Origin of the sequence: Stutzerimonas stutzeri RCH2 (assembly GCF_000327065.1) — a bacterium.
Classification (GTDB): domain Bacteria; phylum Pseudomonadota; class Gammaproteobacteria; order Pseudomonadales; family Pseudomonadaceae; genus Stutzerimonas; species Stutzerimonas stutzeri_AE.
Genome location: NC_019936.1, coordinates 3,271,015 through 3,326,092 on the forward strand (window position 1 = coordinate 3,271,015; position 55,078 = coordinate 3,326,092).

Here is a 55,078-nt window from a genome sequence, read left to right on the forward strand (position 1 = left end):
TGCCGCGGCAACCTGTTCGGCAATGCGGCGACTGGCGCCCTGCCCATGCGTTTTTTCGTTCAGCAAAGCCACCTGACACTCGACGAAGAAGGTGCGGCAATGCGGCTCGCCCTGGATGTCCACCACCTCGTAACGCGGCAGCTCGCAGGCACGCGACTGCAGAAATTCCTGCAGCCGTGTCTTCGGGTCCTTGTTGGTATCGACCAGGGTCAGGCCCTGCAGCTCGTTAGCCAGCCAGGCAACGACCCGCTCGCGGGCAACGTCCATCCCGGCGTCAAGATAGATGGCGCCGATCAGTGCCTCGAGTGTGTCTGCCAGAATCGATTCGCGACGGTAGCCGCCGCTCTTGAGTTCACCGGAGCCCAGGCGCAGGTATTCGCCAAGCTCGAAACCACGCGCCAGCACCGCAAGCGTCTCGCCCTTGACCAGCCGAGCGCGCAGCCGCGACAGCTGCCCTTCACGAGCCTGCGGAAAATGATTGAACAGTGCCTCGCCGGCGACGAAGTTAAGGATGGCGTCGCCAAGGAACTCCAGACGCTCGTTGTTGCGTCCGGCGTAGCTACGATGGGTCAGGGCCAGGAGCATGAGCTCCTGGTCCTTGAATTGATAACCGAGCCTGCGCTCGAGACGGGCTAACGAAGTGCTCACGGCATCCTTAGGCGATATTCTTTGTCGAAGTTCGCCACCAGATCGAGATTGCGGATCAGCGGCTCGCGTTTTTCGTATTTCAGGTGCGCCCTGAACTCGTTGTTCTGGATCTCGACCTTCAGCGCATCCCTGAGATCGATGTTCTGGATGCCGTTGACCTGCATCCCCTTGCTTACATGGTTATAAAACTCCCCAACGCTGCGAATCTCAAGCGCTTCGTCGGTTTCCACGGACTGAATGATCTTGTCCATGGACATGTAGTCAAAATAATGCGGGAACATCTTGAACCCGGTGCTTGCCATAAACGCCACAACCGCCAGGACCATGATCCAGCTCAGCATGGACAGCCCTTTTTGCGAACGCGCAAAACTCATGTCGACCTCTATGTCGTTGCGATACCCACCGATCGGGGCAGGACAAATATAGCGAGCCAGGTTCGCCCAGCGAGCGCCGCAATTCACAGCTTCAGTGAATCAGGCCCACGCGGGAGAAATTCGGCAGGTTGCTGAGCTTCGGATCAGGCCAGCTCATCCAGACAGCAAAGGCCTTGCCGACGATATTGCGATCCGGGACCATGCCGGCAAGCTCGGCGGGAATCGACTCGTCCTGCCAATAGCGGCTGTCGTTCGAATTATCGCGGTTGTCACCCATCATGAAGTAATGCTCGGCCGGAACGGTCCATTGCCGGCTCGGCTCGATGCGGTAACGCCCCATTTCCTTGCGGATCAGGTGCTCGACCTCACCCAGTTTCTCGCGATACAGCACGGCGCTGCCGAGGCTACCCGGCTCTTCGCCCACCAGCGTCTCGGCAACCGGCTGATCGTTGACGAACAGACGTCGGTCGCTGCTGTAGCGCACAACGTCGCCGGGCACACCGACAACCCGTTTGATGTAGTTGATGCTCGGTTCGTTGGGATAGCGGAACACCATGACGTCGCCGCGTTTCGGATCACTGACCTCGATGACCTTGGTATCCACCACCGGCAGACGAATGCCGTAGGCAAACTTGTTCACCAGGATGAAATCGCCAACCTCCAACGTCGGGATCATCGACCCGGACGGGATCTGGAAAGGTTCGACAAGAAACGAACGCAGCACCAGCACGATGGCCAATACCGGGAAGAACGACTTGCCGTACTCGATCAGTACCGGTTCCTTGTTCAACGCGTCGAGCGTCGATGGATCGATTTCCCCGGTGCGCCCTTCATAGTTGGCGATCGCAGCCCGGCGACGAGGTGCGAAGAACAACAAATCGCTCAACGCCAACAGGCCACACACGGCCACCGCAATAACCAGCAACAACGGGAAGTTGATCGACATGTCAGCTATCCACCTTCAGCACGGCGAGGAAGGCCTCTTGCGGGATTTCGACGTTGCCGACCTGCTTCATGCGCTTCTTGCCCGCCTTCTGCTTCTCAAGCAGCTTGCGCTTACGGCTGACGTCACCACCGTAGCACTTGGCCAGAACGTTCTTGCGCAGCGCCTTGACGGTGCTGCGCGCGACAATCTGGCCGCCGAGGGCCGCCTGAATCGCCACGTCGAACATCTGCCGTGGAATCAGCTCTTTCATCTTCTCGACGAGGATGCGGCCTTTGTAATGGGCGTTGTCGCGATGAACGATCAGCGCCAGCGCGTCGACCTTGTCGCCGTTGATGAGGATGTCCAGGCGCGTCAGGTTGGCCGACTGGAAGCACTCGAAGCTGTAATCCAGCGAGGCATAGCCGCGACTGCAGGACTTCAGGCGATCGAAAAAGTCCAGCACCACCTCGCTCATCGGCAGGTCGTAGCGCACCTGCACCTGAGTGCCGAGGAACTGCAGGTCGCGCTGCACCCCGCGCTTCTCGATGCACAGCGTGATGACGTTGCCCAGATGCTCTTGCGGCACGAGGATGTTGGCGCGCACGATCGGCTCGCGCATGTCCTCGATGGACGACATATCCGGCAGCTTGGACGGACTGTCGACGTAGATGGTGTCGCCGTTCTTCAGCAGGATTTCGTAGACCACGGTCGGTGCTGTGGTAATCAGATCCAGATCGTATTCGCGCTCCAAGCGCTCCTGGATGATCTCCATGTGCAGCATGCCGAGGAAGCCGATGCGGAAGCCGAAGCCCAGCGCGTCGGAGCTTTCCGGCTCGTACTGCAGCGCCGCGTCGTTCAGGGTCAGCTTTTGCAGCGCTTCACGGAAATCCTCGAAATCGTCCGAGCTGACCGGGAACAGGCCGGCGTAGACCTGCGGCTTGACGCGCTTGAAGCCGGGCAGCATTTCCACATCGGGTGTGCTCGACAGCGTCAGAGTGTCGCCCACAGGGGCACCGTGGATATCCTTGATGCCAGCGATGATGAAGCCGACTTCACCGGCCTTCAGGTCAGCCGTGGCAGTGTGCTTGGGATTGAATACACCGACGCTGTCCACCTGGTGGACCTTGCCGGTGGATTTCACCAGCACCTTGTCGCCCTTCTTGATGCGACCGTGGCGTACCCGCACCAGCGAGACGACGCCCAAGTAGTTGTCGAACCAGGAGTCGATGATCAGCGCCTGCAAAGGCGCCTCGATATCACCGGTCGGTGGAGGAATCACTGCGACCAGTCGCTCGAGCACCTCATCGACGCCCATGCCGCTCTTGGCACTGCAGGCAACCGCGTCGGTGGCATCGATACCGATGATGTGCTCGATCTCGTCCTTGACCTTCTCCGGGTCGGCCTGCGGCAGGTCCATCTTGTTCAGCACGGGCATCACTTCCAGGCCCTGCTCGATCGCCGTGTAGCAGTTGGCGACCGACTGCGCCTCGACGCCCTGGCCGGCGTCAACCACCAGCAACGCGCCCTCGCAGGCGGCCAGCGAACGGCTGACTTCATAGGTGAAGTCGACGTGACCGGGCGTGTCGATGAAGTTCAGCTGGTAGGTTTTGCCGTCGCGGGCGGGGTAATAAAGCGTGACGCTGTGGGCCTTGATGGTAATGCCGCGCTCGCGCTCGAGATCCATCGAGTCCAGCACCTGGGCTTCCATTTCACGCTCGGTCAGACCACCGCACATCTGGATGAAACGGTCTGCCAAGGTCGACTTGCCGTGATCGATATGGGCGATGATGGAAAAATTGCGGATATGACTCAGGTCACTCACAGCTCAACACTCGGAAAAGACGCGGGCCGATTGCCCGCCGAAAATAGCCGCGAAGTGTAACTGATCAGCCTCGGCAGTGCCACGCACAAGCCATCCGCTCGCCGACCGGCAGCGTTCACGCTCGTTTCAGGTACGTCGAAAACAAAAAAGGGCGGTCTGATGACCACCCTTTCTGTTTTCCTTCACCGACGTTATTCGGCCAACTTGAACGTGATGAAACTGGCACGCCCTTGTCGCAACACGCGCATCGAAACCGAGCGGTTCTTCGGCAGTTGCTCGGCCACCCGACCGAAGGTTGCTGCGGAGTTGATCGCCTGATTGTTCAGATGGGTGATCACATCGCCGGGGCGCAGCCCAATCATGGCCGCCGGTCCATTGAGAATCTCGGTGATCACCACGCCACCTGGCAGATCGAGGCTCTTCTTCTGTTCCTCGGTCAACTCGGTCACCTTCACGCCCAGGCGATTGTCGCTGCGCTCCTGGCCGCCACCGGACGCTGCAACCGGCTCGCCCTCTTCAGGCATGGCGCCGATGCTAACGTCCAGCATCTTGCGATCACCGTCACGCACGACTTCCATTCGCGCTTTGCTGCCGGGCTTGAGCGCACCGACCAGATGCGGCAGGTCCGCGGACATGACGATCGGCTTGCCGTTGAGGCTGAGGATCACATCCCCGACGCGCAGCCCACTGCGCGCAGCCGGCCCGCCATCCATCACCTGCGCCACCAAAGCACCCGCCGGTCGCTCGAGCCCGAAGGACTCGGCCAGATCCTTGTTCACTTCCTGTATCACCACGCCAAGCCAGCCACGATTGACCTTGCCGTCCGTGCGCAACTGATTGGCCACATCCATTGCCACATCAATCGGAATGGCGAAAGACAGGCCCATGAAGCCGCCAGAGCGAGTGAATATCTGCGAATTGATACCAACCACTTCGCCCTTCAGATTAAACAGCGGCCCTCCGGAGTTACCCGGATTGATCGCAACGTCCGTCTGAATGAATGGAACATAACTTTCATTGGGCAGGCTACGACCGGTGGCGCTGACAATACCGGCAGTCACCGTATGGTCGAAACCAAACGGCGAGCCAATGGCAAGCACCCACTCGCCCGCCTTCAGCTCGTCGGAGCGCCCGATCTTGACGGTCGGCAGCCCCTTGCCTTCGACCTTCAGCACCGCCACATCGGAGCGTGGATCAGCACCGATCAGCTTGGCTTCGAGTTCGCTGCGATCCGGCAGGCGCACAATGATTTCGTCGGCGCCAGCGACCACATGGTTGTTGGTCAGCACGTAGCCGTCGTCGGAAATGATGAAACCCGAGCCTAGGGACTGCGCTTCACGTTGTTGCCCGCGGCCAGGCGCGCCCGGCATCTGCGGGATGCTGTGCTCGAAGAATTCACGAAAGATTGGTGGCAGGCCTTCCAGCTCTGGCATCTGAGCGGTTGCGCCCCGCGCAGGAACCTTTTGCTTGGTGCTGATATTGACTACCGCTGGCGAGGCACTCTCCACCAGCGGCGTGAAGTCAGGCAGATCCGCCTGTGCCAGCGTGGCTTGCCCAAGCAATGCCAGCCCCGCTACGAAAGCGAAGCAGCCGTTTCGATTGAACATGACTACAAGTCTCCCCACTTACAAAACAAGAAGCTCAGGGACTCGCTGGCCCCGCGAGCATGGCGCGTAAAACCACTGCCTGCAGTTTCGGATCGCTTGCTGTATGCCGGCTTCGTATGCGCACGAAAAGCCACGATACGCAGAACCCTCCGAGCCCGGCCAGAATGACAACAGGCTCACGCGCCGAAAACTGGGCCGCAGTCGCCGCCGCGGCCATCAGCATGATCAAGGGCAGAAGATAGACAAGGACAGCACCGCGCAGCAATGCATCCTCGCGAATGCCAACGATTACAGAATCACCGACCTGCAGGTGAAGATCGCTCAGCGCCCGAATCAGACCGCGGCGTTCGCGCACACCCAGGCTATCCATCAGCCCTTGGCCGCAGCCACTCTTGGCAGAGCAACCGGAACAGGTGCTTTTGCGCCGCGTTTCGACCCATACGGCGCCACGATCCAGCGCAACCACCCGCCCCGGCTCTTCGATCATCGCTGCGCCTGTTCTGCACCGGTCCGCATGGAGAGCGCCACTCGTTCCGCCGTGCCGAGTGGGATTTCACCGACCACGGTCACCATCACATCGCCGTCGGCGGTGCTGATGCGCTTGGACACAGCCACCGTCGGCCCCATCTGGCTGCGCGCATCTTCAACCAACGCGCCCCGCAGAGGCTCCAAAAATACAGAGAACTTCGCCAGACCATCGCCGTAAGAGAGCCATGACACGGTCTCCGATGATGCAGGGCTCGGTCGCTGATTGGCGTCCAGCAGCTTGAATCCAGCTGGCAACCAATCCGATCTCCATGCGGAAGACAGATTGGCTTCTCGCTTGCTGATGGAAACCGCCTTGCAGCCGGAACTCGCGGTCAGCTCCTGCGTATCGATGTCGGTGGAAAAATGCGTGAACTGGAAGCGTTCGAGCAATTGTCCCTTTTCATTGAGCATCAGCGACTTGAGTGGCAAGGCGGTATCGCGATCAAGGTGCAGTTCAAACCCATAGCGATGCTGGTCTCGCGGAACGACAGCGAGTGCGACAGCTGGTCGGCCGGCGACCCGAGAATCGCCGATCTGGCGAAACTCGTACCATTCGGAAAGGGCTTTCGGATCGAGTCGCTGTCCGTGCCATGCCTGGGCTTCACGCACCTGAGCAGCCAGCTCATCGGTCGCGCATTGCATTTGCCCGTCGACCAGCACGACTTCAGCAGGCGCGCCGTCAAGCTGCAACAAACGCTCCCGCACACGACCGGCTTCGACCTGCTGCCACACAGCATGACTGGAAAAGCTACCGTTGCGTTCGTAAACGAACGTGCCTGCATAACTCTGCTTTTGCTCCGCCATCGCGAGGCGGCCCATCCAGGATTCAGCATCAGCAGCAAGGGCCGGCATTGATAGCCAGCCCCCAATCACCACATACAGCGGTAATACGCGCATGTTTCTCCCTAACGTTCTTCCATGCTGGCCGCGCGAGCGTATGGCAGCGCGCTCTCCGATCCATTACTAAAGGCAGCTTGCTGAGCATGCTGGCGCACATAGGAAGGCAGACGCTCTTCGTGCCAGCGCTCAACCGGGGCGCCAGCCTGAGCCGGGGCTTCCGCCTGCTCACTGTAACCCGCGAGCACTGTCGGCCCTTGATTGACCTGCGGAACAGCAATGCTCGGCTGCGGTGCCTGTTGAGCAAGTTGCGGCCCCGCCACCTCGTTCTGATTGTACAGACGCACACCAGCCAGAACAGCCACGGTCACCGACGCTGCGACTGCCAAACGACCCAGGCTCTTCCAGCCATTGCGCTGCGTCTTGACTGGGGCTGCTTCATCGGCCAGCGCAGCAGACACCGCGGAGGCGATGTCCAGACGCGGCTCAATCAACTCCTTATGCATGGCGGCACGGGCAAGTTGATAACGCGACCAGGTAGCACGCAGCTCCGGGTTGTCGCCTGCTAGCACACGACGTAATTCCAACTCGTCCGCTTCGTTATCCATCACCGCGGACAGCGATTCATGCAGGGCTTCACGACTCATGGCGGTTCCTCTCTTGGCTGTCGCCGCTGTCTCAGGATTCATGCAACAAGGGTTGCAACGCTTTATCTATGGCTTCTCGCGCTCGAAAGATTCGAGAACGCACTGTGCCCACCGGACACTGCATGACGCTCGCAATGTCTTCATAACTAAGACCATCAAATTCGCGCAGTGTTAGAGCAGTACGCAAATCTTCCGGCAAAAGCTGAATGGTTCGATGAACGGTATCTTCAATCTCATCCCTGAGCAGCGAGCGCTCCGGTGACTCGATATCCTTGAGGGCATGATCGCCTTCGTAGAACTCGGCATCCTCGGAACTCACATCACTGTCTGGCGGCCGCCTTCCACGCGCCACCAGATGATTCTTCGCCGTATTGATGGCGATGCGGTACAGCCAAGTATAAAAAGCGCTGTCGCCGCGAAAATTGGCGAGTGCACGGTAGGCTTTTATAAACGCCTCTTGGGCGACATCCTGAGCTTCATGGGAGTCATGCACGAATCGCACGATCAACCCAAGGATCTTGTGCTGGTATTTCATTACCAGCAGATCAAACGCCCGCTTGTCCCCACGCTGCACTCGTTCAACCAGCTGCTGGTCCTGCTCCTGAGTCAACATGAGCGCACCTCCCCAGTAGCGGAGTGGCGTCGCTCACACCAGTGAACCGACCTGCCAGAATAGACCCGGGCTTTACGCAAAAGTTCTCCCCCTCCTAGCAAGCTATCCTGCAATACCTGACGGCGATTGCACCACAGCGTTGCGCCAGCCCTGCTGACGACGCCGTCCTGGTGTCCATAGCAAACTCGCACCGCCCATACACGATGGCCAGCTGGTTTGCGTTCATAACTGCCTATTGAGCGGCCTGATAACAAAAAGTTCCGTCCCGTTAGAAGACAACTACACAGTCCGCTATTTTGGCGCTACATCCCGTCTATATACTAGGGCTCGTTTTTCCGCGGAATTGGACATGAACCAGGTTCTACGATACGACGTATTGGTCATCGGAAGCGGTGCCGCCGGCTTGACTCTCGCGCTCAACCTGCCAGCCGATCTTCGCATCGCTGTGCTGAGCAAAGGCGATCTCTCCAACGGCTCGACCTATTGGGCCCAGGGTGGCGTGGCTGCGGTCCTCGACACGACCGACACCGTGGAATCCCACGTCGCGGATACGCTGATCGCAGGCGGAGGGCTGTGCCATGAAGATGCCGTTCGCTTCACCGTCGAGCACAGCAACGAAGCGATCCAGTGGCTGATCGAGCAAGGCGTGCCATTTACCCGGGACGATGCGCCTGATCGCGAGGATGGCAGTTTCGAGTTCCATCTGACCCGCGAAGGCGGCCATAGCCATCGGCGCATCATTCACGCCGCCGATGCCACCGGTGCGGCCATATTCAACACGCTGCTCGGCCAAGCCAGACAGAAGGACAACATCGAACTGTTGCAGCAGCGTGTCGCGGTCGACCTGATCACCGAGCACAAGCTTGGTCTGCCCGGCAGGCGCTGCCTGGGTGCGTATGTGCTCAACCGCAACACCGGCGAAGTGGAAACCTTCCAATCACGCTTCGTGGTACTGGCCACTGGCGGCGCCGCAAAGGTCTACCTCTACACCAGCAACCCTGACAGCGCCTGCGGCGACGGCATTGCCATGGCTTGGCGCGCAGGCTGCCGAGTGGGCAACCTGGAGTTCAACCAGTTTCATCCGACCTGCCTTTACCATCCGCAGGCGAAGAGCTTCCTGGTCACCGAGGCCCTGCGCGGAGAAGGCGCGTTGCTCAAACTGCCGAACGGCGAACGCTTCATGCCGCGCTTCGATGCTCGCGAGGAGCTGGCGCCGCGCGACATCGTCGCCCGCGCCATCGACCATGAAATGAAGCGATTGGGCATTGATTGCGTCTATCTGGATATCAGCCACAAGCCGGCGGACTTCATCAAGAGCCACTTTCCCACCGTCTACGAACGCTGCCTGGAATATGGCATCGACATCACCAGCCAGCCGATCCCGGTGGTCCCGGCGGCCCATTACACCTGTGGCGGCGTGGTCGTGGATCAGGCCGGACGAACCGACATTCCGGGCCTGTACGCCATTGGCGAAACCAGCTTCACGGGGCTGCACGGCGCCAACCGCATGGCCAGCAACTCACTGCTGGAGTGCTTCGTTTACGGCCGTGCCGCCGCCCAGGACATCCTCCGCGAGCTGCCCGATATTACTGACAGCACGACATTACCCGCCTGGGATGCCAGCCAAGTCACCGACTCCGATGAAGACGTCATCATCGCGCACAACTGGGACGAGCTGCGGCGCTTCATGTGGGACTACGTCGGCATTGTCCGCACCAACAAGCGCCTGATGCGCGCCCAGCACCGGGTGCGCCTGCTGCTCAGTGAGATTGACGAGTTCTACAGCAACTACAAGGTCAGCCGGGATCTGCTCGAGCTGCGAAATCTCGCCCTTGTGGCCGACCTGATGATCCGCTCGGCCATGGAGCGCAAGGAAAGCCGTGGCCTGCACTACACACTCGACTATCCGCAGCTGCTACCCCAGGCGCTCGACACTATCCTGGCGCCGCCCACCTTCGCCGACTGAACTTGAGCCGAACCCGCAGGCGGCGATGCTGCTCGTGCGGCAAAGCGTCACGCGGGACGCAGATACTGTCAGCGCGGCGCCGGCCCGGCAAACGAAAGCGCAGAACCACCACCAGCGGTAACGCGAGGCTGTCAGGTAACAACTGGATTGGCTGCCAGCCTTGCTGCTGGCTCCACAGATGCCAACCGTCCTCATCGTGACGCAGACCGCGCCAGGAGCTGCGACTGGACAGCAGGATGCTGCGCGGCATCACGCAACACGCGTGGGCAAGGCATGAAAGCAGGCAAATCAGCTGCAGCCAGGACGGCGCAGCCGACGTGTAGATCGCCGCCAGGGCAAGCACCTGAGCGGCGATGTAGAACGTCAACAGCAGACCGGACGACCGCCATCGGCATTCGAAGGGCGGATTACTCGGGCTGGACACGATCCAGAATCATGCGGACCATGCGCCGCAGATCCTCGTCCTCTGGCTCGCCGCGCTGCATGAACCAGCCGAACATGTCCTGATCCTCACAGCTCAGCAGCTTGCGGTAGCGGCGCTGATCTTCCTCATCAAGGCCCGGATAGACCTCTTTGACGAAAGGCACCAGCAAAACATCCAGTTCCAGCATGCCACGACGGCTCTGCCAGAACAGGCGATTGAGTTCGGATTGCTCAGCCATACATCGGCTCCTTTTGAGAAGGCGCGCATTATAGCGACTGCGCCAAGCTCATCAGGCGCTTTTTTCATTGCACGGCAAACCGGTCACCACGCAACCGTTTTCACCGGCCTGCTATGATGCCCACCCCGGATTCTGACGACGACCGATCATGACCGACACTGCTTATTTCTGCGTTCTGTCGCATGAAGGCGTCCTTGCCGTGCGCGGCCTGGATGCCAGCAAATTTCTTCAAGGTCAGCTGACCTGCAACCTCAACTACCTGAATGCCGAAACCTCCAGCCTCGGCGCACGCTGCACGCCCAAGGGGCGCATGCAGTCGAGCTTTCGCATCGTGCTGGATGGCGATGGCTACCTGCTCGCCATGGCCGGCGAGCTGCTGCAGCCGCAACAGGCCGACCTGAACAAGTACGCGGTGTTCTCCAAGTCTCGCCTGAGCGACGAGAGCGGCGAATGGTGCCGATTCGGCCTCGCCGGCGGCGACGGCTCGCTGGTCAGCCTGGGCCTGGATCTTCCACAGACTGCTGATAGCGTCGTGCGCAACAACGGCATGATCGCCATCCGCCTGGCGGACGGTCGCGCAGAACTCTGGGTATCAAGCGGCGATGCGAGCCAGACTCGCATGCGCCTGGCCGCGCAATTGCCGGAAGCGCCGGTGAACCGCTGGCTGCTCGATCAGGTCCGTGCTGGCATTGGCCAGGTGTTCGGAAGCACGCGCGAGCTGTTCATTCCACAGATGATCAATCTCCAGGCACTCGGCGGAGTGAGCTTCAAGAAAGGGTGCTACACCGGACAGGAAATCGTGGCGCGCATGCAGTATCTGGGCAAACTCAAACGCCGCCTGCATCGTCTGGTCATCGACAGTGCCCAGGAAAATCTGCCGGCGCCGGGCGTGGAGCTTTTCTCTCCAGTGCACAGCTCCAGCGTTGGCGAAGTGGTCCTGGCGGCGACCTGTGCCGAGGGAATCGAACTGCTCGCAGTGGTACAGGAAGATGCCGCAGCCGATGGCCGCCTTTACCTCGGCTCGCCGGACGGCCTGCCCTTGAGTCTGCTCGAGATCCCCTACAGCCTGAATCCGGACCAGGAAATCCAGCGCTAGTGCGAACCGTATCCTGAAAGCAAATCCTTAGAGGCGCACCATAGGCTGGTGCTAGAACCGGCTGACCAGAAGCGCCCAAGCGACACTGACCGACACATAAAGGAATGACATGAGCACCCTTGCCGAGAAAGTCCAGCGTGAACTGACCCTGGCGATCGAGAATGATGAGCTGGTTCTGCCCACCCTGCCTGAGGTCGCACTGCGGGTGCGCGAGGCAGCTGAAGATCCGGACATCAGCATTCCGGCGCTGAGCAAAGTGATCGGTAACGATGCGGCGGTTACTGCCCGCATCATCAAGGTGGTCAACAGCCCGCTGCTGCGCAGCAGCCGGGAGATCGATGACCTGCAGATGGCGATCAGCCGTCTGGGCATCAACTACACCTGCAACCTGGCCACCGGCCTGGCAATGGAGCAGATGTTTCAGGCCACCACGGACGTCGTCGACCGCAAGATGCGCGAGGTATGGAACAAGAGCACCGAGGTCGCCGCGATCAGCCACGTGCTCTGCCGACACTACACGCGATTGATGCCAGACCAGGCGACGCTCGCCGGGCTGGTGCACCAGATCGGGATACTGCCGATCCTGACCTACGCCGAAGAGCACAGCGCGTTGCTTGCAGACTCGTTCAGCCTCAACCATGTCATCGACAAGATCCACCCCATGGTGGGGGAGAAGATCCTGCGCGCCTGGGACTTCCCTGATGCCATTGCGTCAGTCGCTGGCCAATACACCAACTTCCAGCGCGACTCGGCCAAGGTCGATTACGTCGACATCGTGCAGGTCGCAACGCTACAGAGCTACATGGGCACCCAGCATCCCTACGCGCAGCTGGACTGGAGCGAAGTTCCGGCATTCGCCAAGCTTGGGCTCGACCCAAGTGAACTGATGCAGGAAGACGAGGATCTGTCCGCTGCGATGGACGCGGCGATGACCATGCTCCAGTAAGCACGCACCTGCCACACCGTTCGCCCGAAAGCGAGGAACCGTCCCTATGGCGCCTAGTCACAAAAAGGGACGGCAATTTCGCCGCATCGCGCCTTGTGTCGAGCCTACAGGCCGACACGAGCCAGGTGAGTAAGGAGAACGCAATGACCAAAACAACCAAGACAATCTTCTCGGGTGCCTTCGCTTTGCTAGTCGGCCTGGCCGCCAACATGGCCGTGGCCGCCGAGGGCGATAATTTCGTCGACGAGGCGTCGGCCAAGGGCATCGCGGAAATCGAAACCGCCCGGATGGCGCTGGACAAGGGCACGTCCGAGGACGTGAAACAATTCGCCCAGAAAATGATCGACGACCATACCAAGGCCAATCAGCAGCTGGCTCAACTAGCCCAGCAAAAGAACCTGGAAATGTCCGACGAGGCAACCCTGATGGACAAGGCCAAGGCCATGATCCTGAAGCTGCGCGATGGCGAGAACTTCGATCAGGCCTATGCCAACAACCAGGTCGTAGCCCACGAGCAGACCATTGAGCTGTATCAGGACTATGTGAACGATGGCGAAAACGCGGACCTGAAACAGTTTGCCCAACAGTCACTACCGAAACTGGAAGAGCATCTGAAGCACGCCAAAGATCTGCAAGCCAAACACGGCGACAAGAACTGAACCGAAGACCCGATGCCACCCGGCAGGCATCGGGTCACACCTGCGCCGGCAGTCGCCAGTCGATCGGCTGAATCCCTTGCTGGATCAGAAACTGATTGGCTCGACTGAAGTGCCCGTTACCGATGAATCCCCGGTGCGCCGACAATGGCGAGGGATGTACCGACTTCAGCATCAGATGCCGTGTCGCATCGATCAGCTTTGCTTTGGACTGCGCGTGCGCACCCCATAGCATGAACACCAGGTGCGGGCGTCGCTCGCCAACCACTTCGATGATCCGGTCAGTGAACCGCTGCCAGCCCGCCTTGGCGTGCGAGCCGGCAATCCCCTGCTCGACGGTAAGAGACGTGTTGAGCATCAGCACCCCCTGCTCCGCCCAGGACTGCAGATAGCCGTGGCGTGGGATGTCCAGATTCAGATCGCGCTTCAGTTCCTTGAAGATGTTCTGTAGTGACGGCGGTGGAGTTACGCCTGGCTGTACCGAGAAGCACAGGCCGTGAGCCTGACCGGGACCGTGGTACGGATCCTGCCCGAGAATGACAATCTTGACCTGCTCCAGCGGGGTCGAGTTGAGCGCATTGAAGATCATCGGCCCCGGCGGATAGATCGTCTTGCCGGCTGCCTTCTCGTTCCGGAGAAACGCGCCGAGTTCGCGCATGTACGGCTTGTCGAACTCATCGCGCAACGCGTCCTTCCATCCTGCTTCGAGCCTGATGCGGTCGTCCTGGGTCATGAGTTATTTCCGGTTGGCCAAGCCGCCGAACCCTAAAAAACCCGCCCCTCGATGTCAACGGTAAAACTGGGCCACCGTTGCGCTACCGCAATATCAACCCCCCTCCTTTAGTCATAATCGCACCTGGCTCACGTACTGATGCGGACATGGCTTCCAGCGCTCACATAAAGAGTGACGCAAGCCCCGGCCGCAGGTTAAAAAAGCCCACTGCCAATAAACCAATAACAAAAGCGATAACAAGGAACATGCAATGAACCGGATTACCCTTTTGGCGCTAGGGCTGGGGTTCTGTCTTACGGCTCAGGCTGCCGACCCCATCACGCTCGGCCTCAACTATCCCCGTACTGGCAGCTACAAGGAAGAAGGTCTGGCGCAGATGCGTGGCGCCCTGATGGCCATCGACGAGATCAACCAGGCTGGTGGCGTTCTGGGCCGACCGCTGCAGCTGATCAGCCGCAACACCGCCTCACGTCCCGACAAGGCCATCGCCAACGTCGACAAGATGGCTGACGAGGGCGTAGCCATGCTCTTCGGCGGGGTCTCCAGCGCCGTAGCGATCGCCGCAAGCAAGCGGGCCAAGGAACGCGGCCTGCTCTACTTCGGCACGCTGACGTATTCCAACGACACCACCGGCAAGGACGGCCATCGCTACATGTTCCGTGAATGCAACAACGCCTGGATGAGCGCCCGGGTGTTGGGGCAATACCTCAACGAGAACATGCCCGGTAAAACCTATTTCTACATCACATCCGATTACACCTGGGGCCATACCAGCGAAAGCTCGCTGCGCCAGGCCACGGGCACGGTAGACCAAAACAGGCATCAAGGCGTCAAGACTGCCTTCCCCGGCGCACGTCTATCCGACTACCGTGCGGCATTGGAGAAAGCCTCGAACAGTGGTGCCGAGGTACTGGTGCTGGTCCTGTTCGGTGAAGACATGGTGCGCGCCATGCGCATCGCCGATGAACTCGGCCTGAACAAGAAGATGCAGATCGCAATTCCCAACCTGACGCTGTCGATGGTCGAGCTGGCAGGTCCCGATATCATGCGCGGCGTGCTTGGCACAGAACCCTGGACCTGGCGCGTTCCCGAGCTGGAAGGCTCCGAGCGCGGTAAAGCGTTCGTGCGCAACTTCGGCGACAGATATCAGACCCACCCCTCCAGCTCCGCCGCATCGGCCTACAGCATCGTCTACCAATGGGCGGATGCCGCCACCCGCGCCAAGAGCATCGGCAGCGAACAGGTCATCAGCGCACTGGAAAACCACAGCTATAGCCTGCTCAAGGGGCAGCAGCAGTGGCGCGGGTTCGACCACCAGAATGTGCAGACCGTCTATGCAGTTCGCGTGAAACCGCGCGAGGAAGTGCTCAAGGACCGCTTCAAGCAGGACTATTTCGAAATCGTCCACCGTCTGTCCGGCGAACAGGCCGCACCTACCCTGGCCGAGTGGCAGGAAGAGCGTCGCGCTGGCGGCCAGCCGACTAGACTACAGTGACCGATGCGGTGCGCCTGAGCGGAGATCAGGCGCACCGCCCGGCACTGCCGATGGATCGGAACGCTGCAAACCTTCGCAGCGCAGAGGGACTCTGAAGAGCAGCGGCGCTATCGTGTCGCACATCGGCCGAGCCTGACACGCCACGAGGATTCGCCCATGAGCACTGCTGTAGAGCCCTACCAGTCCGGTGTCTTCGACCTGACACACAAACTGACCGTGGAAAAACACGGTCACACCGCCCTCATCACCATCAATCATCCGCCCGCCAACACCTGGGATCGGGAGTCGCTGATCGGCCTCAAGCAGGTCGTGGAGCATCTCAACCACGATGACGATATCTATGCCCTGGTCATCAGCGGCCAGGGCGAGAAATTCTTCAGCGCAGGCGCGGATCTGAAGCTGTTTGCCGATGGTGATCGCAATCGTGCCCGCGAGATGGCCCGGCGCTTCGGCGAAGCGTTCGAGGCGCTACGGGATTTTCGCGGCGTATCCATTGCCGCCATCAACGGCTTTGCCTTGGGCGGTGGACTGGAATGTGCGCTGGCGTGCGATCTGCGTATCGCCGAGCAGCAGGCGCAGATGGGCCTGCCTGAGGCCTCCGTCGGGCTGTTGCCCTGCGCGGGCGGCACCCAGGCACTGGCTTGGCTGGTTGGCGAAGGCTGGGCCAAGCGCATGATTCTCTGTGGCGAGCGCATAACCGCCGAAACGGCACTGCGCATCGGTCTCATAGAACAGGTGGTCGAGCCCGGCCAGGCCCGAGGCCACGCGCTACTGCTGGCCGCCCGCATCGCGAGGCAAAGTCCCGTGGCGGTCAGGGCCATCAAACCCTTGATTGATGGCGCGCGGCAGCGCTTGCCGCATACCTTCGGGGCAGCTGAGCGCGAGGCCTTCGTCGAGCTGTTCGAGGCTGAGGACACCCTTGAGGGCGTCAACGCCTTCCTGGAAAAACGGGACCCACGCTGGCGCAACCGATGACTGCCTAAGCGGGCATTAGACTGCAAGCTCCCGGCGATGAGGATGCCCATGAACGTCATTTTCGAAGAACGCCCTGCACTACATGGCGCACGGATTGCCATAGCCACGCTGGACGCGGCGCAGCAACTCAACGCCTTGAGCCTGCCGATGATTGAAGCGTTGCTCGATCGATTCGCTCGCTGGGCCGCCGACCCGGATGTTGTCTGCGTGCTGTTGCGTGGAAACGGCATAAAGGCATTCTGCGCAGGTGGTGACGTTCGCCGCCTGGCCGAGGCGTGCCGAGCGGCGCCCGGAGTCGTGCCCGCACTGGCCGAGCGCTTCTTTGCCGACGAGTACCGCCTCGTCCACCTGATGCACCATTACCCCAAGCCACTGCTGTGCTGGGGCCACGGCTATGTCATGGGCGGCGGCATGGGACTGCTGCAGGGCGCAGCGATCCGTATCGTCACACCGGACAGCCGTTTGGCGATGCCGGAAGTTGCCATCGGCCTGCATACCGATGTCGGCGCGAGTTGGTTCCTGCCACGCCTGCCCGGCAAACTGGGCCTGTTTGCCGGTCTCACCGGCTTTCGGTTCAATGCCCGCGACGCGCTGGATGTCGGACTTGCCGACCGCTGCCTGACGAAGGAACAGCAACCCGACCTGATCGAAGGACTGGTGCAGATCAATTGGCAGGAGTACGCCGCCGGCCAGCTCCACAGCTTGCTGCGCGCCTTGGGCAAACAGGCGTCTGACAAGCTGCCTGAAGGGCGTTTGCTCAAGCGTCGTGACCGGATAGATGAACTGCTGGATGTAGCCGAGTTGGCACACGCCTGGCAGGCACTGGCCGCGCTGCACAGCGACCCGGACGACGTTTTTGCCGAGGCTGCTCACGCCCTGGGCAAGGCCTGTCCGCTCAGCGCCCACCTGATATGGAACCAGCAGGCGCGCGGACGCAAGCAATCGCTGACGCAGGCGCTGCAGATGGAATACGCACTCAGCCTCAACTGCTGTCGTCATCCCGAATTCGCCGAAGGCGTACGGGCCCGCCTGATCGACAAGGACAACCAGCCGAACTGGCACTGGCCAGATGCGCTCAACATCCCGCAAGCGGTGATCGCCGCCCATTTCCAAGCGCCATGGGCGGGGGCGCACCCTTTGGTCGATCTATAGCACTCAGCGCCGATAGTGCTGGTGCCGCCCGCCTCGCTCATAGTGCGGCCGCAGTCGATGGTCGCGCCCATCCCTGATGACCGGCGGACGCTGGTGGCGATGCTCCTGCCGCCAGTCCCGACGCTCGAAGCCCCGATGGCGATCGTAATACTGCGGCGGTAGCTGGCTTTGATAGCGCGGCGGCAGATTCCGTGGGTATTGCGGATAGTGGGAATAGGGGCTGCGCGGATCGTACTGCTGGGGACGGCTGTCCTGACGATAGCCCCGGTTGTAGCCCTGGCCGTAGTGACGCGAGCTCTGATTGTAGTAACGAGGGCTTTCGGCCTGGAAAACCCAGACGCCATCCCGGCGGTCCGCCTGTGCCGGCAGGCTCGTGGCCAGACCGAGGCAGAGCAGGACGAATAACGAACGAATGCTCATGGATACCACCTCCGATGGTTTCACAGGCTTCGAATCATCAGACCACAACCTCGCAATGACTGCTGAAACAGCAGACAATTGGCGCGCGCAGCCGCTCTTCAGCCTCGTCCGGACGTCGCTCAATCGACGCGACGGACTGCCGCAGCTTGTATGGCCGCGGCGGCTTCCCGATAATAGCGGCCCTTTAGCCCCACGGCTCTCGCAGAGCGCGACGGAACGGGACAAATCCTAGATGACCGAACTCGCCCTGATCATGGTTAGCGCCATCCTGGTCAACAATTTCGTGCTGGTGCAGTTCCTCGGTCTGTGCCCGTTCATGGGCGTTTCGAAGAAGATCGAAACGGCCATCGGCCTGTCGCTGGCGACCACCTTCGTGCTGACGCTTGCGGCCATGTGCAGCTATCTGGTTCAGCAGTACGTGCTCAAGCCACTGGATCTGGAGTTCCTGCGCACCATCAGTTTCATTCTGGTGATCGCCGTGACCGTTCAGTTCACCGAGATGGTGGTGAACAAGACCAGCCCGCTGCTCTACCGCGTACTCGGCATCTTTCTGCCGCTGATCACCACCAACTGCATCGTGCTCGGTGTGGCGCTGCTGAATGCCAACAAGGCCGAATTCACCTTCCTCACCGCCACCGTCAACGGCTTCGCTGCGGGCCTGGGTTTCTCGCTGGTGCTGGTGCTGTTCGCCGCCATGCGTGAGCGCATCGCCATCGCCGATGTGCCCAAGTCATTCCAAGGGGCCGCGATCGGTATGGTCACGGCCGGCCTGATGTCGCTGGCATTCATGGGCTTCACCGGACTGATCAAGCTATGAGCGCAGTTCTCATTGCAGTCCTCGCGCTGCTCGCCCTGTGCCTGCTCGGCGGCGCCATTCTTGGCTTCGCCGCGGTACGCTTTCGTGTTGAAGGCGATCCGATCGCCGAGCAGATCAACGCCTTGTTGCCCCAGACCCAATGCGGCCAGTGCGGCTATCCGGGCTGCAAACCCTACGCCGAAGCCATCGCTGGCGGCGACAAGATCAATAAATGCCCTCCAGGCGGCGAAGCGACCATCCAGGCGCTGGCTGACCTGCTCGACGTCGAGGCGGAGCCGCTGGACGCCGAAGGTGGCGAGAAGCCGCAGATGGTCGCCTACATCCGCGAAGCCGAATGCATCGGCTGCACCAAGTGCATCCAGGCTTGCCCGGTGGACGCCATTGTCGGCGCCGCGCGACAGATGCATACCGTGATCATTTCCGAATGCACCGGCTGCGATCTGTGTGTCGAGCCCTGCCCGGTGGACTGTATCGACATGATCGAAGTCGGCAGCAACCTGCAGAGCTGGAAGTGGAACCGGCCGTTGGCGCCCGGCCAGCTGATCGCGACTGACCGGGAGCAGGCCGCATGACCTCATTGAAAATCTGGGACATCCACGGTGGCATCCATCCGCCGGAGCACAAGGACCTGTCCAACCGCACGCCGATTCAGCCGGCACCGTTGCCTCAACGCCTGATCCTGCCACTGGCGCAGCACCTCGGTGCCCCGGCGGAGCCTTGTGTAACGCTCGGCGAGCGAGTGCTCAAGGGTCAACAGATCGCTGTCGCCAGCGGTTTCGTCAGCGCCCCGCTGCACGCCCCAACGTCCGGCGTGGTCAGCCTTATCGGCCCACAGCCCTACCCGCATGTATCAGGCATGCTCGCCAACGCGATCGTCATCGACAGCGATGGCGAAGACAAATGGATCGAGCTGCAGCCGCAGCCGGATTACCGTGAACTCGAGCGCCCTGCCCTGCTCGAGCTGATTCGCCAGGCCGGCATCAGCGGCCTCGGCGGCGCAGGCTTCCCCACCGCGGTGAAGCTCAGTCCACCACCGACGCAGACGATCCGCACGCTGATCATCAACGGCACCGAGTGCGAACCCTACATCACCGCCGATGATCTGCTGATGCGCGAGAAAGCCGCCCAACTGGTGGCTGGTATCGAAATCCTTGCGCACCTGATCCAACCGCAGGAAGTGCTGATCGGTATCGAGGACAACAAGCCCGAAGCGATCGCCGCCGTGCGCGCAGCCATCGGCGAGCGGCCGTTCGTTCTGAAGGTATTCCCGACCAAGTATCCGTCCGGTGGTGAAAAGCAACTGATCCAGATTCTCACTGGCGAAGAAGTCCCCAGCGGCGGGCTGCCCGCGGACATCGGCATGCTCTGCCAGAACGTCGGCACCTGTGTCGCCATCCATGACGCCGTACTGCTCGGCAAACCGCTGATCTCGCGCATCACCACCCTAACCGGCGAAGCGCTGGCGCGGCCGATGAACGTCGAGGTGCTGATCGGCACCGCCGTGGATGAGCTACTGGCCTTCGCTGGTCTCGAGCAGAACAGGCTCAATCGCCTGATCATGGGCGGCCCGATGATGGGCTTCACCCTGCCATCTCTCGAGGTGCCGGTGGTCAAGACCACCAACTGTCTGCTTGCCAGTGCCCTTGAGGAATTGCCGCCGCCACCGCCAGCGCTGCCGTGCATCCGCTGTGGTGAATGCGCCGAAGCCTGTCCAGTCAGCCTGCTGCCGCAGCAACTGCATTTCTTTGCCCTTGGCCAGGAGCACGAACAGCTCAAGGCCCATCATCTGTTCGACTGCATCGAGTGCGGTGCCTGCGCCTACGTCTGCCCGTCCAGCATTCCGCTGGTGCAGTACTACCGCGCCGCCAAAGGTGAAATTCGCGAACTGGAACAGAAGCAGCAGAAAGCCGAACACTCTAAGCAGCGCTTCGAACTGCGCCAGGAACGGCTGCGCCGAGCCGAAGAACAGAAGGAAGCCGAGCGCAAGGCCCGCGCCGAACGTGCAGCCCGCGCCAAAGCTGCGCAAAGCGAAGCTGGAGCAGCCACCATCACGACGGCGGCTCCGGTCCAGGCCCAGAAAGCGGGCCTTTCCGACGCGCAGAAGAAACTGAAGATCGAAGCCAGCATGGCCCAGGTTGCCTTGAAAAAGGCCGAAAAGCAGCTCGCCGCCCACGACACAGCCGAACTGCAGGCGCAGGTCGCCGATCTGCGCAAAGCCGCCGAGGCGGCGCAAAACGCGCTGGATGCCGCCATGCAGGAAAGTGCCAGTACCGCGTCGGCACCAGCCACCACGCCGGTGGACGAAGAGGCGCTGAAAAAGGCCAAGATCGAAGCAGCCATGCTCAAGGCGCAGATCCGCAAGCTGGAGAAGGTCGAGACGCCGGACGACGACCAGCAGGCCGAACTCGCCCGCCTGCGCCAGCAACTGCACGAAGCCGAACAGGCCCTGACCGCCGCGCAAGACGCAACACCCGCGCCGGCCGCCAAACCGGCCGATGACGAGGCGCTGAAGAAAGCCAAGATCGAAGCGGCCATGCTCAAGGCACAGATCCGCAAGCTGGAGAAGGTCGAGGCGCCGGACGACGACCAGCAGGCCGAGCTCGCTCGTCTGCGCCAGCAACTGCACGAAGCCGAACAGGCTCTGGCCGCCGCGCAGAGTGCTGCGCCCGCTCCCGCCGCCAAGCGGGCCGCTGACGAGACGCTGAAGAAGGCCAAGATCGAAGCGGCCATGCTCAAGGCGCAGATCCGCAAGCTGGAGAAGCTCGAGTCACCGGACGACGACCAGCAGGCCGAACTCGCCCGCCTGCGCCAGCAACTGCACGAAGCCGAGCAGGCCCTGGCCGCCGCGCAGAGTGCTGCACCCGCTCCCGCCGCCAAACCGGCCGATGACGAAGCGCTGAAGAAAGCCAAGATCGAGCTGGCGATGAAACGCGCCGAACTCAAGAAAGCAGAGAAAGCCGGTGCAGACGAGGCAGAACTCAGTCGCCTGCGTGACGCACTGGCCGCAGCCGAGCAGGCTTTGCATGCCGCAGAAGACGCCTCGCAAAAGCCTGCGCCGGAACTGGTACGCACCAGCAAGCCAGGCGTCGATGATCGCCAGAGAGAACTCAAGACCGAACTTGCCTTTGCCCGAGCCGACCTGCGCAAGCTGGAGCGTGACGAGAATGCAGAGCCGGGCGCGGTAGAAGCGGCCCGCACACGGTTGAGTGAAGCGGAGCGCCAACTCGCGGACTACCAAGGCTCATGAGCGCTGCGCATGGAACAGGCGCAGCGCTGGCGCCATTAACGCATCTGATTCGTCGGAAGGTTGCTTAGCCTTCCAATGACAACGCTTTAGACCCGGAGAGCCAATGGCCCTGCCCCGCATCACCTCGCCCCACGCCAAGGGCCCCAGCCGTACCCAGCGGGTCATGCTGCTGGTGCTTGCAGCCACGCTGCCCGGCGTGGTTGTCCTGACTTGGCTCTACGGCGCCGGCACGCTGATCAACCTGGCCTGGGCCTGCGCCGCTGCGCTGGGTTTCGAAGCCGCGATTCTCCGGCTGCGTCAGCGTCCGGTAGGTTTCTTTTTGCGCGACGGTAGCGTGCTGGTGACCGCCGTGTTGTTGGCACTGGCTTTGCCACCCTATTCGCCCTGGTGGCTGACGTTGATTGCCACTGGCTGCGCCGTGGTTTTCGGCAAACAACTGTATGGCGGGCTCGGCCAGAACCCCTTCAACCCGGCGATGATCGGTTACGTGGTGGTGCTGATTTCCTTCCCGGTGGAAATGACCACCTGGCCGGTGCCGCACAGCGTCGGGCTGAGTGCCGGCTTGCAGCACATCCTCGGCATCGCCTCGCTGCCCGATGGCTGGACCCAGGCCACGGCGCTCGATGTACTGAAGGTGAACAAGAGCCTGACCATCGGCGAACTGTGGAGCAACCCGGCCTTCGGCCACTTCGGCGGCATCGGTTCGGAGGTGGTGAACCTGGCATTCCTGGCTGGCGGCCTGTTCCTGCTGCACAAACGGCTGTTCAGCTGGCACGCGCCGGTCGGCATGCTTGGCGCCCTTCTATTGATGAGCCTGGTGTTCTGGAATGGCTCGGGCTCCGATAGCAACGGATCGCCGCTGTTCCACCTGCTCAGCGGTGCCACCATGCTCGGCGCCTTCTTCATCGTCACCGATCCGGTCAGCAGCGCCACCAGCCCGCGCGGACGCCTTATCTTCGGCGCCGGCGTCGGTATTCTGGTGTATGTCATCCGCGCCTGGGGCGGCTACCCGGACGGTGTGGCCTTCGGCGTACTGCTGATGAACCTCGCCGCCCCCACCATCGACTACTACACCCGCCCGCGCACCTACGGTCACCGTAAGGCCGAGCGCGGCTTCAAGCTGGGCGAATGATCATGATGCTTCCGGAAATCAGTCGCTCGATGTTGAAGAACGCCGCGGTGCTGGGCCTGTTCGCAGTCGTCACGGTGGGCGCGGTGACACTGCTCCAGCAAGGCACTGCCGAACATATCCAGGCCGCCGAACGTGCTGCACAGGTACGCGCACTAGGCGAAATTCTGCCGGCTGGCAGCTATGACAATCACCTGCTCGATAACAGCGTGCTGCTCCAGGACCGCTTGCTGGGCAACCGAAGCCCACTGCCTGCCTATATCGCCATCAAGGACGGCCGGCCGACCGCCGTGATCCTCCAGGCCATCGCCCCGGATGGCTACAGCGGCGCCATCCATCTGCTGGTCGGCATTCGCGCCGACGGCCGTGTCGCCGGTGTCCGGGTTATCGGCCACCGGGAAACGCCAGGCTTGGGTGACAAGATCGACTTGGCCAAGAGCCAATGGATTCGGGGCTTCGAAGACAAGTCGCTGGAAAACCCGCAGGCCGAGGGCTGGGCGGTGAAGAAGGATCGCGGCGAGTTCGACCAGTTCGCTGGCGCCACCATCACACCGCGGGCCGTGGTCGGCGCGGTGCACCGCGCGCTGCAGTACTTCGATGCACACAAGGCCGAGCTGCTAACGCCCGGAGGAGAGACGACCGAGGCCACTGGCGATGCCCTGGAAAGCCGCAGCGAACCTGAGGAAACCACCGTGCATTCCCGGGCCGGCAGTGCCGCCACGCGCGATGAACTGCGCACCACCGAGCCGGCCGCCGAGCCGCAAGGGGATCAGCCATGAGCACACCCAGCTACCGCGAACTGACCGTCAACGGCCTGTGGAAGAACAACCCGGCACTGGTGCAGCTGCTTGGCCTGTGCCCGCTGCTCGGCGTCAGCAACTCGGCGGTCAACGCCCTCGGCCTCGGCCTGGCAACCATGCTGGTACTGACCTGTTCGAATATCGGCGTCTCGCTGGTGCGCGGCGTGGTCAACACCGCGGTGCGCCTGCCGGCATTTGTGATGATCATCGCCGCGCTGACCACCTGCATCGAGCTGCTGATGCAGGCCTTCACCTATGAGCTGTATCAGATCCTCGGCATCTTCATCCCGCTGATCACGACCAACTGCGTGATCCTCGGCCGCGCCGACGGCTTCGCGGCCAAACACAACCCGCTGATCGCCGGCTTCGATGGCGTGGTCATGGGCATCGGCTTCTGCCTGGTGTTGGTAGTGCTCGGCGGCCTGCGCGAGCTGTTCGGCACCGGCGCGCTGTTCGCCAACATGCATCTGCTGTTCGGCCCCATCGCCAATGACTGGCAGATCACCCTGTTCAACGACTACAAAGGCTTCCTGCTGGCCATCCTGCCGCCTGGCGCCTTCATCGTCCTCGGTCTGCTGATCGCCCTGAAGAACCGGATCGACCAACAGCTCGCAGAGCGTGCCCGTGCCGCTCAGCCAGCGGCGCCGGCTGCCAGTCGCCGCGTGCGCGTAACCGGCGTGATCGAGTGAGCCTGACCGGATGAACAGCGAAAAACGCCGGGAGATTTTCCGACGCCTGCATGAAGACAACCCCGAGCCAAAGACCGAACTGGCATACAACACGCCTTTCGAACTGCTGATCGCGGTGATTCTTTCGGCGCAGGCCACCGATGTCGGCGTAAACAAGGCCACCGCCAAGCTCTATCCGGTGGCCAACACTCCAGAAGCGATCTATGCACTTGGCTACGACGGGCTGTGCGAATACATCCGCACCATCGGCCTGTATCCGAGCAAGGCGAAGAACGTCATCGAGACCTGCCGCATCCTGATCGAGAAGCATGGCGGCCAGGTGCCGGACAATCGCGAGGATCTGGAAGCACTTCCCGGGGTGGGCCGCAAGACCGCCAACGTGGTACTGAACACGGCATTCCGCCAGTTCACCATGGCGGTGGACACCCACATTTTCCGGGTCAGCAACCGCACCGGCATCGCTCCCGGAAAGAACGTGCTTGAGGTGGAGCGCAAGCTGATCCGCTTCGTGCCCAAGGAATATCTTCTCGACGCGCACCACTGGCTGATCCTGCACGGGCGCTATGTCTGCAAGGCGCGCAAGCCGCAATGTGGCAGCTGTCGGATCGAAGACCTGTGTGAATACAAGCACAAGACTTCCGACGATTGAGCGGGCCAGCGAAAAGCTTGTATCGCGATTGAAAAAAACTTTTTTACCGGCTTCGAAATTGCGGCTATAAGGTGCGCCAAGAGCGCCCCGTAGCCGTGGAGTGAACAAGTGGCCGAGAAAGAAGACATTCAGATCGAAGACGATTTCATCGCCGAAGATGACGACGAGAGCAGCGAAGCGCCCGTCGAGGTCGCCAAGACCAATCTGACCAAGCGCCGTATCATCGACAACCTGCTCGAGGAACGCCGCCTGCAGAAGCAGTTGAACGACTTCGACTTCGATCTATAAAGAAAAAGCCCCGAAAGGGGCTTTTTTCATATCCGCTTATTCATGCCGCCGATCAGTCGGCGCGCTTGGGCGAAAGCAGTTCAATCTTGTAACCGTCCGGATCCTCGACGAACGCCAGGATGCTGGAGCCATGCATCATCGGCCCTGGTTCACGGGTGATCTTGCCACCGCGCGCCCGGATATCTTCGCAGGCCTTGTAGACGTCCTCGACCTCCAGGGCGATATGACCATAGCCGTTGCCCAACTCGTAGGTCTCGACGCCCCAGTTGTGGGTCAGCTCGATGACGCTGTTGTGCGCTTCGTCGCCGTAGCCGACGAAGGCCAGGGTGAACTTACCGTCCGGATAGTCCTTGCGGCGCAGCAGGGTCATGCCCAGCACTTCGGTATAGAAGGCGATGGACTTATCCATATCGCCGACGCGCAGCATGGTATGCAGCAGTCTCATGATTCAGATCTCCTCGTTCGGCAGCGCTTGTGGCAGTGCAGAAAGTACAACCCCGGCACATGGCCGGGGTCGGTTGGCTCAGGCGCGCCAGCTTATCAGAACTGGGTGCGGCCCTTGCCGGCAGCGATGCGCATGCGCAACGCATTGAGCTTGATGAAGCCGCCAGCGTCCGCCTGGTTGTAGGCGCCGCCGTCTTCTTCGAAGGTCGCGATGTTGGCATCGAACAGCGAGTCGTCCGACTTGCGACCGACGACGATGACGTTGCCCTTGTACAGCTTCAGACGCACCACGCCATTCACGTTGACCTGAGAGGCGTCGATCATCTGCTGCAGCATGCTGCGCTCGGGGCTCCACCAGTAACCGTTGTAGATCAGACTGGCGTACTTGGGCATCAGCTCGTCTTTCAGGTGCGCCACTTCGCGGTCGAGAGTGATCGACTCGATAGCGCGGTGTGCCTTGAGCATGATGGTGCCGCCGGGGGTCTCGTAGCAGCCGCGCGACTTCATGCCGACGTAGCGGTTCTCGACGATGTCCAGGCGGCCGATGCCGTTCTCACCGCCGATGCGGTTCAACTCGGCCAATACCTGAGCGGGGGACATGTCCTTGCCGTCGATGGCGACGATGTCGCCCTTGCGGTAGGTCAGCTCGATATAGGTCGGCGCATCTGGAGCTGCCTCGGGAGAGACAGTCCATTTCCACATATCTTCTTCGTGCTCGGTCCAGGTGTCTTCCAGCACACCGCCCTCGTAGGAGATGTGCAGCAGGTTGGCGTCCATGGAATACGGCGACTTCTTCTTGCCGTGGCGCTCGATCGGGATGGCATGCTTCTCGGCATAATCCATCAGCTTCTCGCGCGACAGCAGGTCCCACTCGCGCCACGGAGCGATCACCTTTACGCCCGGCTTGAGTGCGTACGCGCCCAGTTCGAAACGCACCTGATCGTTGCCCTTGCCGGTGGCACCGTGGGAAATGGCATCGGCACCGGTTTCGTTGGCGATCTCGATCAGGCGCTTGGCGATCAGCGGACGGGCGATGGAGGTACCCAGCAGGTACTCGCCTTCATACACGGTGTTGGCGCGGAACATCGGGAAGACGAAATCGCGGACGAACTCTTCGCGCAGGTCATCGATGTAGATTTCCTTGACGCCCAGTGCCTGCGCCTTGGTGCGCGCCGGCTCGACTTCTTCGCCCTGGCCGAGGTCGGCGGTGAAGGTCACCACTTCACAGTTATAGGTGTCTTGCAGCCACTTGAGGATCACCGAGGTGTCCAGGCCACCGGAATAGGCCAGAACTACCTTCTTAACGTCCGCCATGCCATCAGCTCCACGGGTTGTACGGAAAGCCTGCGATTCTACCGGTCATGGCCTGGCTTTTACAGGGGCGCGCCGTTGGCAGGCGCTTCGGACGACGGAGCGGCGGCCGTCGCTGGCGCCGGAGGGGTAGCTTCTCGAGCCAGACGCATGGTCACTCGGCGATTCTTGGCGCGGTTCGCCTCGCTGCTGTTGGCCACCAGCGGATAGCGTTCACCGTGAAAGCGCAGCGTGATCTGCTCCACCGGGACGCCATTGGCGACCAGGTATTCCTGCACCGCCAGCGCGCGACGACGTGACAGATCACGATTGAGCAAGCGATTGCCGCTGTTGTCGGAGTGACCGTCAAGCTCTATGCGGTTCACGCTGGGGTCGGCACGCATGAACTGCAGGATGATATCGAGCTTGGCGCGACCCAACGGATCGAGCACCACATCGCTACTGGGAAAGCCGATCTGCGACTGGCGCACCTGATCGAAGTTGACCGGCAGCAGCTTGGCCGTACAGGCGCGGTAATCTTCGTAGGCCTTGCCGAAACGCGCTGGCAACAGGCGAATTTCCAACGTATCGCCGCCGTGCAGCGTGCGATGCCTGACGACCGGACTACGCCCTTCGAGCAGACCGGCCAGCAACCGTCCCGCCTGTAACTGAGTGCTGTTGAACGGAATCTCGCCGCCGCCCACCGACACCACACCGAGATTGATGTCGCCACGGGCAGGCTGCCAGGGCGCAGCCGCCGCGAGCAGCGTCGCCGATCCGGCACCCAGCCAGCGTTCCGGCGATTGCAGACGGAAAATCGCCTGCTCGCCGGCCCGCCGCACGAACTCGCCACTGCCAAAACCGGCAATCGGCTGAATCAGCCGGCACTCGAACTGATCCCCCTCCACTTGCCACTGCACACGCTCCAGCCGAGTCTGAAAGGTCAGGGCATTGGCCGGTGAAGCGAGCAGGCACAACAGGACGAGGGGGCGCAGGCGCACGATGAGCTCCGAGAGGATGCGTATTCCTCCTAGGTATCGGTGCCAGGCCGGCAAACTTGAGCAGGCGGCCTGCGGCAACCGGCTTCACAGACGAAGGCAAGATGCCGCGCCCCGGCTTTTCCGGTAGCATTCGCGCACGTTTCACCCGCCTGGAAAGCCCGCATGTCCGACCGACTTACCCTGCTGCGCCCCGACGACTGGCACATTCACCTGCGCGATGGCGCCGTCCTGCCTCACACCGTCGCGGACGCTGCTCACCAGTTCGCCCGCGCCATCATCATGCCAAATCTGGTGCCCCCGGTACGCAACGCCGACGAGGCGGAAGGCTATCGCCAGCGCATCCTTGCGGCCCGCCCTGCAGGCAGTGATTTCGAGCCACTGATGGTGCTGTACCTCACCGACGCTACCAGTCCTGACGACATCCGCCGCGCCAAGGCCAGCGGCTTCGTCCATGCTGCCAAGCTCTATCCGGCCGGAGCGACCACCAACTCGGCATCCGGCGTGACCGCTATCGACAATATCTTCGGTGTGCTGGAAACCATGGCCGAAGTCGGCCTGCCATTGCTGGTCCACGGCGAAGTCACCCGGGGCGAGATCGATATTTTCGATCGTGAGAAGTACTTCATCGACGAGCAGCTAAGCCGGGTAACCGCACGTTTTCCGACCCTGAGGGTAGTGTTCGAACACATCACCACCCGCGATGCCGTGCAGTTCGTCCAGGCCGCCGGCAGCAATGTCGGCGCCACCATCACCGCGCACCACCTGCTCTACAACCGCAACCACATGCTGGTCGGCGGGATCCGCCCGCACCTGTTCTGCCTGCCGGTGCTCAAGCGCAACGTCCACCAGGAAGCCCTGCTGGATGCGGCTACCAGCGGCAGCCCGAAGTTCTTCCTCGGCACCGACTCCGCGCCGCATGCACAACACGCCAAGGAAGCCGCCTGTGGTTGCGCAGGCTGTTATACCGCCCATGCGGCCATCGAACTGTATGCCGAGGCGTTCGAGCAACGCCAGGCGCTGGACAAGCTGGAAGCGTTCGCCAGCCACTTCGGACCGGACTTCTATGGCCTGCCGCGCAATACCACGCGGATCACCCTGGTACGCCAGGATTGGGACGTCCCGGCCAGCCTGCCATTTGGCGAACAGGTCGTCGTGCCGCTGCGCGCCGGTGAACGGCTGCATTGGCGTCTGGAGGCAAGCGCATGAGTGAAGATCACTTCGAAGACGAACTCGAGGAGCATCTGCCCGGCAGAGCCCGCTCGCCCATGGCGCGGCGTTTCCGTGGCTTTCTGCCCGTGGTGATCGACGTGGAGTGCGGCGGCTTCAACAGCGCCACGGACGCTCTGCTGGAAATCGCTGCCGTCACCATCGGCATGGACGAACAGGGCCTGCTCTACCCGCAGGACACCCTCTTCTACCGTGTCGAACCGTTCGCGGGGGCCAACATCGAACCCGCGGCGCTGGAATTCACCGGGATCAAGCTTGATCACCCGCTGCGCATGGCGGTACCGGAGTCACAGGCTCTGACCGATATCTTCCGCAGTGTACGTAAGGCAGTGAAATCCGCCGGCTGCAAGCGTGCAATTCTGGTCGGTCATAACAGCAGCTTCGACCTCGGTTTCCTCAACGCGGCCATCGCTCGCTGCGAGATCAAGCGCAACCCGTTCCATCCCTTCTCGAGCTTCGACACCGCCACCCTCGCCGGCCTCGCCTACGGCCAGACCGTGTTGGCGAAAGCCTGCCAGGCCGCCGGTATCGACTTCGACGGACGCGAGGCGCACTCTGCCCGCTACGACACCGAGAAGACCGCCGAGCTGTTCTGCGGCATCGTCAATCGCTGGCGGGAAATGGGCGGCTGGGAAGAGTTCGACGAGTGACATCAGACGCACTGTGAGCGGGCGGCGCGCTTCTTAGCGCCCGTTACCGTGACCGAAGCCAGAAACAAAAAAGGCCAGTCGTTGACTGGCCTTTTTTTCACCTGCGGCGTTAGAGCGGCTTGCCACGGTTGCCGTGCTGGCCAACGAAGGCCTGGACGGCTTTCAGCTCGTTCGGCAGCACGGTGCAGCGCTCGCCGCGCTCGAACAGGTCCGCCAGGTGGGCAGGCAGAGCAAGCGCTTGGCCGATGCCCGCCTTCTCCACCGCGTCCGGGAACTTCACCGGATGTGCGGTACCCAGCGTCACCATCGGAATACTCAGACTACGGCGGCACTCGCGCGCAGCATGAACGCCGATGGCGGTGTGCGGGTCGAGCACCTCGCCCGTCTCCTTGAAGACCTGAGCGATGGTGGCACAGGTCTGCTCGTCATCCACGGCCAGCGAATCGAACAGCTTGCGTGCTTCGGTCCAGCGATCCTCTTCCACCGACAGTTTGCCGCTGGCGCGGAAGCCGTCCAGCAATTCGGCTACAGCCTTGCCATTGCGGCCATGCAGATCAAACAGCAGCCGTTCGAAATTGGACGACACCATGATGTCCATCGACGGCGACAGTGACGCATGCAGCGTGTCCTTGTCGTAGCGATTGCCGGACATGAAGCGATGCAGGATATCGTTGCGGTTGGTGGCAACGATCAGCTGGTTGATCGGCAGCCCCATGTTGCGCGCAAGATAACCGGCAAAGATATCGCCGAAATTGCCGGTCGGTACCGAGAAGGCCACCGAGCGAGCCGGGCCGCCGAGCTGCAGCGCAGCGTGGAAGTAGTAAACGATCTGGGCCATGATCCGCGCCCAGTTGATCGAGTTGACCGCAACCAGCCGGGTGCCCTTGAGGAACGCCTGGTCGGCGAAGCTGGCCTTGACCATTTCCTGGCAATCATCGAAGTTGCCTTCGATGGCGATGTTGTGGATGTTGTCGCCGGCAATGGTGGTCATCTGCCGCCGCTGCACTTCCGATACCCGCTGGTGCGGGTGCAGGATGAAGATGTCGACGTTCTCGCAACGACGGCAGCCCTCGATGGCGGCCGAACCGGTATCGCCAGAGGTCGCCCCCATGATCACCACGCGCTCGCCGCGCTTGGCCAGCACGTAATCGAGCAGACGACCGAGCAGCTGCAGGGCGAAGTCCTTGAATGCCAAGGTGGGGCCGTGGAACAGTTCGAGCACCCACTCGTTGCCGTTCAGCTGGCGCAGCGGGGCGATGGCGCTGTGAGCGAAAACGCCGTAGGTCTCTTCCAGGATTTGCTTGAAGTCGGCATCCGGAATGCTGCCGGCAACGAACGGGCGCATGACCCGGAAAGCCAGTTCGTGATACGGCAAGCCGGCCCAGGAGGCAATCTCCTCCACGGTGAAGCGCGGTAGATTCTCCGGCACGTACAGGCCGCCATCGCTGGCCAGGCCCGCCAGCAGAACATCTTCAAAATTCAGGGCCGGCGCCTGGCCACGGGTGCTGATGTAACGCATGGTTCAAACCTTCGGTGTTGGCAGCAGCGGCAGGCAGCAGGCAGAAGCCCTGCAGCCAGACGTCGCTACCGGAGTTAATTCAGCTGTTCGACGCGGATACGCACGACCTTGTCCGCCACATCGTCGAGTTTTTCCAGGGCGGCGATCGCATCATCGATGCGCTGCTCGACCACTCGATGGGTAACGAGAATGACCGGCACCAGACCGTCCTGCTCCTCAGCCTCTTTCTGCATGATCGACTCGATGTTGATCCCGCGCTCGGAGAGGATGCTCGCAACCTGGGCCAGCACGCCCGGATGGTCCTTGGCCTGAATGCGCAGGTAATAGGCGCTTTCGCAGGCGCTGATCGGCAGAATCGGGTGATCGGACAGAGAGTCCGGCTGGAACGCCAGGTGCGGCACGCGATTGTTCGGGTCAGTGGTCAGCGCGCGGGTTACATCAACGAGATCTGCCACCACTGCCGAGGCGGTTGGCTCCATGCCAGCACCCGCGCCGTAGTAGAGCGTACTGCCGACGGCATCGCCATTTACCATCACGGCATTCATTACGCCGTTGACGTTGGCGATCAGCCGGTCGGCCGGAATCAGTGTCGGGTGCACGCGCAACTCGATGCCGGCATCGGTGCGGCGAGCGACGCCCAGGTGCTTGATGCGGTAACCCAGTGCCTCGGCATAATTCACATCAGTGGTGGTCAGCCGTGCGATGCCCTCGGTGTACGCCTTGTCGAATTGCAACGGAATGCCGAAGGCGATGGAGGCCAGAATGGTCAGCTTGTGCGCAGCATCGATACCCTCGACGTCGAAGGTAGGGTCGGCTTCGGCATAACCGAGCGCCTGCGCCTCCTTGAGCACGTCCTCGAAGGTACGGCCCTTTTCACGCATCTCGGTAAGAATGAAATTGCCGGTGCCGTTGATGATCCCAGCCAGCCAATTGATGCGGTTGCCGGCCAGGCCCTCACGAATCGCCTTGATGACCGGAATACCGCCCGCGACCGACGCTTCGAACGCGACGATGACGCCTTTCTCGCGCGCCTTGGCGAAAATCTCGTTGCCATGCACCGCGATCAGCGCCTTGTTGGCGGTGACGACGTGCTTGCCGTTCTCGATGGCCTTGAGCACCAGCTCCTTGGCGAGGGTGTAGCCACCGATCAGCTCGACAACGATGTCGATCTCGGGATTGTTCACGACATCGAAGATGTCTGCCGTAATGGGCGTAGCGCCGGTGTCGCACTTGGCATTCGGATGACGGGTGGCAATCTGCGCAACCTCGATTCCGCGCCCGGCACGGCGGGCAATCTCCTCGGCGTTGCGTTTGAGCACATTGAAGGTACCGCCACCGACGGTTCCCAGCCCACAGATGCCAACTTTCACCGGTTTCAAGCTGAACTCCCCATTCACAGCGAAACGACCGGACCTGCCGATCGACAAAAGAGTCGCACATTACGAAGCGAGCAGCTTTTAGTCAATCAGCCGAAGCCCTGCCCTGTCGCGATCAGCCGCCAAGCCCCAGTCGCTGGTGCCATTGCGCAAACGACTCGTCCGGGTATTCGGCAAAACAGCGATCATGTCCCTGCACCTGAGGCTCCACCCAGCTTGCCTTGGAGTCGAGCATCAAGTGCGTATGTTCAGGCGGCACGGGCAGTTCGGTGTCGATGGCCGATGCGAACGGATGCACAAGATCGGGCCAGGTAGGATCCCAGAGCCACAGCGCACTGGCACAGAGTCCGCAAAAATGTCGCCGTCCTTCACTGGTGCGGACTTCTCCCGTTGCGGGGTCGGTCAAGCGCGCCTGGTAAACGGAGACATGCTCGCGACCTTCGACCTGCAAGGTGCGGTAGTCACCACCGAGGTTGATGGCATAACCACCGCCGCCCGCCGTCTTACGGCAGATCGAGCAGTAGCAACGCATGAAAGGATAGGGCTGAGCGGATTCAAGACTGAACCGCACAGCCTGACAGTGACAGGAGCCTTCGAGCTTCATCGCGACCCACCTTGTTCAAACCCGGGATTGAACAAGGTAGGTCGCCCTGCGCCGCCGAGAGCCATCAGATAAAGGCAATCGGACCAATGGCTCCGGCGAGGTCACTCGGCAGCGAGCGCCACCTCGGCGAGCTGCGCGGCCGGCTGATAGCCGGGAATCATTTGGCCGTTGGCGAGAACGATGGCCGGAGTGCCCTGAACACCGATCATTTGACCCAACTGATACTGCTTGGCAATCGGCGTCTCACAGCTGGCGGCCGGCAGGTCCTCGCGAGCCTTGGCCTTGTTCATCGCATCCTGGCGGTCCTTGGCGCACCATACGCTGGTCAGCGTATTGGCCCCATGACTACCCATGCCCTGCCGCGGGAATGCTACATAGCGCACTTCCACACCGAGACGGTTGAGCTGCGGCACTTCGCTGTGCAGCTTCTGGCAATAACCACAGTCGGTATCGGTGAACACCGTGATATGCGTCTTCGGCGCCTTGGGTGCGAATACCACCATTTCACTCGCAGGGATCGCATTGATCTGCTTGGCAACCGACTTGCTCTGCGCCTGCTCGGTCAGGTTGACGGCCTGACCATTCTGGAACTGGTACAGATAGCCCTGGATGATGAATTGACCATCGGCACTGGCGTACAGCTGCCGCCCCCCCTCCAACTGGACCTGATAAACGCCCGGCATCGGACTTTCAGCGACGGCCTCGATCGGCATGTCCGGCTGGATTTTCTGCAGGGCCTGACGAATTGCCTGATCCGGATCGGCGGCCATTGCAACGGTGCTGGCCAGACCGACGGCGGCGGCAGCGAACAAACGAATCACGCCCATGGAAACTCCTGGCAGCGACGATCAAGGGAAGGCGCAAAGACTACCATAGCCATCCCGCTCAGACTGCTAGCGGCTTCTCCAACAGACGCCACCAACCGCCACCGAGGATGCGGCCAAACCAGCCTGACCACTACCCGCGCGGATGATGCTGCGCATGCAGCTCCTGCAGGCGCGCACGGGCGATGTGGGTGTAAATCTGAGTGGTCGAGAGATCACTATGACCAAGCAGCATCTGCACGGTGCGCAGATCCGCGCCGTGGTTGAGCAGATGCGTGGCGAAGGCGTGGCGCAAGGTATGCGGCGATATCGACGTAGCGATACCCGCAACCTTGGCGTGCAGCTTGATTCGATGCCAGAAGGTCTGACGCGTCATCTGGTCGCCACGCAGGCTGGGGAACAGCACATCGCGGGCCTTTCCACCAAGCAACTCGTCCCGCCCCTCGCGCTGATAACGCTCCAGCCAGTGCAAGGCTTCATCCCCCAGCGGCACCAACCGTTCCTTGTTGCCCTTCCCGAAGGTGCGTAACACACCCTGCCGCATGCTGACCTGCTCCAGCGTCAGGCTGATCAGCTCTGTCACGCGCAAACCACAGGCGTAGAGCACCTCGAGCATGGCTCGATCACGCAACCCAATCGGGTCGCCAAGATCCGGCGCAGCCAGCAGCGCCTCGACATCGGCCTCGGACAGCGCCTTGGGCAAGGGGCGACCGAGCCGAGGCAGGTCCACACGCAAGGTCGGGTCGACAGCGATTTCGCCTTCGCGCAGCAGGTAACGATAGAAGCCGCGCAAACCGGAGAGGAACCGTGCGGTGGAGCGCGCCTTGTATCCGTTGTTCAGGCGCCATGCGAGATGGTCGAGAATGATCTCGCGACCAGCGACGGCAAGCCGGACACCCCGCTCGCTCAACCAACCATTGAACAGCGCAAGGTCACTGCGATAGGCCTCACGGCTATTATCGGCCAGTCCTTTTTCCAGCCATAGGGCATCGAGGTAGCGGTCGATAACGGAATCGTCGAGTGCAGGCATGACAGCTTCGGGAAAAGGGAAAAGAGCAGTCTTTCATACTGGAAGCAGGCAAGCACACATGCAATCTGGGGTGAACCCGATCAACACGGCGCCATCTAGATTGCCGCTGCAGACCAAACAACGGCAGCCAGAAACGAAAAAAGCAGCCCGTAGGCTGCTTTTTTCTTTCGGAAATGCGGTCTTAGACCAGCTTTTCCTTGATGCGGGCGGCCTTGCCGGACAGCGCGCGGAGGTAGTACAGCTTGGCCTTGCGCACGTCACCGCGGCGCTTGACGCTGATGCTGTCGACCATCGGGCTGTAGCTCTGGAAGGTACGCTCGACGCCAACACCGTTGGAAATCTTGCGAACGGTGAAAGCGCTGTTCAGGCCGCGGTTACGCTTGCCAATCACGACGCCTTCGAAGGCCTGCAGACGCTGACGCTCGCCTTCCTTTACCTTCACCTGAACGATAACGGTGTCACCCGGCGCGAACGGCGGGATTTCTTTGGTCATCTGCTCGGCTTCGAGCTGCTGAATGATCTTGTTGGTCATGCTGTGCTCCTAAGGTCAACCCACCGGGTTGCCATCGATACGTTAACTATCGTCCCGCTGGCGGATGTATTCCGCCAGCAGCTTCTGTTCTTCTCCAGAAAGCGAGCGGCTATCCAGAAGATCGGCGCGTCGCTCCCAGGTCCTTCCAAGGGACTGCTGCAAGCGCCAGCGTCGGATGTGTTCATGGTTACCGCTGAGCAGCACTTCAGGAACACATTTACCCGCATACACCTCAGGTCGCGTGTAGTGCGGACAGTCGAGCAGGCCGTCGGTAAACGAGTCCTCCTCGGCGGAACCAGCATGACCCAGGGCACCCGGAAGCAGCCTGGTCACGGCATCGATCAGCACCATTGCCGGCAGCTCGCCGCCGGACAACACATAATCACCGATCGACCATTCCTCATCTACGTGCGCCTCAATGAAACGCTCGTCGATGCCTTCGTAACGACCGGCGATAAGGATAAGTGCATCCTCGTTCGCCAGCTCGCGAACGTCAGCCTGTTTCAGCTGGCGCCCCTGCGGCGACAGGTAGATCACCTTCGCCGTCTCGCCCGCGGCTTGCTTGGCGTCAGCCAGGGCAAGCTCGAGCGGCTTGATCTTCATCACCATTCCAGGACCTCCGCCGAATGGGCGGTCGTCCACTGTCTGATGGCGGTCTTCGGTGTAGCTTCGGGGGTTCCAGCAGTTCAACTGCAACAACCCCTGCTTCACTGCACGGCTGGTAATCCCGTAGTCACATATCGCTGCGAACATATCCGGGAACAGGCTGATGACCTCAACGCGCAAAGCGGCCATGCCGTTCAGAAATCCGCGTCCCAATCGACCTGCATCTCGCCCACTTCCAGATCGATCTTCAACACGCACTGATCGGTGTAAGGCAGCAGACGCTCACGATCATCCAGGCTTCCAGCACAAGGCTTTACCACCAGAACGTCGTTGGCTCCGGTTTCGAGCAGATGATCGACCTGACCGAGCAGCTGCGCGGACTGATTGATGACCTTCAAGCCCTGGAGCTGATACCAGTAGTACTCACCGTCGTCCAAGGCGGGCAGTTCGCTGCGCGGGATGCAGATTTCGAAATCCGCGTAGGTACGCGCGACTTCGCGATCATCCAAGCCCTCTAGCGTTGCCACCAGAATCTTCCCCTGGAGGCGCCCCTTGACCAACTCGACCTGCTTGACTTCGTCGCCTCGCCTCAGCGTCCAGCGTCGATAGTCCAGCAGGTTGTCGATCGGATCGGTAAAGGAGTAGACCTTCACGTCACCGCGCACGCCATGCACCGAAACGATCTTGCCGATGACAACCAAGTCATCGACCGGAGCAGACGTTGCGTTCATGCGATTCAGGCAGCGGCCTTGGCAGCTTCCTTCAGCAGCTGAGCAACACGCTCAGACGGCTGTGCGCCCTGGCTCAGCCAGTAGGTGACGCGCTCCTGATTTACAGAAAGCTTCACTTCCGCACCATTGGCGATCGGGTTGAAGAAACCGATGCGCTCGACGAAGCGACCATCGCGCGGGTTGCGGCTGTTGGTCACGGTCAGGTGATAGAAAGGGCGCTTCTTGGAGCCGCCACGGGCGAGACGAATAGTTACCATGTGAACATCGTTCCTGTAGTCGGTGCTAACTTAAGGCACACACTTACTTAAAATGGGCCTAGGCCCGAAAGGCCGCACATTTTAAGGAATGCCGGGGATTTTGCAAACTCTTTTACCAAAGCGACAGGACTGCCCAGGGCTATTGCCAGCGCCGCGCGGTAGACGACCGCGCCGGCGCCCTGCCGCAGTGCTGTAATCACTAGAACTTCGGCATGCCGCCGCCGGGAAGCATCCCGCCCATGCCGCGCATCATTTTGGCCATGCCACCCTTGCCGGTGACCTTCTTCATCATCTTCTGCATCTGTTTGTGCTGCTTGATCAGCCGGCCAATATCCTGCACTTGAGTACCCGAACCCATAGCGATCCGGCGCTTGCGCGAGCCGCTGATGATATCGGGATTGCGGCGCTCTGCAGGAGTCATCGAGTTGATGATCGCTTCCATCTGCTTGAACTGCTTTTCCGCTGCGCCCTGGGCGTGGCCCATCTGCGACAGATTGACGCCACCGATGGAGGGAAGCTTGTCCATCAGCCCGCCAAGACCGCCCATGTTCTTCATTTGCTGCAGCTGATCGCGGAAGTCTTCGAGATCGAAGCCCTTGCCCTTCTTGAGCTTCTTGGTGAGCTTCTCGGCCTTTTCACGATCGAGGGTCTGCTCGGCCTGCTCGATGAGGCTGAGCACATCGCCCATACCTAGAATGCGCGAGGCAATACGATCCGGATGGAAAGGTTCCAGAGCATCGCTCTTCTCGCCCATGCCGAGGAACTTGATCGGCTTGCCAGTCACATGCCGTACCGACAGTGCCGCACCGCCACGGGCATCACCGTCGACTTTGGTCAGCACCACACCAGTCAAGGGAAGCGCCTCGCCAAACGCACGAGCAGTATTCGCCGCGTCCTGACCGGTCATGGCGTCGACGACGAAAAGCGTCTCGGCCGGATTGATCGCTGCGTGGACGGCCTGGATCTCGGCCATCATTTCGGCATCGATCGCCAAACGCCCGGCGGTATCCACCAACACCACATCGATGAACTTGAGCTTGGCTTCGCGAATTGCGGCCTGCGCGATATCTACCGGCTTCTGGCTGATATCGGACGGAAAGAAGGTGACACCGACCTCAGCCGCCAGCGTTTCGAGCTGCTTGATGGCTGCCGGGCGATACACGTCAGCCGAAACGACCAGTACGGTCTTCTTCTTACGCTCCTTGAGGAAGCGCGCCAGCTTGCCCACGGTGGTGGTCTTACCCGCACCCTGCAGACCCGCCATGAGCACGACAGCCGGAGGCGTGACCTGAAGCGCCAGGTCTTCGTTGGCCGCCCCCATCAGTTCTTCCAGTTCGGCGCGGACGATCTTCACGAACGCCTGCCCAGGCGTCAGGCTCTTCGACACCTCGGTGCCGACGGCGCGCTCCTTTACCCGATTGACGAACTCCTTGACCACCGGCAGCGCGACGTCGGCCTCGAGCAGCGCCATGCGCACTTCGCGCAGGGTGTCCTTGATGTTGTCCTCGGTCAGCTTGGCCTTGCCGGTGACATGGCGAAGCGTTTGTGAGAGGCGGTCGGTTAGGTTTTCGAACATGAGCCATTCCACGCTGGATGTGCTGAAGGGCGGGATTATAGAAGGTGGAAGCGCCCCGCCGGTACCCCGCCCGCATTGCTTTTCGTTCCAGACGTTCGCCGGTCACTGCTCTGCGAACGCCGCACGATGGCAACAGAGAGAATCGAGAGACAACCCTGCCGCGACGATACGTAACCTTGACGCAGCTTTTGCCCCTCGGGTGTTTGTGCCACACTCACGACCTTTCGAGCCCGTTACCGGAATCTATGCACCCTCTGCTACCCAGCCTTGCCGCCGCCGCTCTTTATGCCGGCGTCACGGGTTATCAAAGTTTGCGTCTGGCACAGCGCGCCGCACCGGACAAGCGTCTCTTGCTCGGCCTCGGCCTGCTTGCCCTGCTTGCCCATGGCATCAGCCTTTTCATTCAGCTGCTCTCCCCCAGCGGCTTGCACCTCGACTTCTTCACCGCTTCGAGCCTGATCGCCGCCGCCGTCATTCTGCTGATTCTTCTGGCTCTGCATCGAATGCCAGTGGAGAACCTGCTGCTGCTTCTGTTTCCGCTGGGCTGCCTGACCGTGCTGTTCGCACAGTTCGCACCGTCCGGCACCGCACCAGCGATCGCCGAGGAGCCTGGGATTCTTGCGCACATCCTGCTATCGATCCTCGCTTATGGAATGCTCACGATCGCGGTGTTCCAAGCGTTGTTGCTCTTGCTGCAGGATCATCACCTCAAGCACAAGCACTCCTCAGGACTGATCCGCAATTTTCCGCCACTGCAAACAATGGAGAGCCTGCTGTTCGGCTTTCTCTGGGCGGGCTGGGTACTGCTGTCTGCCTCATTGCTCTCGGGCTGGTTGTTTCTCGACGATCTTTTTGCCCAGCATCTGGTCCATAAGACACTCCTCTCGGTGATCGCCTGGGTCGTGTTTGGGCTACTGCTGTGGGGCCGACAGCAACTCGGCTGGCGCGGCTACAAGGCCATCCGCTGGACGCTGGCTGGCTTCTGCCTGCTGATGCTGGCGTACTTCGGCAGCAAGCTGGTCCGCGAATTCATCCTGCATATCTGACGCGAACAGGTAACCCGTGGAAAATCTCCATCCCGGCTTTCTGGTCGGACTGCTGGTCTTTCTGCTGCTGTGCTCGGCTTTCTTCTCCAGCTCCGAAACCGGCATGCTCAGCCTCAATCGCTACCGCCTAAGGCATCAAGCCAAGGAAGGCCATCGAGGCGCGCGACGCGCCAGCGAGCTGCTCGCTCACCCGGATCGCCTGCTCGGCACCATCCTGGTCGGCAACAACTTCGTCAACATCCTCGCCTCCTCCATCGCCACGGTTCTGGCCATGCAGCTCTGGGGTGAAGCAGGCATTGCGATTGCCACCATCGGCCTGACCATCATCCTGCTGATATTTGGTGAAATCACACCCAAGACTCTGGCGGCGTTGCGCCCGGAAATTGTCGCCTACCCGGTCAGCCTGCCGCTGAAGATGCTGCAGAAGGTGCTTTACCCGCTGGTCGCGATGCTGAGCTGGGTGAGCAACGGCCTACTGAAGCTGCTCGGCGTCGACCTGTCGAACAAGGGCAACGACAGCCTCTCGACCGAGGAACTGCGCAGCGTGGTGCGCGAGTCTGGCAGCGACCTGCCGTTGAATCGCCAGAGCATGCTATTGGGCATTCTCGACCTGGAACGCGTGACCGTCGACGACATCATGATTCCGCGCAACGAGGTCACCGGCATCGACCTCGACGATGACCTGGAATCGATCGTCAGCCAGCTACGCACCACACCTCACACCCGTCTGCCGGTGTTTCGCAACGATATCAACCAGATCGAAGGCATCGTCCACATGCGGCAGATTGCACGTCTGCTCAGCCATGATCAGCTGACCAAGGACAGCTTGCTGGCCGCCTGCAGCGAGCCTTATTTCGTGCCGGAAAACACCCCTCTTTCGACCCAGCTGCTGAATTTCCAGAAGCAGAAGCGACGGATCGGCATCGTGGTAGACGAATACGGTGACGTGCGCGGCGTCGTGACGCTTGAGGACATCCTCGAAGAAATCGTTGGCGAGTTCAGCAATCAGGACGCCCTGCGCAGCCCCGATATCCACCCGCAGGACGACGGCACACTGGTCATTGATGGCGCCGCCTACATCCGCGAGGTGAACCGCGCACTGGACTGGCAGCTGCCGTGTGACGGCCCGAAGACGCTCAATGGCCTGATCACCGAAGCCCTGGAGCACATGCCGGATGCCGGCATCTGCTTGCAGATCGGCAACTACCGCCTGGAGATTCTGCAGGCGGCCGACAATCGGGTGAAAAGTGTACGCGCCTGGACGATTGGCGATGCACGGGCGGCCGACCAGCAAGCGCAATGATGGAGCCGGCAGGCGCCGGCTCCACAACCTTCATAACTCGACTTTTACCGCAGCAGCAGCGCGCAGCGCCTTCTGCCTTGCTGCGTCGATGGACACGTCGCGCGCCAGCGCCACGCCCATGCGCCGCTGTCCGCTGACGCCTGGCTTACCGAACAGGCGCAGCGCCGTATCCGGCTCCGCCAGCACGTCGGTCAGGTTGCCGAAGCTCACTTCGGTGGACTCGCCTTCCACCAGAATTACCGCCGACGCTGCTGGGCCGAGCTGACGAATTACCGGAATTGGCAGCCCGAGAATTGCCCGCGCATGCAGGGCGAACTCGGACAAGTCCTGCGACACCAACGTAACCAGCCCGGTATCGTGAGGGCGCGGCGAGATCTCGCAGAACCAGACCTGATCGCCTTTGACGAACAGTTCGACGCCGAAGATGCCACGTCCGCCTAATGCATCGGTGACCGCCAGGGCGATTCGCCGCGCCTCGGCCATTGCCACGGACTCCATCGGCTGAGGCTGCCAGGACTCCTGATAGTCGCCTTTCTCCTGACGATGTCCGACCGGCTCGCAAAAGCTCGTTCCGCCCGCGTGCCGGACCGTCAGCAAAGTGATTTCGTAATCGAAATCGATGAACCCCTCGACGATGACCCGACCGCGACCTGCTCGTCCGCCCGCTTGCGCGTAGTCCCAGGCGGCGTCGATGTCCGCCTCACTGCGCAGCACCGACTGGCCCTTGCCGGATGAACTCATCACCGGCTTGATCAAGCAAGGGAAGCCCAGCGCGCGAGCGGCGGTGCGACATTCATCCAGCGAGTCGGCAAAGCGATAGGGAGAGGTCGGCAGGCCGAGTTCTTCGGCGGCGAGGCGGCGAATGCCCTCGCGATTCATTGTCAGCTGCGCAGCCCGGGCCGTGGGTATGACGCTGTAGCCTTCTTGCTCCAGCTCAACCAGCGTGGCCGTGGCGATGGCTTCGATTTCCGGAACAATGTAGTGCGGGCGCTCCTGCTCGATCACGGAGCGCAATGCGGCGCCGTCGAGCATGTCGATTACATGGCTGCGGTGCGCTACCTGCATCGCTGGTGCATTGGCGTAGCGATCTACGGCGATCACCTCGACGCCGAGGCGCTGCAGTTCGATGACCAGCTCCTTGCCCAGTTCGCCACAGCCGCAAAGCAGGACGCGCGTGGCGCTGGGAGACAACGGGGTGCCTATTCGTGGCATGGATTTCCCTCAAACGTCGAAAAACGAGCGCGCAACGCACTCTGCTACATCAGCTGGCCGCCAAGACGGGCTCTCTCACCGCAACGCTGCAGCACGTCGCGGCGCTCGTCATTGCTCATCAAACCCCAACGGCGAATCTCGTCCGCACTGCGCTGACAACCAACGCACAGGTCGTCTTCATCCAAAGCGCAGAGGCTGACACACGGCGAGGCTACTGGCTTTTCCTGCGTGCTCACTCATCGGGCTCCAGATCCCGCGCATAGCGCTGGGCGTTATGCACGTAATGGGCTGCGCTGGCTTCGAGCATCTTCTTCTGCTCATCGGTCAGTTCTCGCACCACCTTGCCCGGTGAGCCGACCACCAGAGAACCATCGGGAATCTCCTTGCCTTCCGCGATCAGCGTGTTGGCGCCGATGATGCAATGCTTGCCGATCTTCGCCCCGTTGAGCACCACAGCATTGATGCCGATCAGGCTGTAATCACCGACCGTACAACCGTGCAGCATGGCGTTGTGGCCAACGGTAACGCCGGTGCCCAGCGTCAGCGGGTGCCCCATATCGGTATGCATCACGCTGCCATCCTGGACGTTACTGTTCTCGCCGATATGGATCAGCTCGTTGTCACCGCGTAGCACGGCGCCAAACCACACGCTGGCGCCGGCATCCAGCCTGATCTTGCCGACCAACGTGGCACTGGGCGCTACCCAGCTCTGCGGATGCGCTTGGACGCGCGACTCTCCCAGACGGTATTTCACGACACACCTCTTCTTGTCAGTACGGATGGATCAGCCTAGCGGCGCGGCTCAGGGCTCGCTACGCCCGGATAGGTCGATGAAGGCAGCTGGCGCACGGCGCATTTCGATACCGGCGTCGTATATGACGTTGACCAACTCGACGATCATGATCGCCGTCAGGCCCCATATCTGGTACTCGCCATAGCGGTAGGACGGGATATACCAGCTCTGTCCCTGGTAATCGATGCGATGTGTGACTTCGCGCGGATCCTCACAGAAGAACTCCAGCGGCACCGAGAAGACCGAGGCGATTTCCGCATCGTTGGCGCGGTACTCGACATAGTCCGGAACCAACCCGACATAGGGCGTGACATGGATGCCATGCACCGATACCAGGCTGCTGAGCGGGCCGACGACCTCGACCATGCCAGGCGCCAGCCCGACCTCTTCCTCGGCCTCACGCAGTGCGGTGTGCAACAGGTCACGGTCTTCCGGATCGCGGCGCCCGCCCGGAAAGGCTACTTCGCCACCATGGGTGGACAGACCGGCGGCACGAAGCGTCAGCACCAGCTCCGGCGACTCGCTGCGGGTGATCGGCATCAGCACGGCCGCCTCGGGCAGACGGTCTTCCGGCTCCAGAAGATGCGGAGAATAGGCGCGCACCCGGTGGAGTATTTTGTCCAGCATGAATTTTCTCGTTTCGTCTTTGACCGGCATCATGGCATGAAAGGCGCAACGGCCCAAGGCCTCGAAATAGCCAATCGAGCCGCTCGAACGGATCGCCTGAATGTCCATTGCCACAACTGCAAATCATGGGTCTGTCAGCCGACGAGGAACCCGTAACGTCCTTGCTCAATCGCCAAGGACACACCAAGATTTGCCGGAACCAACAGGAATTCGCTCATGAAATACTGCAACCAGTGCGGCAACCCGGTGCTGGTCCGTATCCCCGACGGCGACAATCGCCCACGCTTCGTCTGCGACGCTTGCCAGACCGTCCACTACCAGAACCCACGCATCGTCGCTGGCTGCGTACCCGTCTGGGACGACTGCGTGCTGCTCTGCCGGCGCGCGATCGAGCCTCGGCGGGGTTACTGGACCTTGCCGGCAGGCTTCATGGAGAACGGCGAGACCCTGCAACAGGCTGCTGAGCGCGAAACACTCGAGGAAGCCTGCGCCAGGGTTCGTGACCTGCAGCTCTATACGCTGTTCGATCTGCCGCATATCAATCAGGTGTACATGTTCTTCCGCGCTCAACTGGTCGATCTGGACTTCTGCGCCGGAGATGAGAGCCTGGAAGTGAAGCTGTTTGAGCAGCAGGATATCCCTTGGTCCGAGCTGGCTTTTCCCACCATTGGCCGTACCCTAGAATGCTTCTTCGCCGACCGGGTGCAGCAGACCTTCCCGGTGCGCAATGAAGCCGTGAGTGGCTATCGAAACCGCCAGCAGAACCGGATTACAGACTGACGCGTCTGTCGCCCCACTGGCACAAACTGGTCTGATGAAGTCTTTCAGGAATGCCTCGATGCGCTGGCTGTTCGCCCTGCTCTGCCTCACCTTTACTGCGCTTTCCCACGCCAATGCGACCCCTAGCCTGGGCAGCACGCCTATCGACAAGGTTCTGGTGATCAAATCCGAACGCAAGCTGCATCTGGTCAGCGCCGGCCAGACGCTCAAGAGTTATCGAGTGTCGCTGGGCAAGCAGCCAAACGGAGCAAAGCTGCGTGAAGGCGACCTGCGCACGCCCGAAGGCTTCTATTGGATCGATTGGCGCAAGACCAGCGATAAGTACAACCTGTCGATGCACATCTCCTACCCCAACGCGCGCGATCTCGCCCGCGCGCAGCAGGAGGGCGTACCGCCCGGCAACATGATCATGCTGCACGGCACACCACTGGATGAGGAATATCCGGAGTGGTTCTTCCACACCCTCGACTGGACCGAAGGCTGCATCGCCTTGACCAACAGCGACATGCGAGAGATATGGCAACTGGTAAAGGACGGCACGCTGATCGAGATTCGTCCGTAGCAGGCCCGAGGCAGCCGCTGACAGACTTTCAAGGCGTGCCCTCGAGCCTGGTCAGAACTGCATGTCGGACAGCCGCCACACGTCGTATGCAGGCGTCTCGTAGGGATGGGCCTTTTTCAAGGCCCTGACACTATCGTGAATGAGCTCATCCGCCACCACCATCTCGACCTTCCACTCGGGTACGTGCTGCACCTGCCCCGTCTGCCCGATAAATGGCTGGCTGCCCTCCAGCGGCCGATATTGTCCCTGGCCTAGCACTTGCCAGCAGCAACTGTCGTAAGCGCCTATACGCCCCGCGCCAGCCGCGAACACTGCTTTCTTGACCGCTTCCAGATGACTGTCTGGAACATAGAAGCACAGCTTGTACAAATTATCACCTCCAACCCAGAAAATATGCGGCCTTCAAGGGGTGCGCCCTGCTTTTGGGTAGAATTATTGGGTAGAATTGCTGGATAGAATCTTGCCTAGTGATGCCATCATGCCATCAAGAAAAAACCATCTTCTGCTACGCGGATCAACGTATCACGCAAGAATCGACATCCCCGCCGCCCTACGCGCTGCTTTTGGCAGTCGCCGTGTGCTGAGCAAAAGCCTCAAGACAGGTGACGCCCTGCTGGCTCGTGAACTGGCAGCGGCACAGGTGGCAGCTTGGAAAGCTGAGTTTCGACAGCTCCGAGACTCACAAATTCGACGCGGCAGCGCCTGGCAGGAACACGTTGCCAAGCATGGCCAAGCACTAGACCTTAGTCGGCGTAAACAGCTCCTTGGTGCCGTAGAGGAAACCACTCCCGCCCGTACAGAAGCCGAGGCCGATGCCATCCTCAAAGCTTTAGAAAACCTCTTGGCTGAGTCAGAAGCTGAACAGCTCGCCGCTGGCATCCCCCAGGAACAGATCAGCCGTGCAAACGAGCTGTTGCGCCTGAAGCTCACATCATCCGGTGTTGATCGTGTTGCCCACATCAAAGATTTGAACGAGTTGTCCCGTCAGACCTTGGTGGCCTACGCAGCACAAGACAACGTGCTCACCACTGACGAACAGGCAGAAGCCCAGACGCTCATCAGCAGCCCCAATGGGTACAAACCAAAATCACCGTTTACTCAGTCTTTACAACGTAGGTTCGCAGACTGGTACGCAACACAGAGCGAGAACGAACGCACCCGCTCTGTTGCGCTCGCAAAGATCGAAGCTTTCAGTGGTTGGCTGACAGCCGAAGGACAACAGCTCACGTTCGATAGCGTGGCTCAGTTTCTCGACTCCCTTGGATCGAACAGGCAAACACGCCAAGGCTACCTATGGAGCCTGCGCAAGCTTCATAAATGGGCCTGCCGCTATGACCAGCCATACCGCCAGCAATTCGCAGACAAGCCGAGTCCGTTTGATGGGCACACACACCCACGAGTCGGTAAAGGCTCCGGTGGCTCTTGGGCCGCGTTCACACGACAGGAAGCCGAACAGCTCCATCGTGCAGCCGTGGCAAAGCAGGACACCGACCTTGCGGACCTGATTGCCTTCGCCTGCTTTACAGGTTGCCGAATCGAAGAGCTTGGACGGATCAGCACCAACACCACGTTATTCGATGACCAGGGCGAGCCGGTCGCCTTCCGTGTTGACGATGCCAAAACCAAAGCCGGCATCCGTGAGATTCCAATCGCCTCGGCATTGCTTCATTTATATAAGAGCCGTCTCAAGCTTGCAGAAGCCCCAGGCGGCTATCTGTTCGTAGGGAACGACAAGACGAAAAGCGGCATCCGCCTTAACGCACTGTCCCAGCGTTTTACAAAGCTGAAACGAGGCGAGGGCTTCAGCGATCAGCACGTTTTCCACAGCTTCAGAAAGCTGACAGCGACACAGCTCGAACAGGCAGGGGCACCAGCACTCACAATACCAAGCATCCTCGGGCACACCCGTGGGCACATCAGCTTCGATGTGTACAGCTCAGGTGCGAGTTTTGACCAGAAGAAAGCAGCCATTGAACTACTGACTTTCGACTTTCGCTAAACGTCCACGCAACACCCCTTTTGACTATGGTTTTTCGTAGTGTAAAAACGCGATCAGCCTTTCAGCGCCTCCCAGTTCATCTGAAACAGAGAACGTCGATTTAAAGGGCTGTTTTCCGTTAGTTTCAGAAAGTTGCTCTTATGTCAACTATTAGATTGACTTTTTGCACTTTCCATGAAACAATGCGCACCATATCCAGCTCGTCAGCAATATAGATAAAAGCCAACCAAGCAAAGCGCTGATGTTGCCTGTGGTAGAACTTGAATAATTAAAAAATATATGAAATAGTTTGCAATTAGCTGCGTTTTACTATTGCAAAAACAGCGGTTTAGGTGTATAATAATAGTGAAGGAAGGGAATAACTTTCCTTATAAAGTTTCTCATCTCTACTCCAAATCAAACTGTTAAAACTAAACCTCGTCCTTCGGGGTTTTTGCGTTCCTGAATTTCGTCTGCGGTGCTTCCTCTGCACAATAGGCAAATAAACCAAGTTCCTCTTCTTGGCTTGGTATCTACGGTGCACTCCGCAAAGGGTGCCTTATAAGGGTGGCGGTCTACGTCACCCTTCTTTTTTGAAATTACGTTTTTAACTCTGAATATCCTAAATTCTTTAAGGAGAATATTTAATGGCCGACGTTCAACGAGCTTGTATCTGGTGTGGAAACACTTACCAAGCAAAACGAAGCTCTGCAAAGGTGTGTAGCACCAAATGCAGCAATGAGATGAATTATGTTCGTGCCCGCGATTGGGACTGGCTAACACCAGACGAATTTACACAGACGCTGATGAACTGGATTGCATCAGGCAGTCATATGAACCCGAAACATCCTTTGGTAGCGGTGGACAACGCCCTGGCTGATGTATACCGGAGCCTTAATAACCTTTTAAAAGTAGCAGGAGAAATTAAATGATGACCACCTGCCCTGTATGCGGCACTGAGTTCGTAAAACGCCGTAAAAACCATAAACATTGCTCTTCACGTTGCACGCTGTCGCTGTTCCGTATTAGACAGAAAGCACTTGAGGCATTCCACAGCACACTACTAAGCCTTCATTCAAAAGCATCTTTAGCACTGCTGATTGACGGGATGACACCACAACATAAGGAGGACAACAGTTAATGCGAGACACTTTGTATTTAGGATGTAAATGCTACCAGAAACAAACATTCATTCTTGAGACTGAGCTACTTGCACAGCTTGAGCTTAAAGCTAAACAACAACACACGACGCTCTCAGAGCTGGTGAACAATCTACTAAAAAGCGAGGTTAACAATGATGCGATTCGATCCTGAACACTACACACGACACGGCATATTCATTCCAAACGAGCTAACTGATGACTTTAAAGCTTTGCACACGGGTAAGTCCCTCGGTGGCGTTTTAGTCGAGCTACTGCGTGATTTCGTCATTCATCAGCAGCTTAAACAAGAACTGAAGAATCTGAATCAATAGGAGATACCAAATGCGTGCCCACCTTAATGATCGTGCAAAAAGTGAGCTACTGGAAATTATGTCCGTTCTAAACGAAACAAATACCAGCCACACACTAAACAAACTGATTAGCCAAATGCACAAACAAATCGTCCAAACCCATACTTGTGAGGTAAACACTAATGACCAACGCAGCACCGAAAACCACCAATAACAGCCGCAACGCAATTGAGGCAGTAAAGACACGATTTGTTCGTGTCCCGAGCAACAACACCTATCCCCGCTTCCGTGACTTAATTACAAATATCGATCAAGCGGACGCCGGCATCCTCCTCGACTTCTACCGTAAAAACGGCGGCAATGATCCCGACGTAAACGAAAGCTACATTCTTGCATGCCTTCCTTGGGCCTATGGTGAAGGTTTTAAACCTAATGCTGGTCCTGTTCTCGATGGTGGTCTAATTAACCTCTGGCAACCTTCTAAGGTGCAACCAACAGGGGAGAAGATTAGTAAAGAACAAGTAGCCCCGTTCATTGAGTTTCTACAGCGGTGGTTTCCTGATGAGTTGGAACGCCATTATTTCGGCTGGTGGCTGTCTCACGCGGTCCGTAAGCCTGACGTCCGTATGATTGCCACTCCCGTTCTACGGTCGGAACACGGCGTCGGTAAGGGCTTCTTGGTGGAAACCCTGCTGTCTGGGCTGCTCGGTAAGTCATCGGTCGCTGTGTGTGGCCTGAAGGACGTTGTAGGCGACTTTAACGACGTTGTAGAAGGCAAAACCCTGCTGCTAATCGACGAGGTTTACAAGAGCAAGAAAAGCACTACAGACGCTCTCAAGAGCTTCCAGGGCAACGCCACGATCCCGCTTCACCGTAAACATAAGCCGACGATCACCATTGAAAACTATCTGAATTTTATAATTACAAGTAACGATCATTTGCCGCTTGTGTTGGAAAAAGGCGACCGCCGTTTCTGGATTCCTGCGTTCATCCGTCACCGTGAATCGGTACAAGAGACAGCAGCATTCCTAAACGATACGTTCAAGCCTTGGCTGCTTGATGGTGGCTTTCAGTTGGTGCGTGATTATTTGGAACAGGTTGATCTGTCGAAGCATCGCGCAACAGACGCACCGCCGATGACCACAAGCAAACAGGAACTGATGGGATTCTCTACAACTGACAAGCTTGAAGATGTTCTGTCCGATGTAGTAGAGGCCAACGCAGTGCTAACTGTTAAGTGGGTGAAGCAGCAGTATGCAGACGAGTTTGAACACGGACTGTCAGATATGGCCGTTGCTAACGCCCTCTTGAATATGGGGTGCAAACAAAGGAAGACCAAACTTCAGCGATACTATGTTACACCGTTCGGTTTTGAGTCTGGCATTAACTTAGACTCAACGGCAAAAGAACTTGAAGAAGCGATGCCAAGCAAATCATTTTAAAGGTGACACCTTGGTAGACAGGTGACACCTTGGTAGACACCCTGACAAATAAGCTGTCTACCCTGAGAGACCCAGTATATGCGGCTCTTGGAGACAGGTAGACAGGGTGACACCTTTGCGATGTCTTTTTCTAATTAGTCTTACGGTTGCAATAAGAGCGAAGTGAAACGAGAGCGATTATTGCCGAACGTAGTGAGATAGCTTCTCCCGCCTTTTAAAAACATAACCCTAAAAAATCATTAAACCAAATTTGACTTAATTCCAAGTCAAAACTGCGGGCTTCTATTGCCCGAATTTTATAACCAAGAGGAAACACAAAATGAAAGAACACGTACAACAACCTAAATTTATCAATGAACAAGAGCTTGATGCTCGGATTGAAAAAGCTCAATCAGCTTATAAGAACAGCCACGCCGCTTGCTCCCGTGTGAATGAGGGAATTCTGCCCATTTACACGAAACGAGTTCTTGAGTTTGTAGCGCAAGGTTATACGTTCGCTGAACACCTGCCCTGTTCTGCTCATCCCGGCAGCTATACAGCCTATATGCTCAAGCCTGAACATATTCAACAGGAAGAACTAAATACCATCGCTGTTGACGTAAAAGAAAAGTATCTCGCTGACATTGAGGATTACAACAAGCATCAAGAAAATCTTCTTACAGAGCAACTGTATCAAGCTGAGAAACGAAAGCAGGAAGAAGCAGAGCGCAAGAAAGAAGAAGCTCTTCGCAAGAAAGCTGCTCAAGAAGCAAAAGAATATTTCCAATCGATTCAACAGGAGGCTAAATAATGAGCACTGATGCATTTGATCGCGCTATGCGCCGCGCTCTCGAAAAGAAAGCCACCGCACCAGAAGTAAAGAAAACAGAGCCTGTTAAAGCTGTAACCCCTGCTCTCTCAGAAGAAGAGATTCAACATTATGTGGCAATCATTGCGGAAGCTGCCCAAGGTTTCAATCCAAACGAAAGCACAACAGACCGCATTATCCGTGAACGTCTCGAAGCCCTTGAGCTTCGTTAATAAGAACAGGACGGGGCGAAAGCCCCTCTTCTAATAAGGATCAACTAAATGAACAAAACACAAGAACTCCTGCTAAAGCAATTCAACCCGGAAAAGCTGGAAGCTATCAAAACTGCAAAGCTCGAAAAGGTCGCTGCTGTCATTGAAGCGGCTGAGCTTCTGCAATCCCTACTCAACGAGCAGCAGGAAGCCAAGAAAGAACAGATTCTTTTTAAATCTAATCTCAGTGCCAAAGGCTTTGAGAAGGTAGGCCAACAATGCAAATAGCATCATATTTTGCCTCAGTTGGGTTTAACGTTCGAAAGCAAGACCTCAAAGCTGTTGATGCAGCATTGCGGCAGATACAAAAACGCCTTGAGCTTTTCCAAAAGAACATTGGCAAAAGCCTCACCTTGCCAGAGCTGAAGATTAAGAAAATCACACTCGACAGCCTCTCCGCACAACGCACACTACAAACCGAGCTAAACAGGACTGGTCGCCTTCTTGAACTTCGTATCGGTAATGTCCGCCTTGACCAAAACAAGATAAATAGTCAGGTTCAGAACGTTTTTCAACGTGCAGCTAACACCGCCCGAATGAACGTTCGTACAATCGCTGGCACTGGTGGCGGCGGTAATGTTTACCCCATCCCCCGTCTACCACAAATGAATAATGGCGGTGTATTTGGTGCTGGGTTTGGTGGTGGCTTCGGCGGCAGTATGATCCCCCGCTTTGGGCCTGGAATGATGGGTGCTGCCGGTATTGGGGCTGCTGGTGTATATGGCGCTCAGAAAGTTGGACAGGCTCAAGACGCGAATGCAAAAGCACAAACCCAACTACTCAAGCTACGAACATCGGGGAGCACTATCGCAGGACAACCAATTGAACAGGCTTTGATTGGGTTGAGTAATGAGATTGGTGTTAGTGCAGAAGGACAGGTAGACGCATTCAGCCGATTCTTGAAGCAAACCAAAAATGCCAATATGACAAGCGACCAAGGTTTCAAGCTGTTCAAAGATATGAGCATCGCCACCCGTGGCAATGGCGGCGATCAGCAGAGCATCGAACGCCAATCATACGCTTTGCAGCAAATCCTCGGTATAGGGTATCTGCGATCCGAAGAACTGAACCAACAATTGGCAGACTCAAACCCCGCAATCAAAGGCTTTATTCAACGAGCCTACACAGAGCGCACAGGCAAAGAAGGCACGGAGAACTTTCTGCGAGCTATGAGCAGGCGTGAAGTCTCAGTGGCGGATGTTCTTCGTGGTTATGAATTGAGTGCTAAAGCTGCTGCCGGTGCAGTGGCTCAGATGGCTGATTCGATTGATGGTGAACGTGCCCGGCTTGAAAACTCGAAGTTCTCAGAACAGCTTAGTCGTGTGGGTAGCGACCTGACAGGTGCAACAGCCGATTATGTCCGTGCACAGGGCGAGCTTCACGAGGCAATGAAACCTCTGCGTGATTCGTTCTATACCCTCGCCGCCGCTGGCACATCAGTAGCCGCAAAGCTCATCTCGGCTTTTGGTGGCAAGCTCTCTACCGCCCCAGCTCTCAACGGTCAGTTGACCAACGAACAACGCAGCCTCGCACCAATGGCAAGCAGCACGGGACGTGGCATGTTGTCTGTACCGGATATCCGCGTACTCAATCAGCCTTCGATCCCGCAATTCCTCTCCCCGATGCCAGTGCAGCAAAAGGAGTGGCAAAAGGCAGCATCTGAATATTCACGCCCCTCGTTCGAGTCTGTGTTGCAGTCAATGCGCCCATCAAGCGTAAGCAACACCACTACTGTCAGCCCTGGTGCAATCGTGATTCACACACAAGCTACGAACGGTGACCAACTCGCCGCTGAGCTTGAACCACGTATGCGGGAGCTGTTCCACCGAGAGACGACTTCGATCTTTCAGGGTGTGATGGTTGAATTCCCCGATCTGGAGTGATGCCTGTGATCTATACATGTTTTTCATTCAAACAAGCAGATCACGACAAAGGCGGTCAGCTTCTTCGGTCCAAAGCAGATGAGTTTTTCTCAAACCCAGCTTTCGGCCTCGCCGCCTCTCAGTGGGCGCACAACGAGCCTTACGGAAAACATTGCCTGCTGTTGGCCTTTGATCGCCCATCAAGCCCTTTGCCGGATGTTCGAGAGGTGCTGAGTAACGTTCCTTGCGCTTGGATCAGCTGGGTGGGTAGCGTCGTTTTCGATGATAAATATAGGTTCGATCAATTCGTCATCGGCTATGTCGGCTACTCGATCAACAAGGTTCGTATCCCGTTGTTGCCCGATCTGCCGGGTTATCCATCAATACCACCGAAGTACAGCGGCTATTGGCGCAAGGCTAGTTAAACGTCTGATAACTGTACAAAAAACGTACAAATAAGGGAGCTTAGGCAATCTAGGCTCCTTGGTTATTCCTGCTGCATTCGGCTCTATCCGTGATGTTTCCTGCCACTCATGGATTGTTTGTTAAGCCGTTTTCCCTCTCAAACCACAATATTTAGTGTTTTGTCGCAAGGCAAAGCCCATATCTTGTGTGCTATGTCAATTCACATACGCAAATTCAATTAGGATCATTTTTTAAATGCACAACAGTAATCGAGTCATCACCACCGTGTTCGGCATCCTGCCATTCTTGAATGTCGGCCTTCTCGCTTGGGGAATGATTGTTGTAACCAGCGTCCCAGCGACACAAAGCCAGCTCACAGCAGCCCATCAGCGGATTGGTGAGCTTGAGCTACGTCAGACAAACACGCTTCAGTATTCAGAAGCCCGAATCAACAGCCTTTCCTCAAGCCTCGATGCACATCAGAACGAAACACAGCGTCGATTCAAGGTGCTCGAATCCCGAATCAACACCATGCGCTAACGGTGTTCATCAGGGCATAACCTGCTGAACACAAATCGATGAACACGCTTCGCTTGATTATCTGTATTCAAGTAGGTTGTGTTCATTGCTTTTCACCCCTACACTGCAAACATCTAAGACGTAGATGAACACAGCAAAGGGGCAGGATCATGGCAACGGTCGGTTATGTTCGAGTTAGCACGGTGGACCAGAATACAGAGCGCCAGCTTGACGGCCTCACCCTGGACAAGGTGTTTGAAGACAAATGCAGCGGTAAGGATGCCCACCGCCCTGCCCTGCAAGCGCTCATCGAATACGTGCGTGAAGGTGACACCGTAGTCGTTCACGACATCAGCCGTATGGCTCGTAACCTCGAAGACCTGTTGAGCCTCGTTAAAGCCTTCAACAAGCGTGGCGTAGCGGTACGATTCAACAAAGAAGGACTGAGCTTCACAGGTGAAGCCAATCCCATGCAGGAACTCATGCTTTCTATGCTGGGTGCTGTGTATCAATTCGAACGCTCGATGATGCTGGAGCGTCAGCGGGAAGGCATTCAGCAAGCCAAGCAGGCAGGCAAATACAGAGGCGGCAGACCTCGTGTCGATGCAGAGGCAATCAAGGCCGCTCTAGATTCTGGCCTATCAATTCG

Annotated in this window: 63 protein-coding genes (2 of these 63 running past the window's edge); 32 read left to right on the forward strand and 31 right to left on the reverse strand. The window is 59.3% G+C overall.

The annotated features are described in order from the left end of the window. From rnc to rpoE, 9 genes are all read right to left on the reverse strand, one after another. On the reverse strand, window positions 1–648 hold the 5' portion of the coding sequence (gene rnc / locus PSEST_RS15040; RefSeq protein WP_003302298.1) for a ribonuclease III. 42 nt of this gene lie to the left of the window's left edge; the window shows 648 of its 690 coding nt (coding positions 1–648); its start codon is at window positions 646–648; its stop codon lies off the left edge, out of view. After that, window positions 645–1,022, reverse strand: coding sequence for a DUF4845 domain-containing protein (locus tag PSEST_RS15045; RefSeq protein ID WP_015277829.1), 378 nt, complete (start codon window positions 1,020–1,022; stop codon window positions 645–647). The genes rnc and PSEST_RS15045 overlap by 4 nt, the downstream gene beginning before the upstream one ends. A 91-nt stretch (window positions 1,023–1,113) precedes the next feature. Continuing rightward, a complete protein-coding gene (gene lepB, locus PSEST_RS15050) occupies window positions 1,114–1,968 on the reverse strand; it encodes a signal peptidase I (protein ID WP_015277830.1) in 855 nt (284 codons plus the stop codon). Window position 1,969: 1 nt separating this feature from the next. Continuing rightward, the gene (gene lepA, locus PSEST_RS15055) at window positions 1,970–3,769 is read right to left on the reverse strand and encodes a translation elongation factor 4 (RefSeq protein ID WP_015277831.1); all 1,800 of its coding nucleotides are present in this window, start codon (window positions 3,767–3,769) and stop codon (window positions 1,970–1,972) included. Window positions 3,770–3,960: 191 nt separating this feature from the next. Next, window positions 3,961–5,376 (reverse strand): DegQ family serine endoprotease, encoded by a 1,416-nt coding sequence (locus PSEST_RS15060; protein WP_015277832.1) that lies wholly within the window; start codon window positions 5,374–5,376, stop codon window positions 3,961–3,963. A 34-nt stretch (window positions 5,377–5,410) separates the two neighbouring features. Then, window positions 5,411–5,863 (reverse strand): SoxR reducing system RseC family protein, encoded by a 453-nt coding sequence (locus tag PSEST_RS15065; protein WP_015277833.1) that lies wholly within the window; start codon window positions 5,861–5,863, stop codon window positions 5,411–5,413. Further along, window positions 5,860–6,801, reverse strand: coding sequence for a MucB/RseB C-terminal domain-containing protein (locus PSEST_RS15070; protein WP_015277834.1), 942 nt, complete (start codon window positions 6,799–6,801; stop codon window positions 5,860–5,862). Before PSEST_RS15070 ends, PSEST_RS15065 begins: the two co-directional genes overlap by 4 nt. An 8-nt stretch (window positions 6,802–6,809) precedes the next feature. After that, entirely contained in the window at window positions 6,810–7,388 is a 579-nt protein-coding gene (locus PSEST_RS15075) for a sigma-E factor negative regulatory protein (protein ID WP_015277835.1), read from the reverse strand. A gap of 31 nt (window positions 7,389–7,419) precedes the next feature. Further along, entirely contained in the window at window positions 7,420–8,001 is a 582-nt protein-coding gene (gene rpoE / locus PSEST_RS15080; RefSeq protein WP_003282114.1) for an RNA polymerase sigma factor RpoE, read from the reverse strand. 349 nt (window positions 8,002–8,350) lie between these two features. Here rpoE and nadB point away from each other — a divergent pair, with 349 nt between their 5' ends. Further along, window positions 8,351–9,967 (forward strand): L-aspartate oxidase, encoded by a 1,617-nt coding sequence (gene nadB / locus PSEST_RS15085; protein ID WP_015277836.1) that lies wholly within the window; start codon window positions 8,351–8,353, stop codon window positions 9,965–9,967. Here nadB and PSEST_RS22415 read toward each other — a convergent pair. Together PSEST_RS22415 and PSEST_RS15095 are read right to left on the reverse strand one after the other, a co-directional pair. Then, window positions 9,936–10,391: a protein YgfX gene (locus tag PSEST_RS22415; RefSeq protein ID WP_015277837.1), complete on the reverse strand. Its 456-nt coding sequence runs from the start codon at window positions 10,389–10,391 to the stop codon at window positions 9,936–9,938. The two genes, nadB and PSEST_RS22415, sit on opposite strands and share 32 nt — an antisense overlap. Then, window positions 10,375–10,629: a succinate dehydrogenase assembly factor 2 gene (locus PSEST_RS15095; protein WP_015277838.1), complete on the reverse strand. Its 255-nt coding sequence runs from the start codon at window positions 10,627–10,629 to the stop codon at window positions 10,375–10,377. The genes PSEST_RS22415 and PSEST_RS15095 overlap by 17 nt, the downstream gene beginning before the upstream one ends. Before the next feature lie 148 nt (window positions 10,630–10,777). On the opposite strand from PSEST_RS15095, the gene PSEST_RS15100 reads away from it, so the two are divergent. From PSEST_RS15100 to PSEST_RS15110, 3 genes are all read left to right on the forward strand, one after another. Beyond that, window positions 10,778–11,725, forward strand: a complete 948-nt coding sequence (locus PSEST_RS15100) for a YgfZ/GcvT domain-containing protein (RefSeq protein WP_015277839.1) — start codon at window positions 10,778–10,780, stop codon at window positions 11,723–11,725. 109 nt (window positions 11,726–11,834) lie between these two features. Continuing rightward, window positions 11,835–12,671: an HDOD domain-containing protein gene (locus PSEST_RS15105; RefSeq protein WP_015277840.1), complete on the forward strand. Its 837-nt coding sequence runs from the start codon at window positions 11,835–11,837 to the stop codon at window positions 12,669–12,671. 143 nt (window positions 12,672–12,814) lie between these two features. Continuing rightward, window positions 12,815–13,330 (forward strand): DUF4142 domain-containing protein, encoded by a 516-nt coding sequence (locus PSEST_RS15110; RefSeq protein ID WP_015277841.1) that lies wholly within the window; start codon window positions 12,815–12,817, stop codon window positions 13,328–13,330. Between the two features lie 34 nt (window positions 13,331–13,364). Here the strand turns inward: PSEST_RS15110 and ung are convergent, their stop codons facing one another. Continuing rightward, window positions 13,365–14,060, reverse strand: a complete 696-nt coding sequence (gene ung / locus PSEST_RS15115) for a uracil-DNA glycosylase (RefSeq protein WP_015277842.1) — start codon at window positions 14,058–14,060, stop codon at window positions 13,365–13,367. Between the two features lie 250 nt (window positions 14,061–14,310). On the opposite strand from ung, the gene PSEST_RS15120 reads away from it, so the two are divergent. From PSEST_RS15120 to PSEST_RS15130, 3 genes are all read left to right on the forward strand, one after another. Then, window positions 14,311–15,555, forward strand: coding sequence for an ABC transporter substrate-binding protein (locus PSEST_RS15120; RefSeq protein WP_015277843.1), 1,245 nt, complete (start codon window positions 14,311–14,313; stop codon window positions 15,553–15,555). A 156-nt stretch (window positions 15,556–15,711) separates the two neighbouring features. Further along, window positions 15,712–16,530, forward strand: a complete 819-nt coding sequence (locus PSEST_RS15125) for an enoyl-CoA hydratase (RefSeq protein WP_015277844.1) — start codon at window positions 15,712–15,714, stop codon at window positions 16,528–16,530. 48 nt (window positions 16,531–16,578) lie between these two features. Next, a complete protein-coding gene (locus PSEST_RS15130) occupies window positions 16,579–17,682 on the forward strand; it encodes an enoyl-CoA hydratase/isomerase family protein (RefSeq protein WP_015277845.1) in 1,104 nt (367 codons plus the stop codon). A 3-nt stretch (window positions 17,683–17,685) separates the two neighbouring features. Here the strand turns inward: PSEST_RS15130 and PSEST_RS15135 are convergent, their stop codons facing one another. Continuing rightward, entirely contained in the window at window positions 17,686–18,102 is a 417-nt protein-coding gene (locus PSEST_RS15135; protein ID WP_015277846.1) for a hypothetical protein, read from the reverse strand. A 232-nt stretch (window positions 18,103–18,334) separates the two neighbouring features. On the opposite strand from PSEST_RS15135, the gene rsxA reads away from it, so the two are divergent. The 8 genes from rsxA to PSEST_RS15175 all read left to right on the forward strand — a co-directional run bounded on the left by rsxA (window position 18,335) and on the right by PSEST_RS15175 (window position 25,721). Then, on the forward strand, window positions 18,335–18,919 hold the full coding sequence (gene rsxA, locus PSEST_RS15140) for an electron transport complex subunit RsxA (RefSeq protein ID WP_003282096.1): 585 nt from the start codon (window positions 18,335–18,337) through the stop codon (window positions 18,917–18,919). Next, entirely contained in the window at window positions 18,916–19,491 is a 576-nt protein-coding gene (rsxB, locus tag PSEST_RS15145; RefSeq protein ID WP_003282093.1) for an electron transport complex subunit RsxB, read from the forward strand. The genes rsxA and rsxB overlap by 4 nt, the downstream gene beginning before the upstream one ends. Beyond that, window positions 19,488–22,166 (forward strand): electron transport complex subunit RsxC, encoded by a 2,679-nt coding sequence (gene rsxC / locus PSEST_RS15150; protein ID WP_015277847.1) that lies wholly within the window; start codon window positions 19,488–19,490, stop codon window positions 22,164–22,166. The genes rsxB and rsxC overlap by 4 nt, the downstream gene beginning before the upstream one ends. Window positions 22,167–22,269: 103 nt before the next feature. Then, a complete protein-coding gene (locus PSEST_RS15155) occupies window positions 22,270–23,298 on the forward strand; it encodes an RnfABCDGE type electron transport complex subunit D (RefSeq protein ID WP_015277848.1) in 1,029 nt (342 codons plus the stop codon). A 2-nt stretch (window positions 23,299–23,300) separates the two neighbouring features. Then, on the forward strand, window positions 23,301–24,074 hold the full coding sequence (gene rsxG / locus PSEST_RS15160) for an electron transport complex subunit RsxG (protein ID WP_041757040.1): 774 nt from the start codon (window positions 23,301–23,303) through the stop codon (window positions 24,072–24,074). Continuing rightward, on the forward strand, window positions 24,071–24,784 hold the full coding sequence (locus PSEST_RS15165; protein WP_015277850.1) for an electron transport complex subunit E: 714 nt from the start codon (window positions 24,071–24,073) through the stop codon (window positions 24,782–24,784). Before rsxG ends, PSEST_RS15165 begins: the two co-directional genes overlap by 4 nt. 10 nt (window positions 24,785–24,794) lie before the next feature. Beyond that, on the forward strand, window positions 24,795–25,433 hold the full coding sequence (gene nth / locus PSEST_RS15170) for an endonuclease III (RefSeq protein WP_015277851.1): 639 nt from the start codon (window positions 24,795–24,797) through the stop codon (window positions 25,431–25,433). A gap of 108 nt (window positions 25,434–25,541) precedes the next feature. Further along, window positions 25,542–25,721, forward strand: a complete 180-nt coding sequence (locus PSEST_RS15175) for a PA3496 family putative envelope integrity protein (RefSeq protein WP_003282969.1) — start codon at window positions 25,542–25,544, stop codon at window positions 25,719–25,721. A 52-nt stretch (window positions 25,722–25,773) separates the two neighbouring features. Here the strand turns inward: PSEST_RS15175 and gloA are convergent, their stop codons facing one another. The 3 genes from gloA to PSEST_RS15190 all read right to left on the reverse strand — a co-directional run bounded on the left by gloA (window position 25,774) and on the right by PSEST_RS15190 (window position 28,456). After that, window positions 25,774–26,166: a lactoylglutathione lyase gene (gene gloA / locus PSEST_RS15180; protein ID WP_015277852.1), complete on the reverse strand. Its 393-nt coding sequence runs from the start codon at window positions 26,164–26,166 to the stop codon at window positions 25,774–25,776. A gap of 95 nt (window positions 26,167–26,261) precedes the next feature. Next, window positions 26,262–27,479: an argininosuccinate synthase gene (locus PSEST_RS15185; protein WP_015277853.1), complete on the reverse strand. Its 1,218-nt coding sequence runs from the start codon at window positions 27,477–27,479 to the stop codon at window positions 26,262–26,264. A 59-nt stretch (window positions 27,480–27,538) separates the two neighbouring features. Then, window positions 27,539–28,456: a flagellar protein MotY gene (locus PSEST_RS15190; RefSeq protein ID WP_015277854.1), complete on the reverse strand. Its 918-nt coding sequence runs from the start codon at window positions 28,454–28,456 to the stop codon at window positions 27,539–27,541. A 162-nt stretch (window positions 28,457–28,618) separates the two neighbouring features. Here PSEST_RS15190 and pyrC point away from each other — a divergent pair, with 162 nt between their 5' ends. Together pyrC and rnt are read left to right on the forward strand one after the other, a co-directional pair. Then, window positions 28,619–29,662, forward strand: a complete 1,044-nt coding sequence (gene pyrC, locus PSEST_RS15195; protein WP_015277855.1) for a dihydroorotase — start codon at window positions 28,619–28,621, stop codon at window positions 29,660–29,662. After that, complete coding sequence (gene rnt, locus PSEST_RS15200) at window positions 29,659–30,333, forward strand: ribonuclease T (protein WP_015277856.1); 675 nt, start codon at window positions 29,659–29,661, stop codon at window positions 30,331–30,333. The genes pyrC and rnt overlap by 4 nt, the downstream gene beginning before the upstream one ends. A gap of 109 nt (window positions 30,334–30,442) precedes the next feature. Here the strand turns inward: rnt and thrC are convergent, their stop codons facing one another. The 10 genes from thrC to ffh form a co-directional block, all read right to left on the reverse strand. Then, window positions 30,443–31,852, reverse strand: coding sequence for a threonine synthase (gene thrC, locus PSEST_RS15205; protein WP_015277857.1), 1,410 nt, complete (start codon window positions 31,850–31,852; stop codon window positions 30,443–30,445). 74 nt (window positions 31,853–31,926) lie between these two features. Continuing rightward, complete coding sequence (locus tag PSEST_RS15210) at window positions 31,927–33,231, reverse strand: homoserine dehydrogenase (protein WP_015277858.1); 1,305 nt, start codon at window positions 33,229–33,231, stop codon at window positions 31,927–31,929. A 112-nt stretch (window positions 33,232–33,343) separates the two neighbouring features. Then, complete coding sequence (locus PSEST_RS15215) at window positions 33,344–33,832, reverse strand: GFA family protein (protein ID WP_015277859.1); 489 nt, start codon at window positions 33,830–33,832, stop codon at window positions 33,344–33,346. Window positions 33,833–33,933: 101 nt separating this feature from the next. After that, entirely contained in the window at window positions 33,934–34,659 is a 726-nt protein-coding gene (locus tag PSEST_RS15220) for a disulfide isomerase DsbC N-terminal domain-containing protein (RefSeq protein ID WP_015277860.1), read from the reverse strand. 130 nt (window positions 34,660–34,789) lie between these two features. Beyond that, complete coding sequence (gene xerD / locus PSEST_RS15225; RefSeq protein ID WP_015277861.1) at window positions 34,790–35,686, reverse strand: site-specific tyrosine recombinase XerD; 897 nt, start codon at window positions 35,684–35,686, stop codon at window positions 34,790–34,792. A 181-nt stretch (window positions 35,687–35,867) separates the two neighbouring features. Further along, window positions 35,868–36,218, reverse strand: a complete 351-nt coding sequence (gene rplS, locus PSEST_RS15230; protein WP_015277862.1) for a 50S ribosomal protein L19 — start codon at window positions 36,216–36,218, stop codon at window positions 35,868–35,870. A 42-nt stretch (window positions 36,219–36,260) separates the two neighbouring features. Further along, window positions 36,261–37,013: a tRNA (guanosine(37)-N1)-methyltransferase TrmD gene (gene trmD / locus PSEST_RS15235; RefSeq protein ID WP_015277863.1), complete on the reverse strand. Its 753-nt coding sequence runs from the start codon at window positions 37,011–37,013 to the stop codon at window positions 36,261–36,263. A gap of 5 nt (window positions 37,014–37,018) precedes the next feature. Beyond that, a complete protein-coding gene (rimM, locus tag PSEST_RS15240; RefSeq protein ID WP_015277864.1) occupies window positions 37,019–37,555 on the reverse strand; it encodes a ribosome maturation factor RimM in 537 nt (178 codons plus the stop codon). Between the two features lie 5 nt (window positions 37,556–37,560). Further along, a complete protein-coding gene (gene rpsP, locus PSEST_RS15245) occupies window positions 37,561–37,812 on the reverse strand; it encodes a 30S ribosomal protein S16 (RefSeq protein WP_015277865.1) in 252 nt (83 codons plus the stop codon). 199 nt (window positions 37,813–38,011) lie between these two features. After that, a complete protein-coding gene (gene ffh, locus PSEST_RS15250) occupies window positions 38,012–39,388 on the reverse strand; it encodes a signal recognition particle protein (protein WP_003282952.1) in 1,377 nt (458 codons plus the stop codon). 245 nt (window positions 39,389–39,633) lie between these two features. On the opposite strand from ffh, the gene PSEST_RS15255 reads away from it, so the two are divergent. Together PSEST_RS15255 and PSEST_RS15260 are read left to right on the forward strand one after the other, a co-directional pair. Beyond that, window positions 39,634–40,434: a cytochrome C assembly family protein gene (locus PSEST_RS15255; protein ID WP_015277866.1), complete on the forward strand. Its 801-nt coding sequence runs from the start codon at window positions 39,634–39,636 to the stop codon at window positions 40,432–40,434. A 16-nt stretch (window positions 40,435–40,450) separates the two neighbouring features. Then, a complete protein-coding gene (locus PSEST_RS15260) occupies window positions 40,451–41,737 on the forward strand; it encodes an HlyC/CorC family transporter (RefSeq protein ID WP_015277867.1) in 1,287 nt (428 codons plus the stop codon). Window positions 41,738–41,767: 30 nt separating this feature from the next. On the opposite strand, the gene purT is transcribed toward PSEST_RS15260, so the two are convergent. From purT to PSEST_RS15280, 4 genes are read right to left on the reverse strand one after another with little or no spacing between them, the layout of a single operon-like run. Beyond that, window positions 41,768–42,949 (reverse strand): formate-dependent phosphoribosylglycinamide formyltransferase, encoded by a 1,182-nt coding sequence (gene purT, locus PSEST_RS15265; protein ID WP_015277868.1) that lies wholly within the window; start codon window positions 42,947–42,949, stop codon window positions 41,768–41,770. A 44-nt stretch (window positions 42,950–42,993) separates the two neighbouring features. Beyond that, on the reverse strand, window positions 42,994–43,185 hold the full coding sequence (locus PSEST_RS15270) for a DUF1289 domain-containing protein (protein ID WP_015277869.1): 192 nt from the start codon (window positions 43,183–43,185) through the stop codon (window positions 42,994–42,996). Beyond that, window positions 43,182–43,703 carry a gamma carbonic anhydrase family protein gene (locus PSEST_RS15275; RefSeq protein ID WP_015277870.1) on the reverse strand — a complete coding sequence of 174 codons (522 nt, stop codon included), beginning with the start codon at window positions 43,701–43,703 and terminating at the stop codon, window positions 43,182–43,184. The genes PSEST_RS15270 and PSEST_RS15275 overlap by 4 nt, the downstream gene beginning before the upstream one ends. A gap of 48 nt (window positions 43,704–43,751) precedes the next feature. Then, on the reverse strand, window positions 43,752–44,369 hold the full coding sequence (locus PSEST_RS15280) for a CoA pyrophosphatase (protein ID WP_041757041.1): 618 nt from the start codon (window positions 44,367–44,369) through the stop codon (window positions 43,752–43,754). 216 nt (window positions 44,370–44,585) lie between these two features. On the opposite strand from PSEST_RS15280, the gene PSEST_RS15285 reads away from it, so the two are divergent. Beyond that, a complete protein-coding gene (locus PSEST_RS15285) occupies window positions 44,586–45,149 on the forward strand; it encodes an NUDIX hydrolase (protein ID WP_015277872.1) in 564 nt (187 codons plus the stop codon). Window positions 45,150–45,207: 58 nt separating this feature from the next. After that, a complete protein-coding gene (locus PSEST_RS15290; protein ID WP_015277873.1) occupies window positions 45,208–45,711 on the forward strand; it encodes a L,D-transpeptidase family protein in 504 nt (167 codons plus the stop codon). A 51-nt stretch (window positions 45,712–45,762) separates the two neighbouring features. On the opposite strand, the gene PSEST_RS15295 is transcribed toward PSEST_RS15290, so the two are convergent. Continuing rightward, complete coding sequence (locus PSEST_RS15295) at window positions 45,763–46,080, reverse strand: YqfO family protein (RefSeq protein ID WP_015277874.1); 318 nt, start codon at window positions 46,078–46,080, stop codon at window positions 45,763–45,765. A 91-nt stretch (window positions 46,081–46,171) separates the two neighbouring features. Here PSEST_RS15295 and PSEST_RS15300 point away from each other — a divergent pair, with 91 nt between their 5' ends. The 11 genes from PSEST_RS15300 to PSEST_RS15340 all read left to right on the forward strand — a co-directional run. Further along, window positions 46,172–47,710, forward strand: a complete 1,539-nt coding sequence (locus tag PSEST_RS15300; protein WP_015277875.1) for a tyrosine-type recombinase/integrase — start codon at window positions 46,172–46,174, stop codon at window positions 47,708–47,710. A 626-nt stretch (window positions 47,711–48,336) separates the two neighbouring features. Then, window positions 48,337–48,621 (forward strand): hypothetical protein, encoded by a 285-nt coding sequence (locus tag PSEST_RS22155; RefSeq protein WP_015277876.1) that lies wholly within the window; start codon window positions 48,337–48,339, stop codon window positions 48,619–48,621. Beyond that, window positions 48,618–48,830 carry a hypothetical protein gene (locus tag PSEST_RS22160; protein WP_015277877.1) on the forward strand — a complete coding sequence of 71 codons (213 nt, stop codon included), beginning with the start codon at window positions 48,618–48,620 and terminating at the stop codon, window positions 48,828–48,830. Before PSEST_RS22155 ends, PSEST_RS22160 begins: the two co-directional genes overlap by 4 nt. Before the next feature lie 494 nt (window positions 48,831–49,324). Continuing rightward, a complete protein-coding gene (locus PSEST_RS15310; RefSeq protein ID WP_015277881.1) occupies window positions 49,325–50,584 on the forward strand; it encodes a primase-helicase family protein in 1,260 nt (419 codons plus the stop codon). 319 nt (window positions 50,585–50,903) lie between these two features. After that, window positions 50,904–51,374: a hypothetical protein gene (locus PSEST_RS15315; RefSeq protein ID WP_015277882.1), complete on the forward strand. Its 471-nt coding sequence runs from the start codon at window positions 50,904–50,906 to the stop codon at window positions 51,372–51,374. After that, a complete protein-coding gene (locus tag PSEST_RS15320; RefSeq protein WP_041756728.1) occupies window positions 51,374–51,604 on the forward strand; it encodes a hypothetical protein in 231 nt (76 codons plus the stop codon). The genes PSEST_RS15315 and PSEST_RS15320 overlap by 1 nt, the downstream gene beginning before the upstream one ends. A 48-nt stretch (window positions 51,605–51,652) precedes the next feature. Then, entirely contained in the window at window positions 51,653–51,871 is a 219-nt protein-coding gene (locus PSEST_RS15325) for a hypothetical protein (protein WP_015277883.1), read from the forward strand. Then, the gene (locus PSEST_RS15330; protein ID WP_015277884.1) at window positions 51,862–53,526 is read left to right on the forward strand and encodes a tape measure protein; all 1,665 of its coding nucleotides are present in this window, start codon (window positions 51,862–51,864) and stop codon (window positions 53,524–53,526) included. The genes PSEST_RS15325 and PSEST_RS15330 overlap by 10 nt, the downstream gene beginning before the upstream one ends. After that, window positions 53,526–53,930, forward strand: coding sequence for a hypothetical protein (locus PSEST_RS22165; RefSeq protein ID WP_157372399.1), 405 nt, complete (start codon window positions 53,526–53,528; stop codon window positions 53,928–53,930). The genes PSEST_RS15330 and PSEST_RS22165 overlap by 1 nt, the downstream gene beginning before the upstream one ends. A gap of 235 nt (window positions 53,931–54,165) precedes the next feature. After that, window positions 54,166–54,450, forward strand: a complete 285-nt coding sequence (locus tag PSEST_RS15335) for a hypothetical protein (protein WP_015277885.1) — start codon at window positions 54,166–54,168, stop codon at window positions 54,448–54,450. Window positions 54,451–54,599: 149 nt separating this feature from the next. Then, window positions 54,600–55,078, forward strand: partial view of a recombinase family protein gene (locus PSEST_RS15340; RefSeq protein ID WP_015277886.1) — the 5' portion only. It continues 64 nt past the right edge of the window; 479 of the gene's 543 nt are visible here — the first part of the coding sequence; it begins with the start codon at window positions 54,600–54,602; its stop codon lies beyond the right edge, outside the window.

What these genes read in the sequence shown, in the direction of transcription:
- rpoE (WP_003282114.1), bottom strand. Translation starts at nt 8,001, where the DNA reads ATGTTGACTCAGGAGCAGGACCAGCAGCTGGTTGAACGAGTGCAGCGT.
- rnt (WP_015277856.1), top strand. Translation starts at nt 29,659, where the DNA reads ATGAGTGAAGATCACTTCGAAGACGAACTCGAGGAGCATCTGCCCGGC.
- PSEST_RS15100 (WP_015277839.1), top strand. Translation starts at nt 10,778, where the DNA reads ATGACCGACACTGCTTATTTCTGCGTTCTGTCGCATGAAGGCGTCCTT.
- PSEST_RS15310 (WP_015277881.1), top strand. Translation starts at nt 49,325, where the DNA reads ATGACCAACGCAGCACCGAAAACCACCAATAACAGCCGCAACGCAATT.
- PSEST_RS22160 (WP_015277877.1), top strand. Translation starts at nt 48,618, where the DNA reads ATGATGACCACCTGCCCTGTATGCGGCACTGAGTTCGTAAAACGCCGT.
- PSEST_RS15130 (WP_015277845.1), top strand. Translation starts at nt 16,579, where the DNA reads ATGAACGTCATTTTCGAAGAACGCCCTGCACTACATGGCGCACGGATT.
- PSEST_RS15120 (WP_015277843.1), top strand. Translation starts at nt 14,311, where the DNA reads ATGAACCGGATTACCCTTTTGGCGCTAGGGCTGGGGTTCTGTCTTACG.
- PSEST_RS15095 (WP_015277838.1), bottom strand. Translation starts at nt 10,629, where the DNA reads ATGGCTGAGCAATCCGAACTCAATCGCCTGTTCTGGCAGAGCCGTCGT.
- PSEST_RS15215 (WP_015277859.1), bottom strand. Translation starts at nt 33,832, where the DNA reads ATGAAGCTCGAAGGCTCCTGTCACTGTCAGGCTGTGCGGTTCAGTCTT.
- PSEST_RS15070 (WP_015277834.1), bottom strand. Translation starts at nt 6,801, where the DNA reads ATGCGCGTATTACCGCTGTATGTGGTGATTGGGGGCTGGCTATCAATG.
- PSEST_RS15320 (WP_041756728.1), top strand. Translation starts at nt 51,374, where the DNA reads ATGAGCACTGATGCATTTGATCGCGCTATGCGCCGCGCTCTCGAAAAG.
- PSEST_RS15060 (WP_015277832.1), bottom strand. Translation starts at nt 5,376, where the DNA reads ATGTTCAATCGAAACGGCTGCTTCGCTTTCGTAGCGGGGCTGGCATTG.
- nadB (WP_015277836.1), top strand. Translation starts at nt 8,351, where the DNA reads ATGAACCAGGTTCTACGATACGACGTATTGGTCATCGGAAGCGGTGCC.
- PSEST_RS15125 (WP_015277844.1), top strand. Translation starts at nt 15,712, where the DNA reads ATGAGCACTGCTGTAGAGCCCTACCAGTCCGGTGTCTTCGACCTGACA.
- PSEST_RS15165 (WP_015277850.1), top strand. Translation starts at nt 24,071, where the DNA reads ATGAGCACACCCAGCTACCGCGAACTGACCGTCAACGGCCTGTGGAAG.
- PSEST_RS15220 (WP_015277860.1), bottom strand. Translation starts at nt 34,659, where the DNA reads ATGGGCGTGATTCGTTTGTTCGCTGCCGCCGCCGTCGGTCTGGCCAGC.
- PSEST_RS15335 (WP_015277885.1), top strand. Translation starts at nt 54,166, where the DNA reads ATGCACAACAGTAATCGAGTCATCACCACCGTGTTCGGCATCCTGCCA.
- PSEST_RS15290 (WP_015277873.1), top strand. Translation starts at nt 45,208, where the DNA reads ATGCGCTGGCTGTTCGCCCTGCTCTGCCTCACCTTTACTGCGCTTTCC.
- PSEST_RS15105 (WP_015277840.1), top strand. Translation starts at nt 11,835, where the DNA reads ATGAGCACCCTTGCCGAGAAAGTCCAGCGTGAACTGACCCTGGCGATC.
- ffh (WP_003282952.1), bottom strand. Translation starts at nt 39,388, where the DNA reads ATGTTCGAAAACCTAACCGACCGCCTCTCACAAACGCTTCGCCATGTC.
- PSEST_RS15065 (WP_015277833.1), bottom strand. Translation starts at nt 5,863, where the DNA reads ATGATCGAAGAGCCGGGGCGGGTGGTTGCGCTGGATCGTGGCGCCGTA.
- trmD (WP_015277863.1), bottom strand. Translation starts at nt 37,013, where the DNA reads ATGGCCGCTTTGCGCGTTGAGGTCATCAGCCTGTTCCCGGATATGTTC.
- rsxC (WP_015277847.1), top strand. Translation starts at nt 19,488, where the DNA reads ATGACCTCATTGAAAATCTGGGACATCCACGGTGGCATCCATCCGCCG.
- rplS (WP_015277862.1), bottom strand. Translation starts at nt 36,218, where the DNA reads ATGACCAACAAGATCATTCAGCAGCTCGAAGCCGAGCAGATGACCAAA.
- PSEST_RS22165 (WP_157372399.1), top strand. Translation starts at nt 53,526, where the DNA reads ATGCCTGTGATCTATACATGTTTTTCATTCAAACAAGCAGATCACGAC.
- purT (WP_015277868.1), bottom strand. Translation starts at nt 42,949, where the DNA reads ATGCCACGAATAGGCACCCCGTTGTCTCCCAGCGCCACGCGCGTCCTG.
- PSEST_RS15075 (WP_015277835.1), bottom strand. Translation starts at nt 7,388, where the DNA reads ATGAGTCGTGAAGCCCTGCATGAATCGCTGTCCGCGGTGATGGATAAC.
- nth (WP_015277851.1), top strand. Translation starts at nt 24,795, where the DNA reads ATGAACAGCGAAAAACGCCGGGAGATTTTCCGACGCCTGCATGAAGAC.
- thrC (WP_015277857.1), bottom strand. Translation starts at nt 31,852, where the DNA reads ATGCGTTACATCAGCACCCGTGGCCAGGCGCCGGCCCTGAATTTTGAA.
- pyrC (WP_015277855.1), top strand. Translation starts at nt 28,619, where the DNA reads ATGTCCGACCGACTTACCCTGCTGCGCCCCGACGACTGGCACATTCAC.
- xerD (WP_015277861.1), bottom strand. Translation starts at nt 35,686, where the DNA reads ATGCCTGCACTCGACGATTCCGTTATCGACCGCTACCTCGATGCCCTA.
- PSEST_RS15280 (WP_041757041.1), bottom strand. Translation starts at nt 44,369, where the DNA reads ATGCTGGACAAAATACTCCACCGGGTGCGCGCCTATTCTCCGCATCTT.
- rimM (WP_015277864.1), bottom strand. Translation starts at nt 37,555, where the DNA reads ATGAACGCAACGTCTGCTCCGGTCGATGACTTGGTTGTCATCGGCAAG.
- PSEST_RS22155 (WP_015277876.1), top strand. Translation starts at nt 48,337, where the DNA reads ATGGCCGACGTTCAACGAGCTTGTATCTGGTGTGGAAACACTTACCAA.
- ung (WP_015277842.1), bottom strand. Translation starts at nt 14,060, where the DNA reads ATGACCCAGGACGACCGCATCAGGCTCGAAGCAGGATGGAAGGACGCG.
- rsxB (WP_003282093.1), top strand. Translation starts at nt 18,916, where the DNA reads ATGAGCGCAGTTCTCATTGCAGTCCTCGCGCTGCTCGCCCTGTGCCTG.
- PSEST_RS15185 (WP_015277853.1), bottom strand. Translation starts at nt 27,479, where the DNA reads ATGGCGGACGTTAAGAAGGTAGTTCTGGCCTATTCCGGTGGCCTGGAC.
- lepB (WP_015277830.1), bottom strand. Translation starts at nt 1,968, where the DNA reads ATGTCGATCAACTTCCCGTTGTTGCTGGTTATTGCGGTGGCCGTGTGT.
- PSEST_RS15330 (WP_015277884.1), top strand. Translation starts at nt 51,862, where the DNA reads ATGCAAATAGCATCATATTTTGCCTCAGTTGGGTTTAACGTTCGAAAG.
- rsxA (WP_003282096.1), top strand. Translation starts at nt 18,335, where the DNA reads ATGACCGAACTCGCCCTGATCATGGTTAGCGCCATCCTGGTCAACAAT.
- PSEST_RS15255 (WP_015277866.1), top strand. Translation starts at nt 39,634, where the DNA reads ATGCACCCTCTGCTACCCAGCCTTGCCGCCGCCGCTCTTTATGCCGGC.
- PSEST_RS15135 (WP_015277846.1), bottom strand. Translation starts at nt 18,102, where the DNA reads ATGAGCATTCGTTCGTTATTCGTCCTGCTCTGCCTCGGTCTGGCCACG.
- PSEST_RS15315 (WP_015277882.1), top strand. Translation starts at nt 50,904, where the DNA reads ATGAAAGAACACGTACAACAACCTAAATTTATCAATGAACAAGAGCTT.
- PSEST_RS15110 (WP_015277841.1), top strand. Translation starts at nt 12,815, where the DNA reads ATGACCAAAACAACCAAGACAATCTTCTCGGGTGCCTTCGCTTTGCTA.
- PSEST_RS15325 (WP_015277883.1), top strand. Translation starts at nt 51,653, where the DNA reads ATGAACAAAACACAAGAACTCCTGCTAAAGCAATTCAACCCGGAAAAG.
- rsxG (WP_041757040.1), top strand. Translation starts at nt 23,301, where the DNA reads ATGATGCTTCCGGAAATCAGTCGCTCGATGTTGAAGAACGCCGCGGTG.
- gloA (WP_015277852.1), bottom strand. Translation starts at nt 26,166, where the DNA reads ATGAGACTGCTGCATACCATGCTGCGCGTCGGCGATATGGATAAGTCC.
- PSEST_RS15155 (WP_015277848.1), top strand. Translation starts at nt 22,270, where the DNA reads ATGGCCCTGCCCCGCATCACCTCGCCCCACGCCAAGGGCCCCAGCCGT.
- PSEST_RS15285 (WP_015277872.1), top strand. Translation starts at nt 44,586, where the DNA reads ATGAAATACTGCAACCAGTGCGGCAACCCGGTGCTGGTCCGTATCCCC.
- PSEST_RS15045 (WP_015277829.1), bottom strand. Translation starts at nt 1,022, where the DNA reads ATGAGTTTTGCGCGTTCGCAAAAAGGGCTGTCCATGCTGAGCTGGATC.
- rpsP (WP_015277865.1), bottom strand. Translation starts at nt 37,812, where the DNA reads ATGGTAACTATTCGTCTCGCCCGTGGCGGCTCCAAGAAGCGCCCTTTC.